Origin of the sequence: Streptomyces sp. JL2001 (genome assembly GCF_050917515.1) — a bacterium.
In the GTDB taxonomy this organism is placed as follows: Bacteria; Actinomycetota; Actinomycetes; order Streptomycetales; family Streptomycetaceae; genus Streptomyces.
Map to the genome: position 1 here is coordinate 2267523 of NZ_CP169421.1, position 56143 is coordinate 2323665.

Sequence of the window (56143 nt, forward strand, 5' to 3'; positions counted from 1 at the left end):
CTGCTCCAGGTCGATCTCGGTGACGATCTCCTCGACGAAGGGGATCATCAGCTCGGTGCCGTCGGGCCGCTCGACGATGAAGAGGTCCTGGGACGGCAGGTGGGAGATCTCGGTGATCCGGCCGACCTCCGTGCCGTCGGCGAGGACGACGTCCAGGTCGATCAGCTGGTGGTCGTAGTACTCGTCCTCCTCCTCGGGCAGCTCGTCGGGGTCGACGTCGGCGATGAGGAGGGTGTTGCGCAGGGCCTCGGCCGCGGTGCGGTCCCGTACGCCCTCGAAGCGCAGGAGGAGACGGCCGCTGTGCACCCGGCCGGTCTCGACGGTCAGCGGTCCGGTGCCGGCCGGGTCGGTGCTCAGGACGGCTCCGGGGCTGAGCCGGAGCTCGGGCTCGTCCGTACGCACCTCGACGGTGACTTCGCCCTTGATGCCGTGGGCGCGGCCGATCCGCGCGACAACGAGCTGCACGAGTGGTTTCTCTCCTGTCGGGGGACGACGACGGGCCGGGGCGGGCTCGAAAGCCCTCCCCGGCCCGTGCCGGCGTATTTCGATGAATACAGCCGACTTCTCTCAGCGAACCTGGTCCACGTCGACGAGGTCGACGCGGATGCCGCGGCCGCCGATGGCGCCCACGACGGTTCGCAGTGCACGCGCGGTGCGGCCGTTGCGGCCGATCACCTTGCCGAGGTCGTCGGGGTGGACCCGGACCTCCAGCACACGGCCGCGGCGCAGGTTGCGCGAGGCGACCTGCACATCGTCGGGGTTGTCGACGATGCCCTTCACGAGGTGCTCGAGAGCCTCCTCGAGCATGCTCAGGCCTCGGTCGACTCGGTGGACGCGGCCTCGGCCTCGTCCGCCTTCTTGTCGGCCTTCTTCGCCTTCGGGGTGATGGCCTCACCCTTGGCGTCGTCACCCTCGAGGGTCTTGGCGAACGCGTCGAAGGAGGCGCGCTTGTCCTCCTTCGTCGCCGGCTGCAGCAGCGGCGCCGGGGCCGGCAGGCCCTTGTGCTTCTGCCAGTCGCCGGTGAGCTTCAGGATGGCGAGGACCGGCTCGGTCGGCTGGGCGCCGACGGACAGCCAGTACTGCGCACGCTCCGAGTCGACCTCGATCTTGGAGGGGTTGTACGTCGGGTGGTACAGACCGATCTCCTCGATCGCGCGACCATCGCGGCGGGTGCGCGAGTCGGCGACGACGATGCGGTAGTGCGGCTGGCGAATCTTGCCGAGGCGCTTGAGCTTGATCTTGACTGCCACTGGAGTGGTGTCTCCTGGTCTTGACGTGGTTGGGCACATGAGATGCCACGTGGGGTTGCGGTACTCGGGTGCCCGATGGACGCGTCAGCCGGAGGAGAGAGGGGTCCTGTGCGGCTGTCGAGTACAGCTAGCCATTGTGCCACATGCGCGCGCCGCGCCGGACCGGGGGACGGCCGGGGAGCGGTGCGCGGACAGGGCGGATCCGCGGAGCCGGGCACGAGGCCGTTCCGGCGCAGGGGGCCGGGGAGGCGGGGAACCCCCGATACCCACCCCACACCCGCCCCTGTACGTCGGAACGGACCGTCGTGCGGCCGACCTCGCGGACCGCCCGGCGGACGGCGCCCCGCGTCGCGGACCCGGCGCGGGCCCCGGGCGGCCGGATCAGCCGGCCGCGCCCACCGATTCGGGGATGCGGAAGGGCTTCCCGCAGCCGCCGCAGACGATCGGCGCCTGGGCGAGGACCGAGGGGACCACGCGGACGTTGCGACCGCAGTCGCAGACGGCCTTGACCCGGACGCCGCCGCCGGAGGATCCGTGCCGGGCGGCGGGGCCGCGGAAGGAGCGCTTGGTGTCGGCGGCCGTGGCGACCGTGTGCGCCTTGAGGGCCCGCTGGAGCCGTTCGATCGTGGGGCGGTAGCGGCGCTTCGCCTCGGGGTTGAGCGTGACCAGCGAGAAGCCGCTGCTGGCGTGCGGTTCCTCGGAGTGGTCCAGGCCCATCTCCTCGGCGATCGCGAGGAATCTGCGGTTGTGATAGCGGCCGGCGCGCGAGGTGTCGCGGACTCCTCGGGCGGCGGCGATGCCGTGGACTGCTTCGTGGAGCAGTCGTTCGAAGGAGAGCTCGGCGCCACAGGCGGACGAGGACTCACCGATCAGGGACTCGGGCGCGGCAAGGTCGGGCAGCTCGGGGTGGTACCGCTGAATGTCGGCCCACGCCTGTGCCAGCTCTGCGGCGAGAACAGGGGGTGTCGTGCTCACGTCGGGTACAACGAGCCGGAACGCCCCCGGGTTCCATTCCGGGGCATCCCAAATATTTTGCACGTACCCGTCAGTTGCCCTTGATGTGTCCCGACGAGGGCCAGTGCGCCGATCTGCGGAGAAGTCGCACAGCTCGCGGCAAGCCGGTGCGTAGCGGCTCATACGCCCCTGGGCGTAGGTCCGGCGTACGGGGCCGAGGGGGGTGTGGCAGGGACAGTACCCGGTGTCCGGTACCCGGGCGGCACCGCCCCCACGCGGGCCGGGGGTCCTTCGGCGTGAATTCGCCCGTGCGTCCGTGTGACGGGCCGATGCCGCGAAGAAGTCGTGCGGCTCCACCACTGGACGCGGGGACGGATGCGCAGTTCCCTGACATACGGGGGGATGCGGGCGCACATGTACGGGGGCCGTCGACCAGCCACTGATTGGGGCGCATTCCATGACACCTACGCTCGTCCCGCACCACCCCGCGCGTGACTGGGCCGAGATCCAGGAGCGCATGCTCGTGCCGCTCTACGAGGCGGTGTACGACCGTCTCGGCGTGGGCCCCCGGTCCCGCGTCCTCGGCCTCGGCTGCGGCTCGGGCCTGGCGCTGCTGATGGCCTGCGCGCGGGGCGCCCGGGTCACCGGCGTGGACCGTGACCACGCGCGCGTGGAGCTGGCGCGGGAGCGGATGCCGGAGGGTGAGGGGCACACGGTCGTCGAGGGCGGTCCGCCGGACGCGGGGGACATGGCCGCCGGCGCGTTCGACGTGATCACGGCTTTCCACGGCACGGCGGAACTCGGGCCGGATCTGGTCGCCGTCACCCGTTCGGCTCAACCTGGCGCGGCGGTCGTGGTGGCCGGCTGGGGACCGCCGGAGCGGTGTGCGACGGCGTCGGTCCTGCGGGTGGCCGCGCGCCTGACGGGCTGGAGCCCGTCGCGTCGCGACGACCTGGAGGAGGTCGTGGCCCGTGCGGGTCTGCGGCCGGACGGTTCGGGGCGGGTGTCCTGCCCCTTCGGCTACGCGAATCCGGACAGCGCGGTGCGGGGCCTGCTGTCGACGGGCGACTTCGACGCGGCGATCCATGCCACGGACCCGTCGCAGGTCGAGAAGGAGATCCGGGAGGCGCTGGAGCCTTACGTGCGCCCCGACGGCACGGTGTGGATGCCCAATGTCTTCCGGTACGTGATCGCACGGACCTGAGCCGGCGTTCCGCGGGGCGCCGGTGGTCCGTGCGGCGCCGGGTCAGCCGTCCTTCGTGAGCCGGGTGATGCCGGCCGCGCGGTAGGCCTCGTCCTCCTCCAGGGTCTCGTTCTCCAGGAGGGCGGTGGCCAGCGCGTCGAGCTGGTCGCGGTGGTCGTGGAGCTGCCGGAGGGCGCTCGCGTAGCACTCGTCGACGATCCGGCGCATCTCGTGCTCGACGGCGTCGAGGGTGGCGGGGGCGGCCGACAGCCCGTACGCCTGCTGGGCGTCGCTCGGGATGGCGGTGAGGCGGCCGACCCGCTCGCTCATGCCCCAGCGGCCGGCCATGCCGCGGGCGATGTTGGTGACCTGTTCCAGGTCGCTCTCGGCGCCGGTCGTGACCGCGTCGAAGACGACCCGCTCCGCCGCCATGCCGCCGAGGGCTCCGATGATCCGGCCGCGCAGGTACTCCTCGGTGTACGCGTACCTATCGGCGTCCGGGGTCGACAGGGTGACGCCGAGGGCCCGGCCCCGCGGCACGATGGTGATCTTGCGGACGGGGTCGGCGCCGGGCTGGAGCATGCCGAGGAGGGCGTGGCCGCTCTCGTGGTACGCGGTGCGGCGTCGCTCCTCCTCGGCCATGACGAGGGGGCGTTCGGCGCCCAGCTGGACCTTCTCCAGGGCGTCGGAGAGGTCGGACCGGGTGACGGCCTGCTGCCGGCGTTTGACCGCGAGCAGGGCGGCCTCGTTGGCGAGGTTGGCGAGTTCGGCGCCGGTCATGCCGGGGGTGGTGCGGGCGACCTGGACGAGGTCGACGTCCTGGGCCAGGGGGATCTCGCGGGTGTGGATGCGGAGGATGGCTTCGCGGCCACTGCGGTCGGGCGGGTTCACGTGGACGACGCGGTCGAAGCGGCCGGGCCGGGTGAGGGCGGGGTCGAGGACGTCGGAGCGGTTGGTGGCGGCGATGACGATGACGCCCTCGGAGCCGGTGAAGCCGTCCATCTCGGTGAGGATCTGGTTGAGCGTCTGCTCGCGTTCGTCGTGTCCGCCCATGCCGGAGCCGGCGCCGCGGGCCCGCCCGATGGTGTCGATCTCGTCGATGAAGATGATGGCGGGTGCGACCTTACGGGCCTCCGCGAACAGTTCGCGTACCCGTGAGGCACCCACGCCGACGATCATCTCGATGAACTCCGAGGCGGAGGCGGAGAAGAACGGCACGCCCGCCTCGCCCGCCACGGCCCGGGCGAGCAGGGTCTTGCCGGTGCCGGGCGGGCCGGCGAGGAGGACGCCGCGGGGCATCTTCGCGCCCATCGCGCGGTAGGCGTCGGGGTTCTTGAGGAAGTCGACGACGTCGTTGAGCTCGCCCTCGACCTCGTCGATGCCGGCGACGTCCGCGAAGGTGGTGCGCTTGTCGCCCGCCTCCAGTTCGACGGGTCTGGGCGGGGCCTTGCGGCCCAGCATCCCGCCGGCGCCGCCCATGCCGGCGCTCATCCGGCGGGCGATGAACACCCAGAGCACGACGAGCAGCAGCATCGGGGCGAGGGAGATCAGCAGGTTGACGAGGAAGCTGCGTTCCGCGACGACGGGCTTGGCGGTGACGGTGACGCCCTTGGCGGTCAGCTCGTCCCAGAGGTCGTCGTCGGCGAAGGCGGGGCGCTGGGTCTCGAACTTGGTGTAGTCGCCGTCGCCGTCGGGGACGGGCTGCTTGTTCTTCAGCTGCCCCTGGATGGCGTCGCCCTTGGAGTAGATCTGGGTGACGTTGCCCGCGTTCACCTGTTTGCTGAACTCGGTGTACGAGATCGTCGGCCCGTCGCCCTCGTTGAAGAAGGACAGGACGAGGTTGGCGAGGATGTAGACGACGAGTGCGGTGAGGATGAGGCCGCGCCAGCCGCCGGGCATCCTCCGTTTGGGGGGCGGGGGCGGCGGGGCCCCTTCCGAGCGCCACGGCTGGTCGGTCCGGTCGCGCGGGGGCACGGGGTTGGCCACGCTGCTCTCCTCGGGGCGGCAATGGCCTCAGTATGGGAGAAGCGGATCATCGGGGCATTCCGGGTGATCCGGGCGGACGGCAAAGGGCCCGGAGCGGTTCCTCACCGCTCCGGGCCCCTGGTCACCGGGTCTCAGCCCATGAACTTCTTGAACTCGTCGGGGAGCTCGAAGTCCTGGGCGCCCTGGCCGGCGGCGGGCAGTCCGAACGCGCCGCCGGCCTGCGCCTGCTCGCGGCGCTCGGCGGCCGCCTGCTCCTCGGCCTTGCGCTTCATCGGGTTGCCGCTCTTGCGCTTGCCCTTGGCCTGCTTGACCTGCTTCTTCTGCCGGCCGGGGCCGCCGCCCATGCCGGGGATCCCGGGCATGCCCGGCATGCCGCCGCCCTGGGCCATGCGGGACATCATCTTGCGGGCCTCGAAGAAGCGCTCGACCAGGCCCTTGACGGCGCTGACCTCGCTGCCGGAGCCCTTCGCGATACGGGCTCGGCGGGAGCCGTTGATGATCGTGGGGTCCTGGCGCTCGGCCGGGGTCATCGACTTGATGATGGCGGCCGTGCGGTCGACGTCGCGCTCGTCGATGTTGTTGATCTGCTCCTTCATCTGCCCCATGCCGGGGAGCATCCCGAGGAGCTTGCTGATGGAGCCCATCTTGCGGACCTGTTCCATCTGGGCGAGGAAGTCGTCGAGCGTGAACTCCTGGCCCTTCTTGGACGCCAGCTTGGAGGCCATCTTGGCGGCCTCTTCCTGGCTGAAGGTCTGCTCGGCCTTCTCGATGAGCGAGAGCATGTCGCCCATGCCGAGGATGCGGGACGCCATGCGGTCCGGGTGGAACGCGTCGAACTCGTCCAGCTTCTCGCCGTTGGAGGCGAACATGATCTGGCGGCCGGTGACGTGCGCGATGGAGAGCGCGGCACCACCGCGGGCGTCGCCGTCGAGCTTGGAGAGCACGACGCCGTCGAAGCCGACGCCGTCGCGGAAGGCCTCGGCGGTGTTGACCGCGTCCTGACCGATCATGGCGTCGACGACGAAGAGGACCTCGTCGGGGCTGACGGCGTCGCGGATGTCCGCGGCCTGCTGCATCAGCTCCTGGTCGATGCCGAGGCGGCCGGCGGTGTCGACGATCACGACGTCGTACTGCTTGGTCCGCGCGTACTCGACGGAGTCCTTGGCGACCTGGACGGGGTCGCCCACGCCGTTGCCGGGCTGCGGGGCGTAGACGGCCACGCCGGCGCGGTCGGCCACCACGCTGAGCTGGTTGACGGCGTTGGGGCGCTGCAGGTCGCAGGCGACGAGCAGCGGGGAGTGGCCCTGGCCCTTGAGCCAGAGGCCGAGCTTTCCGGCGAGGGTGGTCTTACCGGCACCCTGGAGACCGGCGAGCATGATGACGGTGGGCGCGGTCTTGGCGAACCGCAGGCGCCGGGTCTCGCCGCCGAGGATGCCGACGAGCTCCTCGTTGACGATCTTGATGACCTGCTGGGCGGGGTTCAGCGCCTGGGAGACCTCGGCGCCGGTCGCCCGCTCCTTGACCTGCTTGATGAACGCCCGGACGACGGGCAGGGCGACGTCGGCCTCGAGGAGGGCGATACGGATCTCGCGCGCGGTGGCGTCGATGTCCGCCTCGGACAGGCGCCCCTTGCCGCGGAGGTTCTTGAAAGTCGCTGCAAGGCGGTCGGAGAGGGTGTCGAACACGGCGGTCGCGGATCCTCGGTGTCGGGGGCGGGCGGACGGATTGCCCTCCAGGGTATCGGGTACCGCGCGGGATCCGGGGCGGGGATTCCTCACCCCGTGGGCGCGGCCGGTCCTCGCGACGGCGGACGGGGGCGGAGCGGGGCCCCGGGCGGGCCCCGCCGGCCTCGTCGGCCCCACGGGTCTCCCCCGCTCCCCGCGCTCACCCGCGCAGGGCCGCCTCCAGGGTCTCGGCGACCTTCGTGGCGTCCGTCGTCGTCAGGGGTGCGCCGGTGCCGTCCGTCACGTAGAAGGCGTCGACCGCGTTCGCGCCGAGGGTGGAGACGTGGGCGCTGCGGACGCGGACGGCGGCGGCGTCCAGGGCGCGGCCGATGCGGTGCAGGAGGCCGGGGGCGTCCTGGGCGCGGACCTCGATGACGGTGGCGAGGCGGGAGTCGCCGGCCGCGACGGTCACGCGGGGCGGTGGGGCCGTCACGCCGCGGCGGCGCGGGTAGGCGGCCTCGCGTTCGGCGAGCCGGGCCGGGATGTCCAGGGAACCGTCGAGGGCGCGGACGAGGTCGGCGCGGAGCCGGGCGGCCTGGGGCAGGGAGCCGTACTCGGCGGCGACGCGCCAGCTGAGGACGAGGACGGCGCTCGCGCCGAGCTCGGTGGGGAGTTCGATGGCGCGCAGGTCCATGGCGCGGACGGTCAGCCGGTGCAGGGCGAGGACGCCCGCGGTGGCGGGCAGGACGCCCGGCTGGTCGGGCAGCGCGATGTGCAGTTCGACGCCGACGGGTTCCGGTTCGTCGCCGGGGTTCTCGGCTTCGGCGTGCAGGGAGAGGACGGCTTCCCCGGTGCGCAGGGCCTCGATCGCGAGTCGTTCCTGTTCGGCGCTGGGTGCGGCGGGTTCCGGTTCGGGGGCGGACCCGCCCGCGAGGACACCGGCGACGCGTTTGACGAGGTCGGCGACGAGGGAGGCGCGCCAGGTGGACCAGGCGGCGGGGCCGGTGGCCAGGGCGTCGGCCTCGGTGAGGGCGTGGAGGAGTTCCAGGGCGCCGGGGGTGCCGACGGCGGCGGCGACCGCCTGGACGGTCGCCGGGTCGTCGAGGTCGCGTCGGGTGGCGGTCTCGACGAGGAGCAGGTGGTGGCGGACGACCGTGGCGATGACGCCGACGTCGGCGCGGTCGAAGCCGATGCGGGTGGCGACGTCGCGGGCGATGGTCTCGCCGGCGACGGAGTGGTCGCCGGGCCAGCCCTTGCCGATGTCGTGGAGGAGGGCGGCGACGAGGAGGAGGTCGGGCCGACCGACGCGGCGGGTCAGGGACGAGGCCCGTACGGCGGTCTCCACGAGGTGCCGGTCGACGGTCCAGGTGTGGACGGGGTTGCGCTGGGGGCGGCAGCGGACGCGTTCCCAGTCGGGGAGGAGGCGGGTGACGAGTCCTTCGGCCTCCAGGGCCTCCCAGACGGGGACGGCCGGTTCTCCGGCGCCGAGCAGGGTGACGAGTTCCTCGCGGGCTTCCGCGGGCCACGGCACGGGCAGGGGTTTGGCGGTGGCGGCGAGGCGGCGTACGGCGTGCAGGGAGATCGGCAGGCCGGACTGGGCGGCGGCGGCCGCGGCGCGCAGCGGGAGGACGGCGTCGCGTTCGGGTTTGGCGGTGCGGGCGAGGACGACCTCGCCGTCCATCTCGACGACGCCCTCGGCCAGCGGGGTGCGTTCGACGGGTTGTTTCGCGCCGCCGGACCGGCCGCCGAGGAGGGAGCGGAGCCGGGGTCGGCCGGAGCGCGCCTTGAGGACGCGGGTGACCTCGCGCCAGGTGACGTCGGTGGCGTAGGAGATGACGCGTGCGGCTTCGTACACCTCGCGGAGCAGGGTGTCGGCGTCGAGGAGGCCGAGTTCCTGGGCGACGGCGTCCTGCTCCTGGAGGGCGAGGCGGTCGGTGGCGCGGCCGGTGGCGAGGTGGAGGGCGTCGCGGGCGTCGAGGAGGCGGCGGCGGGCGCCGTCGAGGCCCTCGCGGGGGGCGTCGGCGAGCCAGGAGGCGGCGACGGCGCGCAGGACCTGGGCGTCGCGCAGACCGCCCCTGGCCTCCTTGAGGTCGGGTTCGAGGAGGTACTGCAGCTCCCCCATGCGTTCGGCCCGCTCCCGGCAGAGTTCGTCGAGTTCGGGCAGGCGCTTGGGGGCCTGGTTGCGCCAGTCGGCGAGGACGGTGGTGCGCAGGGCGGTGACGAGGCCGAGGTCGCCGGCGACGTGCCGGGCGTCGAGGAGCCCGAGCTGGACCTTGAGGTCCTCTCCGGCGGTCGTGCGGGCCTCGGCGGGGGTGCGGACGGAGTGGTCGAGGGCGAGGCCGAGGTCCCAGACCGGGTACCAGATGCGGTCCGCGAGGGTGGCGACGGCGCCCGGGTCGGCGGTGCCGTCGTGCAGCAGGAGCAGGTCGAGGTCGCTGCGTGGGGAGAGCTCGCCGCGTCCGTAGCCGCCGACGGCGACGAGCGCCACCCCTCGTGGCGGCCCGGCGGCCGTGAACAGTCCGTTCAGCCAGTCGTCGGTGATCCGGGCCAGGGCGGAACGGCGCGGCGGCCCGGACCGCGCCTTCTCACCGAGAAGGCGCAGCCGGGCCGCCGCGTAGCCGCTGGGTCCCGAGTCTTCCGCTTGTGTGTCCACTTCGAGGCTCGTCACCCGGCAGCTCCCTGGTTCGCGTGCTTACAGTGCGTCCGGACCGCGTTCGCCGGTACGGACCCTTACGGCCGTCTCGACGGGCACGCTCCACACCTTGCCGTCACCGATCTTGCCGGTTCGGGCCGCCTTGACCACGACATCGATGAGCTGTTCGGCGTCCTCGTCCTCGACGAGGACCTCGATGCGGATCTTGGGGACGAGGTCGACGGTGTACTCGGCACCGCGGTAGACCTCGGTGTGGCCGCGCTGGCGGCCGTATCCGCTGGCCTCGGTGACCGTGAGGCCCTGGACTCCGAAGGCCTGCAGGGCCTCCTTGATCTCGTCCAGCCGGTGTGGCTTCACGACTGCGGTGATGAGCTTCATGCGTCCACCTTCTTGGTCTCCGGGGCGGCAGGGGCGAGGACGGCGGTGGAGCGCGAGGAGGCGCCGCCGCCGGCTCCGCTGAAGTCGTACGCGGTCTCGGCGTGCTCGACCTGGTCGATGCCGGAGACCTCGTCGTCCTCGCTGACCCGCATGCCCATCGTCTTGTCGATGATCAGTGCGAGGAGCGCGGACGCGATCAGAGAGTAGGCGAGGACCGCGAAGACTCCGATGGCCTGCTTGCCGAGCTGGTCGAGGCCGCCGCCGTAGAAGAGGCCCTTGGCGTCGGACTGGACGCCGCCGGTGGCGAAGAAGCCGACGAGGAGGGAGCCGATGACTCCGCCGACGAGGTGGACGCCGACGACGTCGAGGGAGTCGTCGTAGCCGAACTTGTACTTGAGGCCGACGGCCACGGCGCAGACGAGGCCGGCGACGGCGCCGATGGCGATCGCGCCGAGCGGGGAGCAGGAGCCGCCGGAGGGGGTGATGGCGACGAGACCGGCGACGGCACCGGACGCGGCACCCAGGGTGGTGAAGGAGCCGTGGCGGATCTTCTCGTAGAGCAGCCAGGCGAGCATGGCGGCGGCGGTGGCGACCTGGGTGTTGACGAACATCACGGCGCCGACGCCGTCGTCGTTGCCGAGCCAGGATCCGGCGTTGAAGCCGAACCAGCCGAACCACAGGAGGCCGGCGCCGAGCATGACCAGCGGGAGGCTGTGCGGGCGCATCGGGTCCTTCTTGAAGCCGACGCGCTTGCCGATGACGAGGATGACGCCGAGGGCCGCGGCGCCGGCGTTGATGTGGACGGCGGTGCCGCCGGCGAAGTCGATGACACCCATCTCGAAGAGCCAGCCGCCGGCGCCCCAGACCCAGTGCGCGACCGGGAAGTAGACCACGGTGACCCAGAGGGTGATGAAGAGGGCCCAGGCGGTGAACTTCACCCGGTCGGCGAGGGCGCCGCTGATCAGGGCGGGGGTGATGATGGCGAACATCAGCTGGAAGACGGCGAAGACGTACACCGGGATGGTGTAGCCGTCCCAGAGTTCGGTGATGCCGATGCCGCTGAGGCCGACGTATTCGGAGGACCAGCCGACGATCGAGCCGGAGTCGGTGCCGAAGGCGATGCTGAAGCCGTAGAGCACCCACAGGATCGTGACGATCCCGAGGCTGATGAAGCTCATCATCAGCATGTTGAGGGTGGACTTGACGCGGACCATTCCTCCGTAGAAGAAGGCCAGCGCCGGGGTCATCAGCATGACCAGGGCGGAGCAGATGAGCATGAACCCGGTGTTCGCGGCAGACAGCTCGGGGGCGTCTGCGGCCAGGGTCGTGATGGCTGGTGCCATCGGCGTCTCCTCGTCGTCGGTACGGCCTGTGCGGGGGCGGGGCCGGAGGGCGGCTTGGCCGTGAGGGGTGGCCGGTTATGGCCCAGAGGTTGGCGCAGCGCCGTTTCCGCCGATGCCGCTCGATGTTTCGGCGCAGTGACGAAGGGGTGGGGCGTGTTACGCCGCTGTGAACCCCTGGGTCACGGACATGTAACGGCGGGGCCTTCCGCGGCGGGCGGCCGGGGACGCGGACCGGCCGCGGCAGCGGTCCCTGTGTCCTTGCGGCGGGGGAGCCGAGTCGGGCAGTACGGGAGGGCTGTCGCGGCCGGGGTTCGGTGGCCCGCGGGGGCGGGGCCGTCGGGTCAGACTGCTTCGGCGGCCTCGGGGAGCAGGGCGGTGAGGCGGTCGGTGAGCTGGACGACCTCGGCGACGTGGCCGTAGTCGCGGGCGGCGGTGTCGACGGTCTTGCGCAGGCGGGTGTTGACCCGCTCGGACCGGACGCTCCGGGCGACGCCGAGGGCCTTCTCGGCGAGGAGGGCGGACTGCTCGGGTTCGCGCTTGAGGAGGTGCACGGTGGCCATGCCGATGAGGTTGAGTGCGTACGAACGCTGGTGCTCGGGGTCCTTCTCGAAGAGGGCGACGGCCCGCTCCATGACGGGTTCGGCGAGGGAGGCGTAGGTCGGGGAGCGTCCGGCGACGTAGGCGAGGTCGCGGTAGGAGTGGGAGTTCTCGCCGTTGAGCTCGGCCTCGGAGAAGAAGCGGATCCAGTCGGGCTCGGGCTCGCCGTCGAGGCCGACGTCGGCGAAGGTGTCCTCGGCCATCCGGACGGCGCGCTTGCACTTGCTGGGCTGGCCCATGTTGGCGTAGGCGCGGGCCTCCATCGCATACAGCATCGCCTGGGTGCGGGCGGTGGCGCAGTCCCGGCTGCCGTACTGGGCGAGGTGGATGAGTTCGAGGGCGTCGTCGGGGCGTCCGAGGTGGATCATCTGACGGCTCATCGAGGACAGGATGTACGAGCCGAGCGGCTTGTCGCCGGCCTCCTTGGCGGCGTGCAGGGCGAGGACGAAGTACTTCTGGGCGGTGGGCTGGAGGCCCACGTCGTAGCTCATCCAGCCGGCGAGTTCGGCCAGTTCGGCGGCGCAGGCGAAGAGCCGTAGGGCGACGGCGGCCGGCTGCGGTTCCTGGAGGAGGTCGGTGACCTCGTGGAGCTGGCCGACGACGGCCTTGCGGCGCAGTCCGCCGCCGCACTGGGCGTCCCACTGGCGGAACATCGCCGTGGTGGATTCGAGGAGGTCGAGTTCGCCCGGGGACAGGCGGTGGGGGCGGCGGGTGTCGAGCGGGGGCTCGGGGCGCTCGGGTTCGCCGGCCGGGGTGGGCACGAGCCAGCGCTGCATGGGTTCGATGAGGGCGGGCCCGGCGGCGAGCGAGAGGGCGGAGCCGAGGAAGCCGCGGCGGGCGAGCATCAGGTCGCTGCGGGAGAACTCGCTGAGCAGGGTGACGGTCTGGGGGCCGGCCCACGGCAGGTCGACGCCGGAGACGGAGGGCGACTGGTGGGCGGTGCGCAGCCCGAGGTCCTCGATCGCGACGACGGAGCCGAAGCGTTCGGAGAACAGCTCGGAGAGGATCCGCGGGATGGGCTCGCGGGGCTGTTCGCCGTCCAGCCAGCGCCGGACGCGGGAGGTGTCGGTGCTGATGTGGTGCGCGCCCATCTGGCGTGCCCTGCGGTTCACTTGACGCGCCAGCTCGCCCTTCGACCAGCCGCTGCGCACGAACCACGAGCTCAGCTGCTCGTTCGGGCGCTTGCCGGCAGTCGTTCCGTCTGCGCCGTTGCCGCCCACAGGAATGCCCCCATCCACATCAATGCCCTTGTTGCGCGAACCCCTATCAGAATGCCGCGAGTTGCGGCGTCCGTCTGGAGCTTGCACTCCTTCGAACTGGAAAACGGGTTGCCTCCGGCATACCCACGCGCGCATCGACCCCAGGGCTCGTGTACCGAAAGTAATCCTACGATCACCCCTCTCGCGAGGGGGATTCAAGAATCGCCACCATTCGCCACCCCTTCGAATGAACTCGCCTGGCGCCGGACGCGATTCACTTGACATGCGACGAACCAGGTGTCGACGGGGTGTTGCGCGAGGAGGCGCGCGCGACGGTCCGCACCACCCTTCCCGCGACGGTGCGCCAGCCATGGACACGGAGCGTGAGGGGACGACACCCGGTCGTAACCACCGGCGCGTCCGACCCGTTGGAGGGGGCATGGGCTTCACGATCGGCGGCATCCGTGAGATGAGGACCGGGTCACGACGCCGCGTCCGCACCACGGAGTGCACGGCAGTGGCGGAGTACACCGGACTGTGGGGCTGGGACGTCCTCCCGGGAGCGAGGGCCGTCTCCGGCCAGTGCTCCTGCGGGGACCCCTCGTGCCCGGCTCCGGGGGCGCATCCGCTCCCGTTCACCGAGGGCGTGACGGCGGGCGCGGGCCTGGACGAGGCGACGCGGGCCTGGTCGGGGTACCCGGGAGCGGCCGTGCTGCTGCCGGTGGGGCGGTCCTTCGACGTGATCGAGGTCGCGGAGGCGGCCGGCCGGCGCGCGCTGGTCCGGCTGGAGCGGATGGGCCTCCCGCTGGGCCCGGTGTGCGCGACGCCGACCGGGCGGGCGCAGTTCTTCGTGGCGCCGGGGGCGGCGGCGGAGCTGCCGCAGCTGCTGTACCGGATGGGCTGGGACGACGCCGATCTGGACCTGGAGGGGCTCGGTGCCGGCACGCACATCACGGCGCCCCCGTCGGACCTCGGCGGCCTCGGCCCGGTCCGCTGGCTGCGCCCGCCCACGCTGGACACCGCGGGGGCGCCGCCGCAGGCACGGCTGCTGCTCGGCACCCTGGCGTACATCTGCCACCGCAGCCACTCCTGAGCCGCCCCCGCTCCCCCGCCGGTCGGGCACCGCGGGGTCGCGGGGGCCGGTACGACGAAGGCCCCGCCGTCGGGCGGGGCCTTCGTCGTACGTGCGTGCGGAGTGCGTCAGTCGCCGATCAGGGCGTCGACGAAGGCGCCCGGCTCGAACGGGGCGAGGTCGTCCGGGCCCTCGCCCAGGCCGACCAGCTTGACCGGGACGCCCAGCTCGCGCTGGACCGCGACGACGATGCCGCCCTTGGCGGTGCCGTCGAGCTTGGTCAGCACGATGCCGGTGATGTCGACGACCTCGGCGAAGACACGGGCCTGCACGAGGCCGTTCTGGCCGGTGGTGGCATCGAGGACGAGGAGGATCTCGTCGAGCGGGCCGTGCTTCTCGACGACGCGCTTGACCTTGCCGAGCTCGTCCATCAGGCCGGTCTTGGTGTGCAGCCGGCCGGCGGTGTCGATCAGGACGACGTCGGCGCCCTCGGCGATGCCCTCCTTGACCGCGTCGAACGCGATCGAGGCGGGGTCGCCGCCCTCGGGACCGCGCACCGTCCGCGCGCCGACCCGCTCGCCCCACGTCTGGAGCTGGTCCGCGGCCGCGGCCCGGAAGGTGTCCGCGGCGCCGAGCACGACCGAGCGTCCGTCGGCGACCAGGACACGGGCGAGCTTGCCGGTGGTGGTGGTCTTGCCGGTGCCGTTGACGCCGACGACCATGACGACGCCCGGGGTGTCCGCGCCGCTCTCGGTCTTCACCGCGCGGTCGAAGTCGCCGAGCAGGGTGACGAGCTCCTCGCGGAGGAGGTTCTTCAGTTCCTCGGGGGTGCGGGTGCCGAGGACCCTGACCCGCTCGCGCAGGCGCTCGACGAGCTCCTGGGTGGGAGCGACACCGACGTCCGCGGTCAGCAGCGTCTCCTCGATCTCCTCCCAGGTGTCCTCGTCGAGGTGCTCGCGGGACAGGAGCGTGAGCAGCCCCTTGCCGAGCGAGTTCTGCGAGCGGGCGAGCTTGGCCCGGAGCCGTACGAGACGGCCCGCGGTCGGCTCGGGCACCTCGATGGCGGGCACGGCCGGTTCTTCGACGACCGGCGGTTCCTCGACCGCGACCGAGCCCCCGGCGGCCGGGAGGTCGACCTCCTCGACGGTGCGGCGTGGTTCTTCCCGCGGTGCCTCCGCCTCGTCGCCGACATGCGGTTCGGCGGGCGGAGCGGTGATGGTCGGCGTGGTGGACGGACCGGCCGGCGGCAGCTGCTTCTTCTTGCGGCCGCTGATCACGAGCCCGCCGGTCACGACGACCGCGACGGCCAGAGCGATGACTACAGCAAGGATGAGTTCCATAACCCGACCAGTATCGGACACGAAGGCGCCCGAGGTCCGCACCTCCCGCCCGGGTCTCGCCGAACCCTCACGTCAGGGGCGCCGCGAGGGGGCGTTCGTCGATCCGGCCCGATCGACAGGACACCCTCCACCAGGACCGAGGTCGCCCTGCGGACCGCCGGCATCGGTGTGCCGCTTCTCACGACGGGCGCCGGCCCTGATCGCGCCGCGGCGCCGCCCCGGACGCCGGCGGACCCGGCCGCGGCGGGCGCCGAGGTCCACGGGACTGTTCCTATCTGACGCAACGTCAGATACCGTCCCCCTTCGCCGGCCTTCCACGCTCGCGGAGGGGGACTTCCCATGCCCTTCACAGTCGTACGGTTCAACCTCGTCGATCCGCGGGGGACGCCGGAGTCCCTCTCGGAGCGCTATCGCGCCGCGCTCGCCATGGCCGCGTACGCCGACGAGCACGGAGTCGACACGGTGCAGACCGAGGAGCACCACGGTGTCGCCGACAACTGGCTGCCCTCGCCGTTCGCCTTCGCCGGCGCGGTGTTCGGCGCGACCCGGCGGATCGCGGTGACGGTCTCGGCGATCATCGGCCCGCTGCACGATCCGTTGCGGCTCGCCGAGGAGATCGCCGTGCTCGACCTGCTCAGCGGCGGGCGTCTGGTGACGGTGGCGGGGATCGGCTACCGGCCGGAGGAGTACGAGGAGCGCGGGGTCGACTGGGGCCGGCGCGGCAAGCTCCAGGACCTGCTCCTGGAGACGCTGCTGCAGGCGTGGTCCGGCGAGCCCTTCACGTACCGGGGGCGGACGGTGCGGGTCACGCCGCGGCCCTTCACCCGGCCGCATCCGCTGCTGCTGGTGGGCGGCTCCTCGAAGGCGGCGGCGCGGCGGGCGGCCCGGCTGGGGCTGCCGTTCTTCCCGAGCGCCCATCTGCCCGAGCTGGAGGCGTACTACCGGGAGCGGTGCGCGGAGTACGGCACCGAGGGCTGGACGATGATGCCGGCGCGGGAGACGCCGCTGCTGCACGTGTCGGAGGACCCGGACCGGTGCTGGGCACGGTACGGGGAGCACTTCCTGCACGAGGCCCGCACCTACGCCTCCTGGCAGTCGAAGGACATCCGCTCGGCGGTGCGGTCGACGGCGACGACGACGCGGGAGCTGCGCGCCGAGGGGGTGTACCGGATCGTCACGCCCGACGAGTGCGTGGACCTGGGGCTGGAGAGCCTGGTGCTGCATCCGCTGTGCGGCGGAATGCCGGTGGACGAGGCGTGGCGGAGCCTGCGGCTGTTCGGGGAGGACGTACTGCCCCGGCTCGGGGCATAGGACCCTGAGCCGGGGCAGCACTCGTGTCGAGGAGAGGGGCAGCGGGGATCAGCCCATCTCCTCCAGCGCCTTGCCCTTCGTCTCCTTGACGTACCGGAGCACGAAGGGGATGGAGAGCACGGCGAAGACCGTGTAGATGATGTAGGTGCCGGAGAGGTTCCAGTCCGCGAGGGACGGGAAGCTCGCGGTGATGGCCCAGTTGGCGATCCACTGCGCGGAGGCGGCGACGCCGAGGGCGGCGGCGCGGATCTTGTTCGGGAACATCTCGCCGAGGAAGACCCACACCACGACGCCCCAGGAGAGGGCGAAGAAGAGCACGAAGACGTGGGCGGCGACGAGCGCGACGACGCCCTGCGTCTCGGGGAGCTTGCCGTCGACGAGGTCGAAGGAGAAGGCCCATGCCTCGACGGCGAGGGCGACGGCCATGCCGACGGAGCCGACGAGCGCGAGCGGCTTGCGGCCCACCCGGTCGACCAGGACCATCGCGATCACGGTGCCGATGATGTTGATGATCGACGTGGTGAACGAGTAGAAGAAGGAGCTGGACGGGTCGATGCCGACCGACTGCCAGAGCGTCGAGGAGTAGTAGAACGCGACGTTGATGCCGACGAGCTGCTGGAAGACCGAGAGTCCGATGCCGACCCAGACGATGGGCAGCAGGCGGAAGCGGCTGCCGGAGACGAGCAGGTCCCTGAAGGTGGACTTGTGCTCGCGGCGCATCGCCTGCTCGATCTCGGCGACGCGGTGGTCGAGGTCGACGGCGTGGCCCTCGACCTCGGACAGGACCTCCTTGGCCTTGTCGACCTTGCCGACCGAGATCAGGAAGCGGGGGGACTCGGGGATGGCCAAGGAGAGCAGGCCGTAGAGGAGGGCGGGGACGACCATGACGCCGAGCATCCACTGCCAGGCTTCGAGGCCGCCGATCTCGCCGCGCTGGTCGCCGTCGGCGAGCTGCAGGATGCCGTAGTTGACGAGCTGGGAGATGGCGATGCCGATGACGATCGCGGCCTGCTGGAAGGAGCCGAGGCGGCCGCGGTAGGCGGCGGGGGCGACCTCGGCGATGTACGCCGGGCCGATCACCGAGGCCATGCCGATGGCGAAGCCGCCGATGATCCGCCAGAACGCGAGGTCCCACAGGGCGAAGGGCAGCGCGGAGCCGACGGCGCTGATCGCGAACAGCACGGCGGCGATCTGCATGCAGCGGATGCGGCCGATCCGGTCCGCCATGCGGCCCGCGGTGGCGGCGCCGATGGCACAGCCGATCAGGGCGATGGCGATGACCTGGGCGAGCGTGCCGGAGCCGATGTCGTAGCGGTCACGGATGGCCTCGACGGCGCCGTTGATGACGGCGCTGTCGTAGCCGAACAGGAAACCGCCCATGGCGGCCGACGCCGTGATGAAGATGACGTGGCCGAGGTGGTCCGGGTGGGCGGAGCGCCCTTCGGAGGGCGGCGGCGTGGGCGCCTGCGCGGTGCTGGTCACATGGACTCCTGGGGGCTCCGGCAGCGTCGCCGGGGCGTGGGGGGCGAGCCCTTCCAGTGGCGCACAACTTCACGCCGCCCACCACTTGAAGGTAAAAGTAACGTTGCAGAGACTATGCCTTCAAGTTTCGAAGTCAATACCCGCCCTTCCCGGAAGATGAGGAAGCGGCGAGCCCACTTGTGTTCAACTCTTGAATGTGATCAAGGTCGGGTCCCTAGCGGAGCCGCTGGCTGATGACCTTCGATACCCCGTCGCCCTGCATGGAAACGCCGTACAGCGCGTCGGCGACCTCCATCGTCCGCTTCTGGTGGGTGATCACGATCAGCTGAGAGGACTCCTGGAGCTCCTGCATGATCCGGATCAGCCGCTGGAGGTTGGTGTCGTCGAGCGCCGCCTCGACCTCGTCCATCACGTAGAAGGGGCTGGGGCGCGCCTTGAAGATGGAGACGAGCATGGCCACGGCGGTCAGCGAGCGCTCGCCGCCGGAGAGCAGCGACAGCCGCTTGACCTTCTTGCCCGGCGGGCGGGCCTCCACGTCCACGCCGGTGGTCAGCATGTTGTCCGGGTCGGTCAGGATCAGCCGGCCCTCGCCGCCCGGGAAGAGCCGCGAGAAGACCCCCTCGAACTCCCGCGCCGTGTCCCGGAACGCCTCGGTGAAGACCTGCTCGACCCGGACGTCGACCTCCTTCACGACCTGAAGGAGGTCCGCCCGGGTCTTCTTCAGGTCCTCCAGCTGCTCGGAGAGGAACTGGTGACGCTCCTCCAGCGCGGCGAACTCCTCCAGGGCCAGCGGGTTGACCTTGCCGAGCTGCTGGTACGCCCGTTCGGCGGCCTTGAGCCGCTTCTCCTGCTCCGCTCGGACGAACGGGCGGGGCTGGTTGCGCGGATGGCCCGGGTCCTCGGGGAGCTCCTCGCCCTCGGCCGGCGGCGACGGCGGCACGAGCTGGTGGGGGCCGTACTCGGAGACCAGCCCGGCCGGCTCGACGCCCAGTTCCTCCAGCGCCTTCGTCTCCAGCTGCTCGATCCGCATCCGCTTCTCGGCGCCGAGGACCTCGCCGCGGTGGACGGAGTCGGTGAGCTTGTCGAGTGCGGCCTTCAGCTCGCGGCCCCGGGTCCGGGCGGTGGCCAGGCCCTGCTCGCGGGCGCCCTTGGCGGCGTCGGCGAGTGCGCGCTCCTGCTCGGCCCGGACGAGGGAGACCTCGACGTGGGCGAGCAGCTGGCGGGCGCCCGCGGCGACGGCCGTGGCGACCTCGGCCTCGTGGCGCAGCCGGGCCCGGCGCTGCTCGGCCCGGGCGCGCGCCTCTCGTTCGGCGCGGGCGCCCCGGTCGAGGGAGTCGGCCCGGCCGGCCAGGCCCTTGACCCGTTCCTCGTGGGTACGGAGCTGGAGGCGCGCCTCCATCTCGGTCTGCCGGGCGTTGGCCCCGTCGGCGGCGAGCCGGTCCCGGACGGAGGTGTCGGGCTCCTCCTCGGCCGGGGTCTCCTCCGCGACGAGCAGGCGTTCGGCCAGTTCCTCGGCCTCGACGACGGCCCGTTCCAGGGCTTCCTGGGCTCGGGCGGCCGCGGCCGCGGTCCGCTCCGCCTCCCCGGCGGCTCCGCGGGCCTGACCGGCGAGCCGGCCGAGCTGCTGGGCCACGGCGGACTTCTCGCGGTCGGCGGCGCGGCGGACCTCGGCGAGCTCCTCGACCAGCGCGGCGGCCGCGGCCCGGCGACGGCCCGCGTCCTCCTGGGCGGCGGCCAGCTCGGCGCAGCGCACGGCGAGCCCTTCCAGCTCGGCGGCGGCCTCGTCGACGGAGGCCTGTACCTCCAGGAGACTGGGCGCACCGGCCGAACCCCCCTGGGCGAAGTGCGCCCCGAGCAGGTCTCCCTCGGCGGTGACGGCGGTGAGGTGCGGCGAGGCCCGGACGAGCTCCTCGGCCTCCTCCAGCGTGTCGACGACGACGATCCCGTCGAGCAGCCGGCGTACGGCGCCCATGAGTTCCTCGGGCCCGCGGACGAAGGCGAGGGCCGGCCGCGGCCCGGCCGCCTGCTCCGTCGCGTCGGCGTCGGCGTGCGGGCCGGAGTCGTGCGGGCCGCCGGGCCGGTGCGGCTCCGGGCCGCCGGCCAGGAGGATCGCCGCGCGGCCGGCGTCCTGCTTGCGCAGCAGGCGCAGGGCCTCGGCCGCCGAGGCGGGGCCGGAGACGGCGATCGCGTCCGCGGCCGCCCCCAGGGCGGCGGCGAGGGGGATCTCGTGGCCGGGGGTGACCGTGAGGAGCTCCGCGGCCGGTCCGAGCAGGCCGTCCAGCGTGTCGTGGGCGTTCAGCAGCGCTCCGGTGCCGTCCTTGCGCCGCAGTCCCAGGGCCAGTGCCTCATGGCGGGCGTGGGTCGCGGCCCGGCGGCGTTCGGCGAGGGTGGCTGCCTCCCGGGCCTCCGTCGCCGCGGACTCCGCAGCGGCGAGGTCCCGGCGGGCCTGCTCGTACCGCTCCCCGCGGGCACTGTCGTCCGCGTCGAGCCCGTCGACCTCCGCCTTGAGCTGCTCGTACTCCTCCTGGGCGAGGACCGCGCGTACCTGGGCCTCGTCGCGCGCGGAGGCCAGCCGGTCGATCTCGGCCTGCGCCGAGGCCGCGCGGGAGCGGGCCGCGTTGACCTGGCCGTGCAGCCGGGCGAGGCCCTCGCGCCGGTCGGCGATGGCCCGGGCCACGTCCTTGAGGCGGCGCTCCTCCACCGTCAGTTCGCGCTCCAGTTCGGCGCGGTGCGCGACGGTGTCCTCCAGTGCCCGCTCGGCCGCTTCCAGGGCGGCCTCCAACTCGGCCTCCTGTTCGCGGATCCGCGCGGCCTCGCGTTCCATGTCCTCCGGATCGCGGCCCCGCCGTTCCTCCGCGGGCTGCGCCGTGGCGCTCTTCACCCGCGCGTCGGCGAGCGAGATCGTGCCGCGCACCCGTTCGGCGAGCTGGGAGAGCTCGTACCAGGTCTGCTGGGCACGCTGGAGCCGCGGGGCGAGCCGGCGGACCTCGTCCTCCAGGTCCGCCTCCTTCGCGAGCGCGGCCCGCAGCTCGGACTCGGTGCTCTCCTTGCGCGCCAGCAGCGCGGCCTCGTCGGCGACCTCGGCCTTCAGCGCCTCCTGGAGGCGTACGAGATCGTCGGAGAGCAGCCGCAGGCGCGCGTCGCGCAGGTCGGCCTGGATGACCGCGGCCCGGCGGGCGACCGCCGCCTGGCGGCCGAGCGGCTTGAGCTGACGGCGCAGTTCGTCGGTCAGGTCCTGGACGCGCGCGAGGTTGGCCTGCATCGCGTCGAGCTTCCGCAGCGCCTTCTCCTTGCGCTTGCGGTGCTTGAGTACGCCGGCGGCCTCCTCGATGAAGGCGCGGCGGCCCATCGGGTCGGCGTGCAGGACCGAGTCGAGCCGGCCCTGTCCGACGATGACGTGCATCTCGCGGCCGATGCCGGAGTCGGAGAGCAGGTCCTGGATGTCCAGCAGCCGGCAGGTGTCGCCGTTGATCTGGTACTCGCTGCTGCCGCCCCGGAACATGATCCGGGTGATGGTGACCTCGGCGTAGTCGATGGGCAGCGCGCCGTCGGAGTTGTCGATGGTCAGGGAGACCTCGGCGCGACCGAGCGGCGGCCGCCCGGTCGTGCCGGCGAAGATGACGTCCTCCATCTTGCCGCCGCGCAGCGACTTGGCGCCCTGCTCGCCCATGACCCAGGAGAGCGCGTCCACGACGTTGGACTTGCCGGATCCGTTCGGCCCCACGACGCACGTGATTCCGGGTTCGAACCGCAGCGTGGTCGCGGAGGCGAACGACTTGAAACCGCGAAGGGTGAGGGCCTTGAGATGCACGCCCCCGGACTCTACCCGGGAGTGTGCGTTTCACCCATGAACGTGCAGGGCAGACCCTCCCTCGAAGGAGGGGTGGGGCATGGGGGACGCCAGTGAGCGAAGAAGGAAGGGACGCCGGAGCGCCCCTTGCATATCTGGCTGTGCCGGCGTGAGTGTTTCTCACCTCGCCCCGGCACGGGGCTGAACGATCAGGTGAGTGCAGGCTCCGCCTGGGGAACGTCGAGGTCGATGCTGTCCAGCAGCGACTCTCCGTGCTGTGCGGCGGCAGCGTTGAGCGCGTCGTTCTCGTCCTGAATCCGTACAAGCTCGGACTCGAGGTCCTGGACGCGCTGCTGAAGCCGTCGCATCTCGGCGAGGAGTCGCGGGTCGGAGCCGCCGACGTAACCGAGAAGCGCCTTTGCCATGATGGATGGTCCTCCACACTGAGTGACCGACCGAAGTGGTGTGGGTCGTGAGGGATTCGCACCCGCGGTGCTCGGCAGCACAGGTTGTCGTGCCGATTCCTACTGCCAAACAGCTAAGGTGCGCGGGGATTCCAGAGTCTCACCAAAAAGTTTGACGGTCAACACGATCACACCCCGTATCAAGGGGCGACCGGGGGGCCTGCGGCCGCGGATACCGCGACGGCGCCTCGCAACTCGGTGCCTCAGGGGCGTGGAGATCATCCTTACCCGCGCAGCCTTCCACGGCAAGGCCCTCTCCGCAACCACCAGGTCATTTCCCCTTCAGGGGGCCTTCTTCGAACGTACGCCCGGCGACCGTGCGGGTCACCGGGCGGCGTCGTGTCGACATGATCGTCAGCGGATCGCGAAGCCGTCGTAGCCACCGCGCGGAGTGCCCCATATCTCAGTGACTCCGTCCACGCGGCCGGGCGTGTCACCCGAGCGCAGCCACTCCAGCAGGCGGTGGCAATTCTCACTCGGGCCCTCGGCCACGACCTGGACGCGGCCGTCGTCGAGGTTGAGCGCGAAGCCGACGAGGCCCCCGATCTCCAGAGCATTTGCCCTGGTGAACCACCGGAAGCCCACTCCCTGTACCCGGCCGCGCACCCAGGCGGTGCACCGAACGTCTTCAGTCATGACCGTACGTTAGCGGGCGAATTCCCTGCAGATCACACCGCCCCGGCCCTGTCATCGCGTACAGTCCCCACGCAACGAGAGTCACCCGATCGGGTGCGCTCCACATGACACGAACTGGCGATTGCAAAGATCAGCAACTCGCAAAGCACAGCTCAGCACAGAGCACTCAGGTCGTCAGGAAGGCAGAGCAGATGGGACGCCACCGTCGCTCCGGCGCCGCGCCCGCCGCAGAAGGATATGCGGATGGCTCGGACAGCCGGCACCCGGGTACCCCTCGCAGGAGGCCGGTCCGCACCGGGCTCCTCGGCGCCTCCGCGGCTGTCGCGGTGGGCGCGGCGGTCGCCGTCGCCGCGGGTCTGCTGCCCGGCGGGAGCAGTGACACCGTCGGCAGCGTCAGCGCGGAGGCCCGGAAGACGGAGTCCCGGCAGGCCCCGGAACTGCTGACGCAGCACGGCGGCGCCGCCTCGGCGACCCCTTCGATCGAGTCGAAGCGCCCCGGCACCGGCCAGGCGACCTCGCCCTCCGCGAAGCCGAAGACGAAGACGAAGCCCAAGCCGACCCCTTCCCAGACCACCGCCTCCCCCACGCCGAAGAAGACGGCGGCTCCGAAGCCGAAGCCGAAGCCGGCCGCTCCGAAGACCACCGCCGCCCCGGCGCCCGAGAAGACGGCGCCCCGGAAGACGGCGGCCGCGCCGTCGCGGACGGCGGCTCCGAAGCCGGCCCCCACGACCCACAAGCCGGTGGAGCGCACGCAGGCCCCGGCCCCCGCCGCCGCCCCGGTCGGCCGTGACGCCGCCGCGGCCACCGAGGTCGTCCGGCTGGTCAACCAGCAGCGGGCCCTGGTGGGCTGCACCCCGGTGACCTCCGACTCCAGGCTCGCGGCTCTGGCCGACACCTTCAGTCAGGACATGGCCGCCCGCGGCTTCTTCGACCACACGGACCCGGACGGCGCCAGCCCGTGGGTCCGCGCCCAGAAGGCCGGCATCGCGAGCATGGGCGGCGAGAACATCGCACGCGGTCAGGTGGACGCGGCTGCGGTGATGCAGTCCTGGATGGCCAGCGACGGGCACCGGGCGAACATCCTGAACTGCGACTTCAAGACGATCGGCGTCGGCGTGCACTTCGCGGACGGTGGTCCGTGGTGGACGCAGGACTTCGGCTACTGAGGCACGAAGCCCCCGAAGCACGACGTCGAAGGGCCCCGTCACCGGTCGGTGACGGGGCCCTTCCACGTGCTCCGGGGCGCCTCAGCGCGCGGCGCGGCCGGCCGCGAAGGTGCGGGCGGTCTCGGCGACGCGGCGGCCGAGGTGCTCGGCGGTGGCCAGGTCGGCCTTGTGGACGTCCTCCGGCCCCTGGTCGTTGTTGGACTGGGCGGCGGCGCCGGCGAAGAAGCCGAGGCGGTTGATGTCGTTCTCGGAGGCCTCGCTGGTGTTCCAGCCGGGCTTCAGGCCGAGGTTGACCCAGTGCATGCCGTGCTGGCCGGCCAGGATCTGGAAGAACTGCAGGGTGTGCAGCTTGTCGCCGCTCTTGGACGCGGAGTTGGTGAAGCCCGCGGCCAGCTTGTCCTGCCAGGCGTCGGAGAACCAGCGCTTGGAGCTCTCCTCCGCGAAGGCGTGGAACGCGCCGGACGCGGTGCCCATGTAGGTCGGGGAGCCGAAGACGATCGCGTCGGAGGAGTCGAGCAGCTCCCACTGGGCGTCGGTGATCTCGTCGACCTTGACCAGGTGGACGGTGGCGCCGGTGTCGGCGGCCCCGGCGCGGACGGCCTCCGCGAGGACCGCGGTGTGGCCGTAGCCGGAGTGGTACGCGATGGAGACGACAGGGGTGGTCACAGGAAAGCTCCTCATCGGCAGGGAATGCACCAGAAGTAGAGCACTAACTATTCGGAAGCGCAACCTTGCAGTTAGCGCACACCTTGGGTCAGCGCTGTGCCGGAGTATGGTGGAGTGCATGACTGACGACCTCGCGACGGAGTGCCCGGCCGGTGACCTCGGGTTCGACGTGTTCGCGCGGGCCTGCCCGTCGCGCGGCACGCTGGAGCACGTGACCGGGCGCTGGGGCAGCCTCACGCTCGGGGCGCTGTACGACGGCGGCTTCCGGTTCAACGAGCTGCGCCGCAGGGTCGACGGCGTGAGCGAGAAGATGCTGTCGCAGACGCTGCACGCGCTGGAGCGCGACGGTCTCGTCCATCGCGAGGCACAGCCGACGAACCCGCCGCGGGTGGACTACACCCTCACCCCGCTGGGCCGGGAAATAGCCGAGCGGCTGCTCGGCCTGATCCAGCTGGTCGAGGGCCGGATGCCGGAGGTCCTGTCGGCGCGCCGGACCTACGACGAGGAACGCGCCCCCGTCCCGTCCTGAACCCCGACCCGGCGGCCGTGGACGGTCACGGGTGGGCCGTGACGGGTCCGGCGTCCCGCGTCAGAGCGACGGACGCGGGGGGCGCTGGCAGCGCGGGCAGAAGTAGCTGGACCGGTTCATCCAGGGGCGCCGACGTATCGGAGTACCGCACCGGTGGCACGGCTCGTCCTCGCGCCCGTAGGCGTCCAGCGAGCGGTCGAAGTAACCGGACTCGCCGTTCACGTTGACGTAGAGGCTGTCGAAACTGGTCCCGCCGGCGGCGAGGGCCGCGTTCATCACGTCCCGTACGTGGCCGAGCAGTTCGGCGGAGCGGGGGCGGGTGAGGGTGGCCGTGGGGCGGTCGTAGTGCAGTCGGCTGCGCCACAACGCCTCGTCGGCGTAGATGTTCCCGACCCCGCTGATCAGCGACTGGTCGAGCAGCGCCCGCTTGACGGTCGTGCGGCGCAGGCGCAGCGCGGCCTGGAACGCGGCGTCGTCGAACTCCGGGTCGAGCGGGTCGCGCGCGATGTGCGCGATGACGTCCGGCAGTCCGTCGGGGGTGTTGTCGTGCAGGGAGAGACCGCCGAAGGTGCGCTGGTCGACGAAGCGCAGCTCGGTGCCGAGTCCGTCCTGGAAACGCACGCGGATGCGCAGGTGCTTCTCGTCCGGCGCGGTCTCGGGCTGCACCAGCAGCTGACCGCTCATGCCGAGATGGCCGAGGACGGAGCTGTCCGAGTCCGCGAGGGGGATCCAGAGGTACTTGCCGCGCCGGCGGGCGGCCCCGAACCGGTGTCCCTTCAGCCGCGACGCGAAGTCCGCGCCGCCTGCCGGATGCCGTCGCACGGCCCGCGGGTGCAGCACCTCGACCTCGCCCACGGTCCGCCCGTCGACCCACCGCTCCAGCCCGCGCCGTACGACCTCGACCTCGGGCAACTCGGGCACGGGACTCCTCCGCGGGGATACGGGAACGCTGCCGGAAGCCTATCGCCCGCGGGGGGCCGGGCGGGCCCGGTCCGCCACCGCCCGGGAGCGCCGGGGCGCGGCAGGGGGCGACAACACGACCGCCCGCCCCCCGGAACGGGGGACGGGCGGGACGCCTGTGCGAAGGGAGCGTGCGAGTCAGGTCGACGGGAGGTCGGCGGCGGTCGGCGCCCCGCCGTTCTCCTCCTGCGGACCGGTCTCGCCGGCCTCGGCCGCGGCCTTGGCCGCCGCCACGCGCTCGTCCGCGGCCGCGCGGATCGCGCGCCAGGCGGACTCGGCGGCCTGCTGCTCCGCCTCCTTCTTGCTGCGGCCGGTGCCGGTGCCGTACGAGACACCACCGACGCGGGCGGCAGCAGTGAAGGTCTTCTCGTGGTCCGGGCCCTCTTCGGAAACGAGGTACTCGGGCACGCCCAGACCCTCGGCCGCGGTGAGCTCCTGGAGACTGGTCTTCCAGTCCAGGCCGGCACCGAGGTTCGAGGACTTCTCGATGAGCGGGTCGAAGAGCCGGTGCACCAGCTCGGACGCCGCATCGAGGCCCTGGTCGAGATAGACCGCGCCGATCACCGCTTCCAGGGTGTCGGCGAGGATGGACGCCTTGTCCCGGCCGCCCGTGCCCTCTTCGCCCCGGCCGAGCCGGATGAAGAGGCCGAGTTCGAGGCCGCGGCCGACCTCCGCCAGCGCACGCGAGTTGACCACCGCGGCCCGCAGTTTGGCCAGCTGGCCCTCGGGCAGGTCGGGGTGGGTGCGGTACAGCGTGTCCGTGACCACCAGGCCGAGCACGGAGTCCCCGAGGAACTCGAGACGCTCGTTGGTGGGCAGACCGCCGTTCTCGTACGCGTACGAGCGATGCGTCAGCGCACGCACCAGAAGGGCGGACTCGAGCTGATACCCGAGCCGCCCTTCCAGAAGCGTGTGGGACGAGGCAGTGTCCGTCTTGTTGGACTCAGACATTGCGCCTCTCACCAGCCACTCAGACCGAGAGGACCTGGCGCTTGTTGTAGGTGCCGCAGCTCGGGCACGCGATGTGCTGCTGCTTCGGCTCCTGGCAACGCTCACACGAAACCAGGGTGGGGACCGCAGCCTTCCACTGCGACCGGCGGTGGCGCGTGTTGCTGCGCGACATCTTCCGCTTCGGAACAGCCACGGCTACTTCTCCTGCTTCTCGGCGGCGCTCTGAACGTCGTCAGATGCAGTGCCGCTCATGTTGTCCTTCTCATCGGTTCCCAGCGAACCGGCGAGATCCTGCAGTGCCGCCCAACGAATGTCGACGGCGTCATGGTGGTGGTCCGGGTGGTCGTTCAGGTTGGTTCCGCAGTCGGAACACAGCCCCGCACAGTCCTCCCGGCACACCGGCTGCATCGGCAGTGCGAGCACCACCGCATCACGCAGCAGGGGTTCGAGGTCGAACATGCCGTCCTCGAGGGGGATCATGTCCTCGTCGTCCTCGGCTTCGTCGTCCGCGGCCGCCTTGGAGCGGCCCCGGTCGTCGGAGTCGGGGTACGAGAACATCTCCTGGAAGTCCACGTCGAGATCGATCTCGACGGGCTCCAGACACCTTACGCACTCCCCCTCGGCCGATGCACGGGCGGTGCCTGTGACGAGCACCCCTTCCATGACCGACTCGAGACGGAGGTCGATCTCCACGGGCGCGCCCTCCGGCACACCGACGACTCCTTCGACACCGAGGTGCTGGGGAGCCGCCACCGAACGCGAGAGCCGCTGAAGGGCACCAGGACGCCGCCCCAGCTCGTGTGTGTCGAACACGAGGGGATTGCGGTGGTCGAGGCGCGTGCTCAGGGTTCTTCCTGCTTTCGGATCGTCGAGGGGGCTGCCGCGTCCACCGGGTGGGGCGAAGCGGGCAGCAAGGATCGCGGGCATACGCGCGACCGAAGAGCCAGGATACTGGACGCTTCGCCCAGGACCCAATCCGGGCCCCGAGCGCATGATCGCCACCTGGGCCCGGGCGATCCTCGAAGATCGCCCGGCCTGACGACAGGCCCGGACAGGACCTAGTGGCCCTGCTCGTACCGGCGCAGCTGCTCCAGGTCGATCATGCTCGTGTCGAAGAAGCTGGTCTCGTCGAGCGCGGCCTGCTGCTGCGGTGCCTGCTGCTGCACCTGCTGCTGGTATCCGTACGGGTCCTGCTGCTGGGGCTGCTGGTACGCGTACGGGTCCTGGGCCTGGTAGGCGTAGGGGTCCTGGCCGACGCCGTACTCGCCCCCCGCGTAGGTGACGCCGGCCGCGTACGCGTCCTGCGGCTGCTGGGGGTAGCCGTACGGGTCGGGCTGCTGCACCGGGATCTGCGGGGCCGCGGGCTGCTGGGCCGGCTCGGGGTCGGCCAGTTCCGCGAGGCCGGCCAGGTAGTCCGCGTCGCTGGTGTGGACCGCGCCGCCCGCCGCGTCCTGGGCCGCCATGTGGGCCCCGAGGTCGTCGGTGGCGATCCGCCCGTGCAGCTTCTGCCGGCCGCGGCCGACCGCCTCCAGGGTCTTGCTGAGCACGGCCTCGAAGGCGCCGAGCTTGGCGTCGACGTACTCGTCGGCCCGCTGGATCAGGGTCTGCGGGTCGGCGCTGTACTCGGGGGCGTCCTCGTCCGCGTACCCCTGCTCGTCGAGGCCGGGACCGCGGCCGAGGAGCTTCTCGCGGCCCCGGTCGACGGATCCGATGGTCTTGTTGAGGACGACCTCGAAGTTGGCGAGCTTGGAGTCGACGTAGTCGTCGGCCTCGGCGCGGATCTCCTCGGCCTCGCGGCGGGCCTCGCCGAGGATCCGGTCCGCCTCGTCCTGGGACTGGCGGGCGACCTGGGTGTCGGAGATCAGCGACCCGCGCTCGGCGTGGGCGACCTCGATGATCCGCTCGGCCTCGCGGCGGGCCTGCTCGACCATCTGCTCGCGACCGCCGAGGAGCTCCTGGGCCTGCGCCAGCGAGCCCGGCAGGGCCTCCCGCACCTCTTCGAGCGCGGCGAGCAGCTCGGCGCGGTTGACCACGCAGGACGCCGACATGGGCATGGAGCGGGCGTTGGTGATCGTCGCAACGATCTCGTCGAGCTTCTTCTGCACGTCCACCGGGTGCTCGCCACTCTCTACAGCTGGATGGAGACGGACGGGACGACTGTAAGGGCAGTCGGCGCCCGTCCGACACCGGGTGACCGTGAGTGACGGACCGTCAACGGCCGTCGCTCGCGGTCACGTAGAGGAGCGCTGCTCCGCGAGGCGCGCGGTGAGCCGGCCGAGGACGGCGGGCGGCACCAGGTGGGAGACGTCGCCGCCCCACGCGGCGACCTCCTTGACCAGGGAGGACGACAGGAAGCTGTAGGTGGGGTTGGTCGGCACGAACAGGGTCTCTACGCCCGAGAGGCCGATGTTCATCTGGGCCATCTGCAGCTCGTAGTCGAAGTCGCTGACCGCGCGCAGCCCCTTGACGATGGCGGGGATGTCGCGCTGCTTGCAGAAGTCGACGAGAAGGCCGTGGAAGGCCTCGACCTCGACGTTGCCGAAGTCGGCGGTGACGTCGCGGATCAGCTCGATCCGCTCGTCGACCGTGAACAGTCCCTTCTTGGACTGGTTGATCATCACCGCGACATGTACGACGTCGTACAGCTTGGAGGCGCGGGCGATGATGTCGAGATGTCCGTTGGTGATGGGGTCGAATGACCCCGGACAGACGGCGCGGCGCAACGTGGGTCCCTCGCTCTCCGGTCCGGTCATCGTGCGTCTTCGCACGTAGAGGCGGCGCGACCGTACCAAAACGTTCCCTCGCCGTAGCGACGGGCCCGCAGTGGTTCGAAACCGGCCGGCCAGCCGAATTCTCCGCCTCGGGTGCTGCGCTCCACGGTGACGAGGGCATCGTCTCCGATCCAGCCCCCGGAGCGGAGTGTGAGGAGGATCTCCCGAAGATCGTCGTCCGAGACGGCGTACGGCGGGTCGAGGAAGACCAGGTCGTAGGGGGTTGCGGGGGCCGGTCCCGTGACGATCTGCTCCGCCTTGCCGGTGCGGACCTCTGCGCCGGGCAGGCCGAGCGCCCGGACGTTCTCCCGGACGGTCTTCGCGGCACGGGCGTCGGCCTCGACGAGGAGCGCGTGGGCCGCGCCGCGGGAGAGCGCCTCCAGGCCGACGGCGCCGGAGCCCGCGTAGAGGTCGGCGATCCGGGCCCCGTCGAGGGTGCCGAGGAGCGCTTCCCAGGTGGAGAAGAGGCCTTCGCGTGCCCGGTCGGAGGTGGGGCGGGTGCCGTTGCCCGGCGGTACGGCCAGTCGGCGTCCGCCGGCGGTGCCGGCGATCACGCGGGTCATCTGAGGTCCTCGTCCTTCGCTGAGATCGGTATCTCCACGATATGGCCGGGGGCGGGTCCGTGAGGTCACCCCTTCTCCAGGAACTCCTCCCGCTCCTTGTCCAGGAGGGCGTCCAGGGCGGTCCGCAGGGCGGGATGGGACTCCAGCTCGGGGTCGGTGCGGACGACGGCGGTGGCCTCCTCGCGGGCGGCGGCGATGACCTCCTCGTCCTCGATGACGGTGAGCATCCGCAGGGAGGACCGGACGCCGGACTGGGCCTGGCCGAGGACGTCGCCCTCGCGGCGCTGTTCGAGGTCGATCCGGGAGAGCTCGAAGCCGTCGAGGGTGGAGGCGACGGCTTCGAGGCGCCGGCGGGCGGGTGCGGCCTCGGGCATCTCGGAGACGAGCAGGCAGAGCCCGGGGGCGGAGCCGCGGCCGACCCGGCCGCGGAGCTGGTGGAGCTGGGAGACGCCGAAGCGGTCGGCGTCCATGATGACCATGGCGGTGGCGTTGGGGACGTTGACGCCGACCTCGATGACGGTGGTGGCGACCAGGACGTCGACGTCGCCCGCGGCGAAGCGGCGCATCACGTCGTCCTTGTCGTCCGGGTGCATCCGGCCGTGCAGGACCTCGACCCGCAGCCCGGCCAGCGGGCCGGCACCGAGCTGCGCGGCCACGTCCAGGACGGCGAGCGGCGGGCGCTTCTCGGCGTCGTCCTCGGGCGCGGCCTTCTTCTTCGCGCCCTTGGCCGCCTTGCCGCCCTTGCCGTTCTCGTCCTCGCCGTCGCCGATCCGGGGGCAGACCACGTAGGCCTGGTGGCCGTTCTCCACCTCCTCGCGCACCCGTTCCCAGGCGCGCGCGAGGAAGTGGGGCTTGTCGGCGGCGGGCACCACGTGGCTGGCGATGGGGGAACGCCCGGCCGGGAGCTGGTCCAGGACCGAGGTCTCCAGGTCGCCGAAGACGGTCATGGCGACGGTGCGCGGGATGGGGGTGGCCGTCATGACCAGGAGGTGCGGGGTCCGCTTCTCGCCCCGGGTGTGGCCCTTGCCGCGCAGGGCGTCGCGCTGTTCCACGCCGAAGCGGTGCTGCTCGTCGACGACGACCAGGCCCAGGTCGTGGAACTGCACCTTGTCCTCGATCAGCGCGTGGGTGCCGATGACGATCCCGGCCTCGCCGGTGACCAGGTCGAGCAGGGCCTGGCGGCGGGCGGCGACTCCCATGGAACCGGTGAGCAGCACGACCTTGGTGGCGTGCTCGGAGCCGCCGAGCATGCCGCCCTCGGCGAGTTCGCCCATCATCTCGGTGACGGAGCGGTGGTGCTGCTGGGCGAGAACCTCGGTGGGCGCCAGCATGGCCGCCTGTCCGCCGGCGTCGACGACGGCGAGCATGGCGCGCAGGGCCACCATCGTCTTGCCGGACCCGACCTCGCCCTGGAGGAGGCGGTGCATGGGGTGTTCGGTGGCGAGATCGTCGAAGATCTCCTTCGTCACGCGCCGCTGGCCGTCGGTGAGGGTGAAGGGCAGCTTGGCGTCGAAGGCGTCGAGGAGGCCGTCGGGAGCGGGTCGGCGGGCGACGGCGGGCAGTTGGGTGTCCGCGTAGCGGCGGCGGGCGAGCGCCACCTGGAGGACGAAGGCCTCGTCCCACTTGAGCCGGTCGCGGGCCTGGGCGATGTCCGCCTTGGTGTGCGGGCGGTGGACCTTCCGGAGGGCGTCGGGGAGGTCGGTGAGGCCGCGTCCCTCGCGCAGGGCGGTCGGCAGCGGGTCGACGAGTCCGGCCCAGCCGGTGGCCTCCATGGAGTCCAGGGCGATGGAGACGGACTGCTCGATCGTCCAGGACTCCAGCTGCTTGACGGCCGGGTAGATCGGCAGCAGTTCGCTCGCGAAGGCCTTGACCGTCTCGTCGCTGGTGTCGGCGTCGAGGAGCTTGTACTCGGGGTGGGAGAGCTGGAGCTTGCGGTTGAAGACGCCGACCTTGCCGGCGAACATCCCGCGGCGCCCGGGCAGCAGCTCCTTCTGGTGGAAGAAGACCGCGCGGCCGAAGAAGACCAGCTGCATCCGGCCGCTGCCGTCGGTGATGGTCACCTCCAACCGCTGACCCGTGCCCCGTCCGCCCTTGTTGAAGGTCAGCACGCGGGCGTCGGCGACCTGGGCGACCACCGTGACGTGCTCGTCCAGGGGCAGTTCGCCGAGCGCGGTCAGCTCCCCGCGCTCGGCGTAGCGCCGGGGGTAGTGGTGGAGCAGGTCCCCGACCGTGTGCAGGTCGAGGTGCTCGGCCATCACCTTGGCGGTGGCGGCGCCGAGCAGCTTCTTCAGTGGTTCGTCGAGCGCGGGCACGGGCTCCATTGCACACCACGGGACCGACAACCGTCCCGCAGGCCGGGAAGATCCCGGGCGGGGTGTCTCGTCGTTCGGGCCGGATCGGCCGGGAGTCCGCCGGGATCGCCGGCGTCGGCGCGACGCCCCCGAGGCGGGTCGGACGGCAGGGCGGGGCGGACCGCAGGGCGAGGCGGCCCTGCGGCGGGGCGGACCGGGCCGGCGGCCGGGCGGTCCCCGCTCCCCGTGCGGTCGGCCGCTACTCCACGCCGATCAGGAGCGGTGGGGCCCCGGCGCCCGCCTGGTAGGTCGTCGTGTCGACGGCCAGGTAGGTCTCGCGGACGTGGCGTTCGAGGGCGTCCGCCAGGGACGGGGGCGTGCCGTCGGCCACGATGAGCGTGACCAGTTCGCCTCCCGCCGAGAGCATCCGGTCCAGGACGGTCCGGGCGGTGGTCGTCAGGTCGTGGCCGATCACCGCCACGTCGCCCTCGATCAGGCCGAGGACGTCGCCGGCCTGGCAGACGCCGGCCGAGGTGAAGGACTGCCGTTCGGCGACGGCGAGTTCCGCGTACCGGGTCGCGCCGGCCGCCGCCGTCATCGCGACGACGTCCTCGTCGAAGCGCCGGTCCGGTTCGTGGACGGCGAGGGCCGCGATGCCCTGGACGGCCGCGCGGGTCGGGATCAGGGCGACCCGGATGCCCTCCGCGCGGGCCTGTTCGGCGGCCGCGCCCGCGGTGTGCCGCAGGTCGGTGTCGTTGGGCAGGAGGACCACCTCGCGCGCGTGGGCCCGCCGGATCGCCTCGACCAGGTCGCCGCTGACCGGCGGCCGTCCCGGCTGGGCGAGCAGGGTCGTCGCTCCGGCGGCCTCGCACAGTCCCGCGAGCCCCTCCCCCGGCAGGACGGCGACCACGGCCCGCTGCGCGCGCTCGGGTGCCTCGGCGGCGCCGGGGAAGTGGGTGATGCGGATCCGGTACGGCCGGCCGGCCTCCACGCCCGCCTCGACGGCGGCTCCCGCGTCGTCGGTGTGGACGTGCACGTTCCACAGTCCGTCGCCGCCCACGACGACGAGGGACTCGCCCAGCGCGTCGAGGCGGGCCCGGAGCCGTTCGACGGCCGGGTAGGGGGCCTCCAGGAGGTAGAGGACCTCGAAGGCCGGGCCGTCGCCCGTCGCGCAGTCCTCGGCCGCGAGCGGCCGGTGCGGCGGCGCGGTGGCGGGCCGGATCTGCACCTCGCCCGAGACGGCCTCGACGAGCGCTCCGAGGACCGTCACCAGTCCCCGCCCGCCGGCGTCCACGACCCCGGCGCGCTCCAGCACGGCGAGCTGTCCGGGGGTGGCCGCCAGCGCCGTCCGGGCCCCGTCGTAGGCCCGGCGGGCCACCGTGACCAGGTCCCCGCCGGCCGCGCAGGCGCCGGCGGCGGCGCTCGCCACGCTGAGGATGGTGCCCTCGACGGGGTGGGCCACGGCCTGCCGGGCCGCCTCGGCCGCGGCGGCGAGCGCGCGGGCCAGGTGATCACCGTCACGTCCGTCGGCGAGCACGGGGGTCATCCCGCGCAGCAGTTGGGAGAGGATCGTGCCGGAGTTGCCCCGGGCGCCGATCAGGGCGCCGTGCGCCATGGCCCGTATGGCCGCGGCGGGGTCGGGCCCCGCCGCCTCCCCGTCGGCAGCGGCGCCGGCCGCGCCCGCCACGTCCGCCGCGAAGACCTCGTCGAGCGCCTGCACGGCGGACTCGAGGGTCAGATAGAGGTTGGTCCCGGTGTCCCCGTCGGCGATCGGGTAGACGTTGATCGCGTCGATCTCCTCGCGTTCCCGGCCGAGGGCGTGCAGCGCCCGTACGCACCAGGATCGGACCGCTGCGGCGTCGAGGGTCTGCGCGGTCTGCGGCAACGGGTGATCCTCCTGCTAGGGGCCTCAGGGGCTGAGCTCACCGCAGGGTAGACCCGCTCGTGACCTGGGACGGGGGCGGGGGCCGCGGTGGCCATGGTAGTTTCGTTCCACGGGAGCAGTCGTTGTATGCTGCTTCGGTTGCCCGATGAAAGTCGGGCCATTCCCCCGGCAAGCCACTTCAGAACTCTGATTCCGGTGCGCCGGATTTCACTGTAAATCTGAAGTCTTTGGAGTGACCCGTGGCTGCCAACTGCGACGTCTGCGGCAAGGGGCCGGGCTTCGGCAACAACATTTCGCACTCGCACCGCCGTACGTCTCGTCGCTGGAACCCGAACATCCAGCGTGTGCGTGCCGTGGTCGGTCGGACGCCGAAGCGGCTCAACGTCTGCACCTCGTGCATCAAGGCCGGCAAGGTCTCGCGCTAAGTGATGCTCCCCGCGCAAGTGGGGAAGATCCCGCCGACGTTTTGTCGTAGCGCAGCCCCTGCGGTTGCCTTGAAAGGCCGGTTCACCTCGGTGAACCGGCCTTTTGCCATGCCCGGAAACGCCTAGGTCCTCTCCGGGCGCTGGTCCCGGGCGCTAGCCCCGCGTGCGCCAGGCGTGGTCGACGGGGCCGATGCCGGCCCCCAGGCGGAAGCCGGCGGCGATGGCACCGGTGACGTACTCCTTGGCCTCGTGCACCGCCGCCGGCACCGTCAGGCCCTGGGCCAGTCCGGCGGCCACGGCCGAAGCGAGCGTGCAGCCCGTCCCGTGGGTGTGGCGGTTGTCGAGACGCGGTGCGCGCAGCCAGTGTTCCTCGCCGCCGTCCGTGAGCAGGTCCACGGCGCCCGACCCGGCGGGCAGGTGGCCGCCCTTGACGAGGGCCCAGCGCGGTCCGAAGGCCAGGATCGCCTCGGCGGCCCGCCGCATGCCGCTCTCGTCCTCGACCCGTACGCCGGTGAGCTGCGCCACCTCGTCCAGGTTGGGCGTGGCGACCGTCGCGCGGGGCAGCAGCCGGGTGCGGACGGAGTCGAGCGCGGAGGCGGCGAGAAGGGCGTCCCCGTGCTTGGAGACGCCGACCGGGTCGACGACCACGGGGGCGTCCGTCCCGGCGAGCAGGTCGGCGACGGTCTCCACCAGGACGGTGGAGGCCAGCATGCCGGTCTTCACCGCCTGGACGCCGATGTCGTCGACCACGGCCCGGTACTGGGCCCGCACGGCCTCCTCGGGCAGTTCCCAGGCGCCCTGGACGCCCCGCGAGTTCTGAGCGGTGACGGCCGTGATCACGCTCATGCCGTGGACGCCGAGGGCGAGCATGGTCTTGAGGTCGGCCTGGATGCCCGCGCCGCCGCCGGAGTCGGATCCGGCGACGGTCAGCACCCGGGGCGGCGCGGTGGTCACTCGCCGGCCCCGAAGTGGTCCCAGCCGCCCTTGCTGTGCCAGGGGGCACCGTCCACGGTGACCTGGGGCAGCGCGGAGGGGTTCAGCACCTCGCCGATGACCTTCCAGCGGGCGGGCAGCTTCACGTCGGGCGGGAAGGTGGCCACGATGGCGTGGTCCTCTCCCCCGGTGAGCACCCACTGCAGCGGGTCCACGCCGACGGCCTGGCCGATGTCGTTCATCTGGGTGGGAATGTCGATGAGGCCGGAGCGCAGGTCGATGCGGACCTTGCTGGCCTCGGCGATGTGGCCGAGGTCGGCGATGAGGCCGTCGCTGACGTCGCACATCGCGGTGGCGCCGAGCCCGGCGGCGGCGGGACCCGCGTGGTAGGGCGGCTCGGGCCGCCGGTGGGCCTCGACGAAGGCGCGCGGGGAGCGGAAACCACGGGAGAGGACGGCGTATCCGGCGGCCGACCAGCCGAGCCAGCCGGTGTAGGCGACGACGTCGCCGGGCTGGGCTCCGCCCCGGGTCACGGGGTCGTGGTTGCGCAGGTCGCCGAGGGCGGTGATGGCGACGGTGATGGTGTCGCCGCGGACGACGTCCCCGCCGACGACGGCCGCGCCGGCCACCTGGCACTCGTCCCGCAGTCCGTCCATCAGCTCGGTGGGCCAGGTGACCGGGAGCTCGGCGGGGACGACCAGGCCGAGGAGCAGCGCGGTGGGGACGGCACCCATGGCCGCGATGTCGGCGAGGTTCTGCGCCGCCGCCTTGCGGCCGACGTCGTAGGCCGTCGACCAGTCACGGCGGAAGTGACGTCCTTCCAGCAGGATGTCCGTGCTGGCCACCACGCGCCGGTCGGGTGCGGAGACGACCGCGGCGTCGTCGCCGGGACCGATCCGTACCGCCGGGGTGGAGGTGAGCCGGGAGGTGAGCTCCTTGATGAGCCCGAACTCCCCCAACTCGCCGACTGTGCCCTTCACCGCGTCTCACCTCGTGTCGTCGTGCCGGACATGCGCGCCCCGCTCCGCGGGTCGCGAGCCGCCACCGCGCCGGATACCGTCAAGTAGACCGTCAACTTCTGTCGTGCGTACGCCACACCGTGGGCGCCCCCGGGCGCGGAGGTCTCCCCGCGGTGCTCGGCGACGCGGTACCGTGGCGAACCTTTCTGCAGGTTCATTCATCTCCCCCCAATGATCCTCGTGGCCGCCCTGGAGGTTCCGTGGTACAGGCTTACATCCTCATTCAGACCGAGGTGGGCAAGGCGTCGACCGTCGCCGAGACCATCTCCAAGATCCCGGGGGTGATCCAGGCCGAAGACGTGACGGGCCCGTACGACGTGATCGTCCGAGCCCAGTCCGACACGGTCGACGACCTCGGCCGCATGGTGGTCGCCAAGGTCCAGCAAGTGGAGGGCATCACGCGTACCCTCACCTGCCCGGTCGTCCATCTGTAGCCCCCGTCTACCCTTGGCCGGTGATGTCCTCCCACCGGCCTTTCGGCCTGCCCCTCGCCGCCGCAGCGGCCGCGTTGCTGCTGGGCGCCGCGGGCTGCTCCTCCACGGACGCGAAGGCGTCGGTCCCGGTTCCCAGCCCTCCGGCGGAGGAAGCCGCCTTCTGCCGGGCGCTGGCGAAGGTGCTTCCCGACACCGTGGCGGGGCTGGAACGGACCGATCCGGAGCCTGACTCCGAGCTGACCGCCGGGTGGGGGGACGCGGCGATCGTACTGCGCTGCGGCGTCCCCCGGCCCGAAAAGATGAACGATCCCCAGGCGCACGCCGTCGAGGCCGACGGCGTGAACTGGCTGCTGGAGGAACGGCAGGGCGACGGCCCCCGGTTCACCACCACGTACCGCAAGGCGTACGTCGAGGTGACGCTGGACGAGCGGTACGCGCACGACGTCGGCCCGCTGGCGGATCTGGCGGGTCCCGTCGCCGGGACCGTGCCCCCCAGCCTGTGATCCGCCCGCGCCGAGAGGCGCGGTGCGGGCCGGGGGCGGCGGCTCGGGCCGCCGCCCCGGGGGCACGGCCCCGCCGGTCGGGGTCCGTCCGCCCGGACAGGACCTAACGCAGGCCGGTGGAGCGGCTCAGCGCGGCCTGGATGAGGCGGTCGACCAGCTCCGGGTAGCTCACGCCGCTCTCCTGCCACATGCGCGGGTACATCGAGATCGGGGTGAAGCCGGGCATGGTGTTGATCTCGTTGATCACGAACTCGCCCTCGTCGGTGAGGAAGAAGTCCGCGCGCACCAGGCCCTCGCAGGACACGGCCTCGTAGGCGGCGACCGCGAGGCGCTGGACCTCGGCGGTGGCCTCGTCCCCGATCGGCGCCGGGACGATCCCGGAGGCCGAGTCGATGTACTTGGCCTCGAAGTCGTAGAAGTCGTGGTCCGTGACGGGCGGGATCTCGGCGGGCACGCTGGCGCGCGGGCCGTCCTCGAACTCCAGGACGCCGCACTCGATCTCGCGTCCGCGCAGCAGCGACTCGACGAGGATCTTGGGGTCGTGGCGGCGGGCCTCCTCGATGGCCTCGTCCAGGCCGGAGAGGTCGTCGACCTTGGTGATGCCCATCGAGGAGCCGCCGCGTGCGGGCTTCACGAAGAGCGGCCAGCCGTGGGTCGCGGCGAACTCCACGATCCGCTTGCGGGCGGCGGCCGGGTTCTGGTCCCACTCGCGGGGCCGGACGACCTCGTAGGGGCCGACGGGCAGGCCGAAGGAGGTGAAGACCCGCTTCATGTACTCCTTGTCCTGGCCGACGGCGGAGGCGAGGACGCCCGCGCCGACATAGGGGACTCCGGAGAGCTCCAGGAGGCCCTGGAGGGTGCCGTCCTCGCCGTAGGGGCCGTGGAGCATCGGGAAGACCACGTCGACCTCGCCCAGCGCCTTGGGCACGGCGCCGGGCTCCGTGTAGACGACCTCGCGGTTGGCCGGGTCGACGGAGAGGACGACGCCGCCCTGCTCGGACTCGGTGAGGTCGGCGACGCTCGGCAGGGAGCGGTCGGCGATGGCCATCCGCTCGGGGGCGTCGGCGGTCAGCGCCCAGCGGCCGTCGGTGGTGATACCGATGGGCAGCACGTCGTACTTGGTCCGGTCGATGGCGCGCAGGACCGCACCGGCCGTGACGACGGAGATGGCGTGCTCGGAGCTGCGTCCGCCGAAGACGACGGCCACGCGCGGCTTGCGGGGGCTCTGGGTGTTCTCGCTCATATCGCGATGAGCGTACCTTGCGCCTCCGGCGGGCCCGAGGGCCTGGTCCGCCGCGCGCGGGTCGTGTCCCGGAAGGTCCCGGTCCGCCGGTTCGGGCCTGGTCAGCGGCGCTCGGACTTGGCGCTGCGCGACATCAGTTCCTTGAGGGCGACGATGGGCGGCTTGCCCTCGTGGACGATGGAGACGACCGTCTCGGTGATCGGCATGTCGACCCCGTGGCGGCGGGCCAGATCCAGCACGGACTCGCAGGACTTGACGCCCTCGGCGGTCTGCTTGGTCGCGGCGATGGTCTCCTGGAGCGTCATGCCGCGGCCCAGGTTGGTGCCGAAGGTGTGGTTCCGGGACAGCGGCGAGGAGCAGGTGGCGACCAGGTCGCCGAGGCCCGCGAGGCCGGAGAAGGTGAGCGGGTCCGCGCCCATGGCGAGTCCGAGACGGGTGGTCTCGGCGAGGCCGCGGGTGATGAGGGTGGCCTTGGAGTTGTCGCCGAGGCCCATCCCGTCGGCGATGCCGACGGCGAGCCCGATGACGTTCTTGACCGCTCCGCCCAGTTCGCAGCCGACGACGTCGGTATTGGTGTAGGGGCGGAAGTAGGGGGTCATGCAGGCGCTCTGGAGGCGCTGGGCCACGCTCTCGTCGCTGCACGCCACGACGGCGGCGGCGGGCTGGCGGGCCGCGATCTCCTTGGCCAGGTTGGGTCCGGTGAGGACGGCGACGCGGTCGGAGGGGACCTTCGCGACCTCCTCGACGACTTCGCTCATGCGCTTGGCGGTGCCGAGTTCGACGCCCTTCATCAGGGAGACGAGGACGGTGCCGGGGGCCAGCAGGGGCGCCCACTCGGTGAGGTTGCGGCGCAGGGTCTGGGAGGGGACGACGAGGACGGTGAAGTCGGCGTCGCGGGCGGCCTCGGCGGGGTCGGTGGTGGCCCGGACGTTCTCCGGGAGCACGACGCCGGGCAGGTAGTCCGGGTTGGTGCGGGTGGTGTTGACCGCCTCGGCGAGTTCGGGCCGGCGGCCCCACAGGGTCACCTCGCAGCCGGCGTCGGCGAGCACCATCCCGAAGGCGGTCCCCCACGATCCCGTGCCGAAGACTGCTGCCTTGGTCACTTCATCCCTTCCCCTGCGGCCTTGCGCCGCTGTTCCATCCGGGCCTTGCGGTGGTCGTACGGCTCGGCGGGCGCCTTCTCCCCGCGGACGTCCTCCAGGAGCGCGGTGATCGCGGCCATGATGACCTCGGTCGCCTCGCGCAGCACCTCGGGCGTCGCCTCGAGGTCGTAGAAGCGGGAGAGGTCGACGGGCGGGCCGGCCTGCACGATCAGCGTCTTGCGCGGGAACAGGCGGAGCTTGTTCTCCTTGGCGTACGGCGGCATCGCGTGGTTGGCGCCCCACTGGGCGACCGGGATGACGGGGGCCCTGGTGAGCAGCGCGACGCGGGCGGCGCCGGTCTTGCCCGCCATGGGCCACATCTCGGGGTCGCGGGTGAGGGTGCCCTCGGGGTAGAACGCGACGCACTCGCCGCGCTCGATGGCGTCGACGGCGGCCCGGAAGGCGTCCAGGGCGTTGGTGGTCTCGCGGTAGACCGGGATCTGTCCCGTGCCGCGCAGCATCGTGCCGACGAACGAGCCTTTGAAGAGGCCGGCCTTGGCGAGGAATCGCGGGACCCGGCCGGTGTTGTACTGGTAATGCGCGTACGACAGCGGGTCCAGGTACGAGTTGTGGTTGACGGCGGTGATGAATCCGCCGTCCGCCGGAATGTGTTCCGTTCCGCGCCAGTCCCGCTTGAAGAGAACCACCAGCGGCGGTTTAGCGATGACCGCCGCCAGGCGGTACCAGAAGCCGATTCTGCGGCGGGACACTCGGACACCTTCCTCTGGGACTGGGTTTGCAGGGGGTCAAGTGTCGCCCCATGCCCCTGGTCTGTCGAGGACACCGTACGCCTCGGGTTCCCGGTCCCGCCGGGCGCCGGGCCAGCCGCCCGTCGGCCGGCAGCGCCGGGCGCCGGGTCACAATGGCCCCGATGAACACCGATCCGGATGGCGGCTGGTCCCTGGTCGTCCCCCTGAAGCCCCTTGTGCGGGCGAAGAGCAGGCTCGCGGCGGCCGCCGGGGAACGGTTGCGTCCACGGCTGGCGCTGGCGTTCGCGCAGGACACCGTGGCCGCGGCGCTGGAGAGTCCCGGCGTGCGGGATGTGGCGGTCGTCACGGACGATCACGCCGCCGGACTCGCTCTGGCGGCGCTCGGGGCGCGGATCGTGCCCGACGTGCCGGCCGCGGGGCTCAACGCGGCGCTGGCGCACGGGGTGCGGGCGGTGCGCCGGTCGCGCCCGGGGGCCCGGGTCGCGGCGCTGAACGCGGACCTGCCCGCGCTGCGGCCGGCGGAGCTCGGACGGGTCCTGGCGGTGGCCGGGGAATTCCCCCGGGCATTTCTCGCTGATGCGGCCGAAATCGGTACGACATTCCTCTCGGCGGGCTCCGGAGTGGAATTGGCCCCTGCTTTCGGAGGCCCTTCGCGTCGGCGGCATTTGTCGTCCGGGGCCGTGGAAATCCGGCTGGCGGGGGTCGATTCCGTGCGCCGGGACGTGGACACCGGCGAGGATCTGGCGGCGGCGCTCGCGCTGGGTGTCGGTCCGCGGACGGCCGCCCGCTGGGAACGCGCTGCCGGATAGGCTGCTGCCCATGCAGGCGACCGCGTTCACGTACGACCCCGAGACCCGCAGCGGCAGTGTGCTGCTCGACGACGGCACCCCCGTGGAGTTCGGGGCCGACGCCTTCGACGCGGGCGGGCTGCGGCTGCTGCGTCCGGGGCAGCGGGTGCGCATCGAGACGGAGCCGGCGGGCGATTCCGGGCCGCGCATCACGCTGATCACGCTGCAGACTCTCTGAACCGTCGCCGGAAGACCGGCGGAATTCGGCCATCCGGGGAGCGTCCGGCGGTCCGGACGGCCATCGGCGCGATCGGCGCGGCGGGTACGGCCGGCGCGGTCCGGGCGGCGGGGTAGGTACCCGACGGCCGCGGGCGTCTCCGGAACGCGCCGCGGGCCGGGCTCCCCGCGAGGGAGTCCGGCCCGGCGTGTGAGTGGCCCTTGGCCCTGGTGCCGCTTACAGATGCGTTACTTCTTGGCGGCGGTCTTCTTGGCGACGGTCTTGCGCGCCGTGGTCTTCTTGGCGGGCGCCTTCTTCGCCGTGGCCTTCTTCGCCGGCGCGGTCTTCTTGACGACGGTCTTCTTGGCCGTGGTCGTGGTCTTCTTCGCGGGGGTGGCCTTCTTGGCCGTGGTCGCGGTCTTCGCCGTCGTGGTCTTCTTGACGGCGACCTTCTTCGCGGCCGTGGTCTTCTTGACGGCGGTCTTCTTGGCGGGGGTCGCCTTCTTGGCGGCGGCCTTCTTCGCGGTGGTGGCCTTCTTCGCGGCGGCCTTCTTCACGGTCGCGGAAGCGCCGCCGGTGAGGCTGCCCTTGGGCGCCTTCTTGACGGAGACCTCGCCACCCTTGGGCAGCTTCTTCGAGCCGCTGACCAGGTCCTTGAAGCCCTGACCCGCACGGAAGCGCGGAACAGAGGTCTTCTTGACCCGCACCCGCTCCCCCGTCTGCGGGTTGCGCGCGTACCGGGCCGGACGGTCGACCTTCTCGAACGAACCGAAGCCGGTGACCGAGACCCGGTCCCCGCCGACCACGGCACGCACGATCGCGTCCAGCACCGCGTCGACAGCGTCCGCGGCCTGCTGACGGCCGCCGAGCTTGTCGGCAATCGCTTCTACGAGCTGCGCCTTGTTCACGTCTTCCCCTTCGGAGACATTGCCAGAACGAAAGTGTTCAAGCTTTTTCGCACGTTAGGCATGTATATACCGCAAATCAAACACGAAACGGGCTAATCACCCTAGTGCCGCAACGCAGAAGTGCCGTTGCGGAGTTCCTGGTGTCAGTCGCCTTCAGGGAATCGGCCCTCGTCGAGGTCCTTCATCAACCGGTCCAGACGCGTTGCCGCGTCCGCGAGATCGTGCTTCGCCGCCGCCGTCACGACCAGCAGCTTCCGGGACAGCGCCATCCTTACGCCCTCCGGGACTTGCAGTGAGCGCACTCTTGTGTGCGCTTCCTTCAATCGGGCGGCGACTGCCTCGTAGAGCTCGAGTTGGCTGTCGCGTTCCATGCACCGATTGTGCCATCTAGGGCGAGTTGTCGCCCGACGGGGTCTCAACAAGCGACTGCGCCCCCCACCGGACGGTGGGGGGCGCAGTCGTGGAAAAGCGCTGCTCAGGCGGTAATTGTACGGGGCTTGAAGGCCGGCCGTGCCGCCTCGTAGGCCGCGATGTCCGCTTCGTTCTGAAGGGTGAGGCTGATGTCGTCCAGGCCGTTCAGCAGTCGCCAGCGGGCGTTCTCGTCGAGCTCGAAGTCGGCGTCGATCCCGGCCGCGAGGACCTTCCGCTGCTCCAGGTCGACGGTGATCTCCGCGGTGGGGTCGGCCTCGGTCAGCTCCCAGAGCGCGTCCACGACCTTCTGGTCCAGGACCACGGTCAGGAGCCCGTTCTTCAGCGAGTTGCCGCGGAAGATGTCGGCGAACCGGGAGGAGACGACGGTCTTGAAGCCGTAGTTCTGCAGCGCCCAGACGGCGTGCTCACGCGAGGAGCCGGTGCCGAAGTCGGGGCCGGCCACCAGGACCGAGGCGCCCTGCCGCTCGGGGCGGTTGAGCACGAACTCGGAGTCCTTGCGCCAGGCCTCGAACAGGCCGTCCTCGAAGCCGTCGCGGGTGACCTTCTTCAGCCAGTGCGCGGGGATGATCTGGTCGGTGTCGACGTTGCTGCGGCGCAGCGGGACGGCCCGGCCGGTGTGGGTGGTGAAAGCTTCCATGGTTCCTCAGACCCCCGCGGGCGTAGCGACGTCGGACAGATCGGCCGGGGAGGCCAGGTGGCCCAGTACGGCGGTGGCGGCGGCGACCTGGGGCGAGACCAGGTGGGTCCGGCCGCCCTTGCCCTGCCGGCCCTCGAAGTTGCGGTTGGAGGTGGACGCGGAGCGCTCACCGGGTGCCAGCTGGTCGGGGTTCATGCCCAGGCACATCGAGCAGCCCGCGTGCCGCCATTCGGCGCCGGACTCCTTGAAGACCTTGTCCAGGCCCTCCTCGACGGCCTGCAGGGCGACCCGGACCGAGCCGGGGACGACCAGCATGCGGACGCCGTCGGCGACCTTGCGACCGCGCAGCAGGTCGGCGGCGTTGCGCAGGTCCTCGATGCGGCCGTTGGTGCAGGAGCCTACGAAGACGGTGTCGACCCGGATGTCGCGCAGCGGCTGTCCGGCGGTCAACCCCATGTACTCCAGGGCCTTTTCGGCGGCCAGGCGCTCCGAAGCGTCTTCGTACGAAGCCGGGTCGGGGACGTGCGCGGAAAGCGGCGCGCCCTGGCCCGGGTTGGTGCCCCAGGTGACGAACGGCGCCAGGGAGGCGGCGTCGATGACGACCTCGGCGTCGAAGACCGCGTCCTCGTCGGACTTCAGGGTCTTCCAGTACGCGACGGCGGCGTCCCAGTCCTCGCCCTCGGGGGCGTGGGCGCGGCCCTTCAGGTAGGCGAAGGTGGTCTCGTCGGGGGCGATCATGCCCGCGCGGGCGCCGGCCTCGATCGACATGTTGCAGATGGTCATCCGGGCTTCCATCGAGAGCTTCTCGATGGCGGAGCCGCGGTACTCCAGGATGTAGCCCTGGCCGCCGCCGGTGCCGATCTTCGCGATGATCGCCAGGATCAGGTCCTTGGCCGTGACGTCGTCGGGCAGCTCGCCGTCGACGGTGATGGCCATCGTCTTGGGGCGGGCCAGCGGCAGCGTCTGGGTGGCCAGCACGTGCTCGACCTGGCTGGTGCCGATGCCGAACGCCAGCGCGCCGAAGGCGCCGTGGGTGGAGGTGTGGGAGTCTCCGCAGACCACGGTCGTGCCGGGCTGGGTCAGACCCAGCTGCGGGCCGACGACGTGGACGACACCCTGCTCGACGTCGCCCAGCGGGTGCAGCCGTACGCCGAACTCGGCGCAGTTCTTCCGCAGGGTCTCCAACTGCGCGCGGGAGACGGGGTCGGCGATCGGCTTGTCGATGTCGAGGGTCGGGGTGTTGTGGTCCTCGGTGGCGATGGTGAGGTCGAGGCGCCGCACCGGGCGGCCGTTCTGGCGCAGGCCGTCGAACGCCTGGGGGCTGGTCACCTCGTGCAGCAGGTGCAGATCGATGAAGAGGAGGTCGGGCTCGCCCTCGGCGCGCCGGACGACATGGTCGTCCCAGACCTTCTCCGCGAGTGTCCTACCCATCGCTTTCCCTCCGGCCGGCGTGGTGTGCCGGCACTTCTAGAGACATGTGGGCCCACGTCCGTACCCCACGCGCCGGACGCCGGCTGCGGACCCGATTGGTCCGCGGGCCGCACGTACAGGTTCGCAAGTTCCCAGGAAAATTGAACTTGCGTTTCACAGAGTGAGACGCGAATATCGTTGCATGGACAACTCTAGCGGCGTAGGCGTTCTCGACAAGGCAGCCCTTGTCCTGAGCGCCCTGGAGTCCGGTCCGGCCACCCTCGCAGGTCTGGTCGCGGCGACGGGACTCGCACGACCCACGGCACACCGACTCGCCGTGGCACTGGAACACCACCGGATGGTGGCGCGCGACATGCAGGGCCGGTTCATCCTCGGACCGCGCCTGGCGGAGCTCGCCGCCGCGGCCGGTGAGGACCGTCTGCTCGCCACGGCGGGCCCGGTGCTGACGCACCTGCGCGACGTCACCGGCGAGAGCGCCCAGCTCTACCGCCGGCAGGGCGACATGCGCATCTGCGTGGCGGCCGCCGAGCGCCTCTCGGGCCTGCGGGACACCGTGCCGGTCGGCTCCACGCTGACCATGAAGGCCGGCTCCTCCGCGCAGATCCTGATGGCCTGGGAGGAGCCCGAGCGCCTCCACCGCGGTCTCCAGGGTGCCCGGTTCACGGCGACGGCCCTGTCGGGCGTACGGCGCCGCGGCTGGGCCCAGTCGATCGGCGAGCGGGAGCCGGGCGTCGCGTCCGTCTCCGCGCCCGTGCGCGGTCCCTCGAACCGCGTCGTGGCCGCCGTGTCGGTCTCCGGCCCGATCGAGCGCCTGACCCGCCACCCGGGCCGTATGCACGCCCAGGCGGTCATCGACGCCGCCGCCCGCCTCTCCGAGGCACTCCGCCGCACCGGCTGATCCCCCGCTCCTCCGTCCGATCCGGCCCACCGCTCCAACGCCGCAGCGGTGGGCCGGAGTTGTGTGTGCCGTGGCCGGACGACGAAGAAGCCCTCCCCCGAAGGGAAGGGCTTCTCTCGTGGTACCCCCGACCGGATTCGAACCGGCGCTACCGCCTTGAGAGGGCGGCGTGCTAGGCCGCTACACAACGGGGGCCTTGCGGATCAGATCCGCGTTTTGCAGATGAGCTCTGCGAGCTGGCCTACCAGGACTCGAACCTAGAATGACGGTACCAGAAACCGTAGTGTTGCCAATTACACCATAGGCCATGGTGGGTTGAACCAGTACCCCCGACCGGATTCGAACCGGCGCTACCGCCTTGAGAGGGCGGCGTGCTAGGCCGCTACACAACGGGGGCCCTAGCGATCCCATCCGGCACCAGAGTGCCGGATGATGTCACCGCATGATCACCGGGTGCGACCCTGGTGATCCGCAGGATGGATCTGTACCCCCGACCGGATTCGAACCGGCGCTACTGCCTTGAGAGGGCAGCGTGCTAGGCCGCTACACAACGGGGGCTTTGCGGATCAGGATCCGCGTGGTGCAGATGAGCTCTGCGAGCTGGCCTACCAGGACTCGAACCTAGACTAACGGAACCAGAAACCGTCGTGCTGCCAATTACACCATAGGCCACCAAAACTCAATCCCTTGCGGGGATCTTGTTCGGGTTGTGCTCCGTGGGTTTCGGCCTTTCGGCTTGCTCCCCTCGGCGCAGGAAGAACATTACCCGAAGGTGTCCGGCGCTCCAAAACGGGTATCCCCGCCCAGCAGCGGAGGGAGCTGGTGGAGGTCGGTGATGCGGGTCAGCTCCGGCCGCCCGCCGGTCCCCGCCCGGTCCAGCCAGATGCCCAGGAGGCCGGCCTCGACGGCTCCGCGCGCGTCGATGTCGGGCTGGTCGCCGACGTACGCGACCTCGTGCGGCGGCAGGCCCAGGGCGGTGCAGGCGGCGTGGAAGGCCTCGGCGGCCGGCTTGGCGTATCCGAGTTCGGCGGCGCACACCACGGCCTCGAACCGGTCGCGCACACCGAGGACGCGCAGTTTGCGCTCCTGGTTGTGGATGCTCGAGTTCGACAGGACGGCGTGACGGTAGTCACCCGCCAGCAGGTCCAGGACGGGCACGGAGTCGGGGAAGAGCTCCCACGCGGCCTCGTAGTGGGCGAGATAGCGCCCGAACCAGGCGTCGGCCTCGGCCGCGCCCAGATCCTCCCGCCCCAGGAAGTCGCGCACGCGCTCGCGCCGCTGCTCCTGGAAGTCGACGCCGCCGGCCTCGAAGCGCCGCCAGTGGACGACCGTGAGCTCCTGCCACCGGCGGAGGGCCTCGGCGACGGAGCCGAATCCTCCGGACCGCCCCCCGGGCGCCGCGCCGGCGTCCGCGGCCCGGTCACCGGCCGAACTCCCGGACGGGTCCCCGGAGGGGCCCACGGCGAGGCCCTCGGCCGCGAGGTGGTCGCGCATGCCCGCGAGGTCGGCGCGGGCGTAGTCGAAGAGGGTGTCGTCGATGTCCCACAGGACGGCGCGAATGACCATGGACCCACGGTACGTGAGCCTCGACACACCGACGGCTGTCGGGATCGCCCCGCCGGTGTGCGGGCGCGGGCTCCGCACCCGGCCGCACCGCTCCCGCGACGCCGACGAGGCCCGGCTCCCCGCAGGGGACCGGGCCTCGTCGGCGTGTGTGCTCGTTACTGGGCGGCGAGCTTCGCCAGGGCCGCGTCGATACGGGCCAGGGTCTTCTCCCGGCCCAGGATCTCCAGGGACTCGAAGAGCGGCAGGCCGACCGTGCGGCCGGTGACGGCGACGCGGACCGGGGCCTGCGCCTTGCCGAGCTTCAGACCGTGCTCCTCGCCGGCGACCAGGACGGCGTTCTTGAGCGACTCCGGGTCGCTCCAGTCCGCGGCCTGGAGCTTCTCGCGCGCGGTGGTGAGCAGCGCGGCCGGCTCGCCCTTCATCGCCTTGTCCCAGGAGGGCTGGTCGAAGACGGGCTCGGGCAGGAAGAGGAAGTCGACGTTGGCCGTGATGTCCGAGAGGACGGTGACCCGCGTCTGGGCGTAGGGGGCGATGGCCTCCCACGCCGCGCGGTCGAAGTCCTCGGGAGCCCACGCGGCGTGCGGGGCCTGCAGCCACGGCTCGCAGGCCGCCGTGAACGCCTTCTCGTCCAGCATGCGGATGTGGTCGGCGTTGATCGACTCGGCCTTCTTGAGGTCGAAGCGCGCCGGGTTGGCGTTCACGTCGGCGATGTCGAACTTCGCCACCATCTGGTCGATGGTGAAGAGGTCCTGGTCGGCCGAGAAGGACCAGCCGAGCAGGGAGAGGTAGTTCAGCAGGCCCTCGGGGAGGAAGCCGCGCTCCCGGTAGAGGTTGAGGGACGCCTGCGGGTCGCGCTTGGAGAGCTTCTTGTTGCCCTCGCCCATCACGTACGGGAGGTGGCCGAAGGCCGGGATCTCCTTGGCGACGCCCAGCTCGATCAGCGCCTTGTAGAGCGCGATCTGGCGCGGGGTGGAGGACAGCAGGTCCTCGCCACGCAGCACGTGGGTGATCTCCATGAGCGCGTCGTCGACCGGGTTGACCAGGGTGTACAGCGGGGCGCCGTTGGCGCGCACGATGCCGTAGTCCGGGACGTTGTCCGGGGTGAAGGTGAGCTCGCCGCGGACCAGGTCGTGGAAGGTGATCGGCTCGTCCGGCATCTTGAAGCGGACGATGGACTCGCGGCCCTCGGCGCGGTAGCGCTCGATGCGCTCGGCGCTCAGGTTGCGGCACGTGCCGTCGTAGCCCGAGGGCTTGCCGGCCAGGCGGGCCGCGTCGCGACGGGCTTCCAGCTCCACGGCGGTGCAGAAGCAGTGGTAGGCGTACCCGCCGTCGAGCAGCTTCTCCGCGACGTCCCGGTAGATGTCCATCCGCTGCGACTGGCGGTACGGGGCGTGCGGGCCGCCGACCTCGTCCGGTCCCTCGTCCCAGGTGAAGCCGAGCCAGCGCAGCGAGTCGAGCAGCTGCTGGTACGACTCCTCGGAGTCGCGCGCCGCGTCGGTGTCCTCGATGCGGAAGACGAACGTGCCGCCGTGGTGGCGGGCGAACGCCCAGTTGAAGAGGGCGGTGCGGACCAGGCCCACGTGGGGGTTGCCGGTCGGGGAGGGACAGAAACGTACGCGGACGTTCGCGTTAGCCACGCTTGATCACCCTGTTGGTGAGAGTGCCGATGCCTTCGATGGTGACGGCGACCTCGTCGCCGACGTTGAGGGGGCCGACCCCGGCCGGGGTGCCGGTGAGGATGACGTCGCCGGGAAGGAGCGTCATGGCCTCGGTGATGTGGACGACCAGGTCCTCGACGGAGCGGATCATGTCGCTCGTGCGGCCGAGCTGGCGCTGTTCGCCGTTGACCGTGGCCTGGATGGTGAGGTCGCCCGGGTCGAGCTCGGTCTCGACCCAGGGCCCGAGCGGGCAGCTGGTGTCGAAGCCCTTGGCCCGGGCCCACTGCTTCTCGCGCCGCTGGGCGTCGCGGGCGGTGACGTCGTTGGCGCAGGTGTAGCCGAAGACGACGTCCTTGACGCGCTCGCGCGGTACCTCGCGGCACATGCGGCCGATGACCACGGCCAGTTCGGCCTCGTGGTGCAGCTCGTTCGAGAAGGAGGGGTACTCGATGGCGTCGCCGGAGCCGATCACGGAGGTGGTCGGCTTGAAGAAGGCGACCGGGACGTCCGGGACCTCGTTGCCGAGTTCGGCGGCGTGCTCGGCGTAGTTGCGGCCGATGGCCACGACCTTGTTGGGGAGCACGGGAGGCAGGAGCCGTACCTTGCTCAGCGGGACCTTGGTGCCGCTGAGCTCGAAGTCGGTGTACGGGATGCCCTTGATGATGTCGAGGACCAGGCCGCCGGACTCGACGGTTCCCTCGCCCTCGACGGCGCCGAAGGCGACATTGCCGTCGATGGAGAATCTGGCGATGCGCACGAGTGCTGTCGCCCCTCACTTGCTACTGGCTGGAGTCTGACGCTCCAGGCTAACGCGGCGAGGGGCGCCGCCACCGCCTCTTAAAGGGCGGGCTGCGGCGTCGCGGGGGCGGTCATGAGGACCGTGCGACGCGGGTTGGCGGTCTGCGTGGGAAGGTCGACCGCGTGCTCCGGCTGGGCGCCCAGGTCGAGGCGGGCGGCGTCCTCGAGGTGGGCGAGCGTCGTACGGCGGGGGTTGGCCGTGGAGCGGAGCACCATCGTCGTCTTCATCACGGGTGGGAGACCTCTACAGAGTGGGGGCACTTGTAAAACGTCAGGCTAAGCATGCGGCTCCCTTCGAATGCATGGGGAAGGCACCCGTCCGTGTGTGAGTTTGCTCACGGCCTGACGGACAACCCGGACATTACAGGCGGCGTCCGAGTGTCAAACAAACGGACATTACGCCACTGAATGCTCCATTCCGCTCCTGATCATCGCGACTGGGACACTAGGGCCGCGTGGGCCTTTGGGAGTGATACGCCCGATTCCTCCGTGATCATCTTCTACATGGGGTGACACGATGTTCACGGGTTGTTATACCTCTCGTGGCCCGAGACCCAGCCCTTGTTGGAGATCCGGCACTGTGCTGGAATTCCACGCACCGTCGCGGGCTTCAAGCCGGCGCGCAGGGGGCGCAACGCAGCGCCGGGTGAGCGGCGGGAAGGGGGATCTGCGCCGGTCACCGACGACCACCATGGGGTGCATTCCGCACCCCGAGACGCCGACACCGTCCGCTCCGTTCACCCGGAAGGACGCCTGGTCCAGAGGTTGCGACGCTAGTGCAGGGACGTTTCAAGAGGGATGGCAGCGCTGCGGCCGAGCAGGAGCCGCGCGCCGGAACCGACCGCGGTTCCTCGGCCCCGCACACCCAGACCCCTGGGCAGGGCACGGCCGGCGAGGGCGGTGACGCTTCCAAGCGGGGCGGTTCCACCAGCGCGGCCGCGCCGCCGCCGATCAAGACCGAGGTCGACTCCGGCCCCCGAATAGCGCTGCGGAACTGGCGCATCTCGACGCGCCTGGTGGCGCTGCTGACCCTGCCCGTGGTCGCGGCCACCAGCCTCGGCGGCATCCGCATCAGCGAGTCGCTCCAGGACATGGAGCAGCTGGAGCACATGCAGCTGCTGACCAAGATGACCAAGGAGGCCACGGACCTCGCCAAGGCCCTCCAGGAGGAGCGCGACAAGTCCGCCGGTCCCCTGTCCAACGGCCGTTCGCCTAACGACTACCAGGTCGCCCAGCCGCGCGCGGTCACCGACCGGGCCCAGAAGGAGTTCCTGGCGGCCACCGAGGGCATCGGTGACACCGAGGGCGACGAGGCCCTGCAGGGCATCCGCCAGAGCGTCAGCCAGATCACCGCGCAGATCGTCAAGATCAAGGCGATCCGGGGAGAGGCCTACACCCAGGCCTCGCACTCGGTGACGGTCGAGGCGTACAGCCGGCTCATCCGGTCCCTCCTCAGCCTGTCCCAGGACATGGCCCAGGCGACCAGCAACCCGGACATGATCAAGCGCACCCGTGCGCTCGCCGCCTTCTCCTCCGCCAAGGAGTACGCCTCCATCCAGCAGGCGATCATCGCCGCCGGTCTCCCCTCCGGCGACGACAAGCGCGGCAAGCTGGAACCGGGCGACCGTCTCTACGGTGAGGCCGCCCGCGAGAGCGAGGACGTCGAGCTCAAGACCTTCGCGACGATCTACGAGTCGGCCGGCGGCGACGCCAACGAGCTGATCGCACCGCTGACCACCGGCAACCCCTCCATCGAGGCCGCCGACGAGTACGCGGGCCGTGTCCTGCGGAGCTCCACCGGCCTCGACAACATCACCGCCCGCGGTCACCTGAACTTCACCGACGAGTACGGCACGAAGATCACCGCGATGAACACCATCGAGGCCACCCTCCTCGGTGAGATGGAGAGCAAGGCCCGCGAGCTGCGCTCCGAGTCGCAGCGCGAAGCGATCATCAACGGTGCGCTGATCCTCCTCGTGCTCGGTGTCTCCCTCGTCGGCGCCTTCGTCGTGGCCCGGTCCATGATCCGGTCGCTGCGCCGGCTCCAGGACACCGCCACGAAGGTCGCCCAGGAACGTCTGCCCGAGCTCGTCAAGCAGCTCTCCGAGACCGACCCGCAGGACGTCGACACCTCCGTCGAGTCCGTCGGTGTGCACTCCCGGGACGAGATCGGCCAGGTGGCCGCGGCCTTCGACGACGTGCACCGCGAGGCCGTCCGTCTCGCCGCCGAGCAGGCGCTGCTGCGAGGCAACGTCAACGCGATGTTCACCAACCTCTCGCGCCGCTCGCAGGGCCTCATCCAGCGTCAGCTCTCGCTCATCTCCGAGCTGGAGTCCCGCGAGGCCGACCCGGACCAGCTGTCCTCGCTGTTCAAGCTCGACCACCTCGCCACCCGCATGCGCCGTAACGGTGAGAACCTCCTCGTCCTCGCCGGTGAGGAGCCCGGCCGCCGCTGGACCCGTCCGGTCCCGCTGGTCGACGTCCTGCGTGCCGCCGCGTCCGAGGTGGAGCAGTACGAGCGCATCGAACTCGCCGCCGTCCCGGCGACCGAGGTCGCCGGCCGTGTCGTCAACGACCTCGTGCACCTCCTCGCCGAGCTGCTCGAGAACGCCACGTCGTTCTCCTCGCCGCAGACGAAGGTCCGGGTCACCGGTCACGCGCTGCCCGACGGCCGGGTGCTCGTCGAGATCCACGACACCGGCATCGGCCTCTCCCCAGAGGACCTCGCCGCGATCAACGAGCGGCTCGCGTCGCCGCCCACCGTGGACGTCTCGGTCTCGCGCCGCATGGGTCTGTTCGTGGTCGGCCGCCTGTCCCTGCGACACGGCATCCGCATCCAGCTGCGTCCGTCGGACTCCGGCGGCACCACCGCGCTCGTCATGCTCCCCGTCGACGTCGCCCAGGGCGGCAAGAAGCCGGCCCCCAAGCAGGGTGCCGGTGGCCAGGGCGCGATGCCGCAGGGCAACTCCGCCCCCGGCGGCCGGCTCGCCGGCGGCCCGGGTGCGTCCGGTGGTCCCGGCGGCGGTCGTCCGGGGCTCGGCGGTGCGCCGTCCTCCGCGGCCGGCCGGCTCGGTGCCGCGTCGGGCGCCCCGCGCGGCCAGGTCGGCGCGGGCAACGGTCCGCGTGCCGCGCTCCCCGGTCAGAACGGTCCCCAGGGGCCGGGTCAGGGCCAGGGCAACCAGGGTCCGCAGACCGCGCAGCTCCCGAAGGTTCCCCAGGAGCCGCAGCGTCCGGGCATGGGCGGTGCGGGCGGGTTCGCCGGCGGCGCTCAGCGCGCCATCCCGTCCCGTACGGACGTCTGGGGCAACCAGAGCCAGAACCAGCAGGCCCCGCAGGCCCCCCAGCCGCAGCAGGCGCAGCACGCCCCGCAGCAGCAGGGCCAGCAGGGTGCCCACCCCAACCAGGGTGGCTACCCGCGCCCCGAGCTCCCCGGCAACCAGCAGCAGCGACCGCAGTCCACCAGCTGGGGCAACGACCAGGCTCAGCCGGTCCGCCGTCCGCAGCAGGAGATGTCGCCGCTCGACGCGCCGCGTGGGCACGAGGAGCCGGACACCACGGGTCAGTACGCCCGTCCCGGGGCCCCGCAGGGCCCGGGCTCCACGGGTCAGTTCCCGCGGCCGGACTTCAACCAGCAGCAGGCCCCGCAGGGGTACCAGCCCGCACCGCAGGACCCGGCCTCCACCGGGCAGTTCCCGCGGCCGGACTTCAACCAGCAGCAGGGTTACCAGCAGCAGGCCCCGCAGCAGCCGGCTCCGCGTCAGCGTGGCGGCGGCGACTACGGTGCGCCGCGCCCCGCCGGCAACCTGCCGCAGCAGCCCCAGCAGCCGCAGCCCCGGCTCCAGCAGCCGCGTCAGCCCGAGGCCCTGCCTCCGGCGAGCGGTTCCGGCGACGGTCGTACCCCGCTGTACGACACGCTGGAGACCAACTGGTTCCACGGGCAGGCGCAGGGCCAGGCCCCGGGTCAGCCGGACGACGGCCGGGTGCCGGACGCCGAGCGGACGACCCAGAGCCCGGCCGTGCCGCAGCAGCCGGCGCAGCGCCGTCCCGCCGCCCCCCAGGGCGCCGGCGACACGGGTCAGCAGGCCGCCGCCTGGCGGACCTCCCCCAATGACGAGCTGGTGCGCCAGGCCGAGCGGGTGCGCAAGCCCGCGGCCGGCGGTGTCACCACCTCCGGGCTCCCGCGGCGGGTGCCGCGCGCCAACCTCGTACCCGGGACCGCCCAGGAGCAGGCCCACACGGCCGGCCCCCAGGTCTCGCGTGCACCCGACGACGTCCGTGGCCGACTCACCAACCTGCGCCGCGGCATCCAGCAGGGCCGCCAGGCGGGCAACTCCACCACGGGCAGCTTCCACCTCGGCCCCACCCACCAGCAGGAGCGTTAGTTGAGCGCGATGAGCCAGGCGGCGCAGAATCTGAACTGGTTGATCACCAACTTCGTGGACAACACCCCAGGGGTGTCGCACACGGTGGTGGTCTCCGCCGACGGTCTGCTGCTGGCCATGTCCGAAGGATTCCCCCGCGATCGCGCCGACCAGCTGGCGGCGGTCGCATCCGGACTGACCTCGCTGACCGCGGGCGCGTCCCGGATCTTCGAGGGCGGTTCCGTGGCCCAGACGGTCGTGGAGATGGAACGCGGGTTCCTCTTCCTGATGTCCGTCTCCGACGGTTCCTCCCTGGCCGTGCTCTCCCACCCGGAGTGCGACATCGGCCTCGTGGGCTACGAGATGACCCTGCTGGTCGACCGGGCCGGCAGTGTCCTCACCCCGGACCTCCGCGCCGAGCTCCAGGGAAGCCTGCTCCACTAGACACACACAAAACGGCAAGGCGGTGCGCCCCTCCGTACCGCCTTGTCCCACACCCCGTCCGGCCGCCCCCATCCGGCCCCCCACCGGCCCCATCAGACGGCAGACCTCTTGCTGTCACGCCCGGAGGATTCATGACCCCGCCCCCCGCCTCTCACGATCCGTACGGCGCCTCACTCGACGAGTCGTACGGGCATGAAGGCGACCAGCCGCTGGTACGTCCTTATGCGATGACCGGCGGCCGGACCAGGCCGCGGTACCAACTCGCCATCGAGGCGCTGGTCAGCACCACCGCCGACCCGGCGCACCTCGCCACGCTGCTTCCCGAGCACCAGCGGATCTGCCACCTGTGCCGCGAGGTGAAGTCGGTGGCGGAGGTGTCGGCACTGCTGTCGATGCCGCTGGGGGTGGCCCGGATCCTCGTCGCCGACCTGGCGGAAGCGGGCATGGTGGCGATTCACCAGCCGGGCAACGGAGAGGCCGGCGGCACGCCGGATGTGACACTGCTGGAAAGG

Annotated in this window: 52 protein-coding genes and 5 tRNA genes (2 of these 57 only partly in view); 14 read left to right on the forward strand and 43 right to left on the reverse strand. The window is 71.7% G+C overall.

What is annotated here, in order from left to right:
- From rimM to ACE1OA_RS09825, 4 genes are all read right to left on the reverse strand, one after another.
- Window positions 1–465, reverse strand: partial view of a ribosome maturation factor RimM gene (gene rimM, locus ACE1OA_RS09810; RefSeq protein ID WP_432752651.1) — the 5' portion only. The gene continues 177 nt to the left of window position 1, outside the view; only the first 465 of its 642 coding nucleotides appear in the window; the start codon lies at window positions 463–465; the stop codon falls past the left edge of the window.
- 102 nt (window positions 466–567) lie between these two features.
- Window positions 568–807: an RNA-binding protein gene (locus tag ACE1OA_RS09815; RefSeq protein WP_005311361.1), complete on the reverse strand. Its 240-nt coding sequence runs from the start codon at window positions 805–807 to the stop codon at window positions 568–570.
- A 2-nt stretch (window positions 808–809) separates the two neighbouring features.
- The gene (gene rpsP / locus ACE1OA_RS09820) at window positions 810–1250 is read right to left on the reverse strand and encodes a 30S ribosomal protein S16 (protein ID WP_137993109.1); all 441 of its coding nucleotides are present in this window, start codon (window positions 1248–1250) and stop codon (window positions 810–812) included.
- Window positions 1251–1631: 381 nt separating this feature from the next.
- Complete coding sequence (locus ACE1OA_RS09825) at window positions 1632–2225, reverse strand: hypothetical protein (RefSeq protein WP_356604519.1); 594 nt, start codon at window positions 2223–2225, stop codon at window positions 1632–1634.
- Window positions 2226–2661: 436 nt separating this feature from the next.
- On the opposite strand from ACE1OA_RS09825, the gene ACE1OA_RS09830 reads away from it, so the two are divergent.
- Entirely contained in the window at window positions 2662–3408 is a 747-nt protein-coding gene (locus tag ACE1OA_RS09830; protein WP_356604521.1) for a class I SAM-dependent methyltransferase, read from the forward strand.
- Between the two features lie 42 nt (window positions 3409–3450).
- Here the strand turns inward: ACE1OA_RS09830 and ftsH are convergent, their stop codons facing one another.
- The 6 genes from ftsH to nsdA form a co-directional block, all read right to left on the reverse strand.
- Window positions 3451–5373 (reverse strand): ATP-dependent zinc metalloprotease FtsH, encoded by a 1923-nt coding sequence (ftsH, locus tag ACE1OA_RS09835; RefSeq protein WP_356604523.1) that lies wholly within the window; start codon window positions 5371–5373, stop codon window positions 3451–3453.
- Window positions 5374–5504: 131 nt separating this feature from the next.
- Entirely contained in the window at window positions 5505–7058 is a 1554-nt protein-coding gene (gene ffh / locus ACE1OA_RS09840; RefSeq protein WP_386545703.1) for a signal recognition particle protein, read from the reverse strand.
- A gap of 199 nt (window positions 7059–7257) precedes the next feature.
- Window positions 7258–9705: a [protein-PII] uridylyltransferase gene (locus ACE1OA_RS09845; protein ID WP_432752652.1), complete on the reverse strand. Its 2448-nt coding sequence runs from the start codon at window positions 9703–9705 to the stop codon at window positions 7258–7260.
- Window positions 9706–9729: 24 nt separating this feature from the next.
- The gene (locus tag ACE1OA_RS09850) at window positions 9730–10068 is read right to left on the reverse strand and encodes a P-II family nitrogen regulator (protein WP_069170469.1); all 339 of its coding nucleotides are present in this window, start codon (window positions 10066–10068) and stop codon (window positions 9730–9732) included.
- Complete coding sequence (locus tag ACE1OA_RS09855) at window positions 10065–11411, reverse strand: ammonium transporter (RefSeq protein WP_356604529.1); 1347 nt, start codon at window positions 11409–11411, stop codon at window positions 10065–10067. Before ACE1OA_RS09855 ends, ACE1OA_RS09850 begins: the two co-directional genes overlap by 4 nt.
- A 341-nt stretch (window positions 11412–11752) precedes the next feature.
- Complete coding sequence (gene nsdA / locus ACE1OA_RS09860) at window positions 11753–13228, reverse strand: transcriptional repressor NsdA (protein ID WP_356604531.1); 1476 nt, start codon at window positions 13226–13228, stop codon at window positions 11753–11755.
- A 418-nt stretch (window positions 13229–13646) separates the two neighbouring features.
- Between nsdA and ACE1OA_RS09865 the strand changes: the two genes are divergently transcribed.
- Window positions 13647–14300 carry a bifunctional DNA primase/polymerase gene (locus tag ACE1OA_RS09865; protein ID WP_384872518.1) on the forward strand — a complete coding sequence of 218 codons (654 nt, stop codon included), beginning with the start codon at window positions 13647–13649 and terminating at the stop codon, window positions 14298–14300.
- A 107-nt stretch (window positions 14301–14407) separates the two neighbouring features.
- Here the strand turns inward: ACE1OA_RS09865 and ftsY are convergent, their stop codons facing one another.
- On the reverse strand, window positions 14408–15619 hold the full coding sequence (gene ftsY / locus ACE1OA_RS09870) for a signal recognition particle-docking protein FtsY (protein ID WP_356604535.1): 1212 nt from the start codon (window positions 15617–15619) through the stop codon (window positions 14408–14410).
- A gap of 339 nt (window positions 15620–15958) precedes the next feature.
- Here ftsY and ACE1OA_RS09875 point away from each other — a divergent pair, with 339 nt between their 5' ends.
- Window positions 15959–16930, forward strand: coding sequence for an LLM class flavin-dependent oxidoreductase (locus ACE1OA_RS09875; RefSeq protein ID WP_356604537.1), 972 nt, complete (start codon window positions 15959–15961; stop codon window positions 16928–16930).
- 48 nt (window positions 16931–16978) lie between these two features.
- Here ACE1OA_RS09875 and ACE1OA_RS09880 read toward each other — a convergent pair whose 3' ends face one another.
- From ACE1OA_RS09880 to ACE1OA_RS09895, 4 genes are all read right to left on the reverse strand, one after another.
- Window positions 16979–18412, reverse strand: coding sequence for a sugar porter family MFS transporter (locus ACE1OA_RS09880; RefSeq protein WP_356775299.1), 1434 nt, complete (start codon window positions 18410–18412; stop codon window positions 16979–16981).
- A gap of 214 nt (window positions 18413–18626) precedes the next feature.
- On the reverse strand, window positions 18627–22223 hold the full coding sequence (smc, locus tag ACE1OA_RS09885; protein ID WP_432752653.1) for a chromosome segregation protein SMC: 3597 nt from the start codon (window positions 22221–22223) through the stop codon (window positions 18627–18629).
- Window positions 22224–22411: 188 nt separating this feature from the next.
- Entirely contained in the window at window positions 22412–22627 is a 216-nt protein-coding gene (locus tag ACE1OA_RS09890) for a hypothetical protein (protein ID WP_147979862.1), read from the reverse strand.
- Window positions 22628–23020: 393 nt separating this feature from the next.
- Complete coding sequence (locus ACE1OA_RS09895) at window positions 23021–23302, reverse strand: acylphosphatase (RefSeq protein ID WP_147979861.1); 282 nt, start codon at window positions 23300–23302, stop codon at window positions 23021–23023.
- Window positions 23303–23493: 191 nt separating this feature from the next.
- Here ACE1OA_RS09895 and ACE1OA_RS09900 point away from each other — a divergent pair, with 191 nt between their 5' ends.
- Window positions 23494–24468: a CAP domain-containing protein gene (locus ACE1OA_RS09900; RefSeq protein WP_384872509.1), complete on the forward strand. Its 975-nt coding sequence runs from the start codon at window positions 23494–23496 to the stop codon at window positions 24466–24468.
- Between the two features lie 81 nt (window positions 24469–24549).
- On the opposite strand, the gene ACE1OA_RS09905 is transcribed toward ACE1OA_RS09900, so the two are convergent.
- Entirely contained in the window at window positions 24550–25134 is a 585-nt protein-coding gene (locus ACE1OA_RS09905) for a flavodoxin family protein (protein ID WP_356604546.1), read from the reverse strand.
- Window positions 25135–25252: 118 nt separating this feature from the next.
- Here ACE1OA_RS09905 and ACE1OA_RS09910 point away from each other — a divergent pair, with 118 nt between their 5' ends.
- Window positions 25253–25663 carry a winged helix-turn-helix transcriptional regulator gene (locus tag ACE1OA_RS09910; protein ID WP_356604548.1) on the forward strand — a complete coding sequence of 137 codons (411 nt, stop codon included), beginning with the start codon at window positions 25253–25255 and terminating at the stop codon, window positions 25661–25663.
- Between the two features lie 60 nt (window positions 25664–25723).
- Here ACE1OA_RS09910 and mutM read toward each other — a convergent pair whose 3' ends face one another.
- The 9 genes from mutM to ACE1OA_RS09955 form a co-directional block, all read right to left on the reverse strand.
- Window positions 25724–26584 carry a bifunctional DNA-formamidopyrimidine glycosylase/DNA-(apurinic or apyrimidinic site) lyase gene (gene mutM / locus ACE1OA_RS09915; RefSeq protein WP_384868471.1) on the reverse strand — a complete coding sequence of 287 codons (861 nt, stop codon included), beginning with the start codon at window positions 26582–26584 and terminating at the stop codon, window positions 25724–25726.
- Between the two features lie 177 nt (window positions 26585–26761).
- The gene (rnc, locus tag ACE1OA_RS09920) at window positions 26762–27574 is read right to left on the reverse strand and encodes a ribonuclease III (protein ID WP_356604552.1); all 813 of its coding nucleotides are present in this window, start codon (window positions 27572–27574) and stop codon (window positions 26762–26764) included.
- Between the two features lie 19 nt (window positions 27575–27593).
- Window positions 27594–27767: a 50S ribosomal protein L32 gene (rpmF, locus tag ACE1OA_RS09925; protein ID WP_030496967.1), complete on the reverse strand. Its 174-nt coding sequence runs from the start codon at window positions 27765–27767 to the stop codon at window positions 27594–27596.
- Window positions 27768–27769: 2 nt separating this feature from the next.
- Window positions 27770–28501, reverse strand: a complete 732-nt coding sequence (locus ACE1OA_RS09930) for a YceD family protein (protein WP_356604554.1) — start codon at window positions 28499–28501, stop codon at window positions 27770–27772.
- 131 nt (window positions 28502–28632) lie between these two features.
- Complete coding sequence (locus ACE1OA_RS09935; protein ID WP_356604557.1) at window positions 28633–29685, reverse strand: DivIVA domain-containing protein; 1053 nt, start codon at window positions 29683–29685, stop codon at window positions 28633–28635.
- A gap of 120 nt (window positions 29686–29805) precedes the next feature.
- On the reverse strand, window positions 29806–30297 hold the full coding sequence (gene coaD, locus ACE1OA_RS09940) for a pantetheine-phosphate adenylyltransferase (protein WP_356604613.1): 492 nt from the start codon (window positions 30295–30297) through the stop codon (window positions 29806–29808).
- A 26-nt stretch (window positions 30298–30323) separates the two neighbouring features.
- Entirely contained in the window at window positions 30324–30908 is a 585-nt protein-coding gene (rsmD, locus tag ACE1OA_RS09945) for a 16S rRNA (guanine(966)-N(2))-methyltransferase RsmD (RefSeq protein ID WP_356604559.1), read from the reverse strand.
- 65 nt (window positions 30909–30973) lie between these two features.
- A complete protein-coding gene (gene recG, locus ACE1OA_RS09950) occupies window positions 30974–33229 on the reverse strand; it encodes an ATP-dependent DNA helicase RecG (protein ID WP_356604561.1) in 2256 nt (751 codons plus the stop codon).
- A 229-nt stretch (window positions 33230–33458) separates the two neighbouring features.
- Window positions 33459–35084 (reverse strand): DAK2 domain-containing protein, encoded by a 1626-nt coding sequence (locus ACE1OA_RS09955; protein ID WP_432752654.1) that lies wholly within the window; start codon window positions 35082–35084, stop codon window positions 33459–33461.
- A 239-nt stretch (window positions 35085–35323) separates the two neighbouring features.
- Between ACE1OA_RS09955 and rpmB the strand changes: the two genes are divergently transcribed.
- Window positions 35324–35509, forward strand: coding sequence for a 50S ribosomal protein L28 (gene rpmB / locus ACE1OA_RS09960; RefSeq protein WP_003957616.1), 186 nt, complete (start codon window positions 35324–35326; stop codon window positions 35507–35509).
- Window positions 35510–35662: 153 nt separating this feature from the next.
- Here the strand turns inward: rpmB and thiD are convergent, their stop codons facing one another.
- Both thiD and ACE1OA_RS09970 read right to left on the reverse strand, forming a co-directional pair.
- Window positions 35663–36463: a bifunctional hydroxymethylpyrimidine kinase/phosphomethylpyrimidine kinase gene (gene thiD / locus ACE1OA_RS09965; RefSeq protein WP_432752655.1), complete on the reverse strand. Its 801-nt coding sequence runs from the start codon at window positions 36461–36463 to the stop codon at window positions 35663–35665.
- Window positions 36460–37422 (reverse strand): thiamine-phosphate kinase, encoded by a 963-nt coding sequence (locus ACE1OA_RS09970; RefSeq protein ID WP_356604567.1) that lies wholly within the window; start codon window positions 37420–37422, stop codon window positions 36460–36462. Before ACE1OA_RS09970 ends, thiD begins: the two co-directional genes overlap by 4 nt.
- 239 nt (window positions 37423–37661) lie before the next feature.
- On the opposite strand from ACE1OA_RS09970, the gene ACE1OA_RS09975 reads away from it, so the two are divergent.
- Entirely contained in the window at window positions 37662–37895 is a 234-nt protein-coding gene (locus ACE1OA_RS09975; RefSeq protein WP_147979849.1) for an Lrp/AsnC family transcriptional regulator, read from the forward strand.
- A gap of 23 nt (window positions 37896–37918) precedes the next feature.
- Entirely contained in the window at window positions 37919–38398 is a 480-nt protein-coding gene (locus ACE1OA_RS09980) for a DUF3515 domain-containing protein (RefSeq protein ID WP_356604615.1), read from the forward strand.
- 103 nt (window positions 38399–38501) lie between these two features.
- Here ACE1OA_RS09980 and ACE1OA_RS09985 read toward each other — a convergent pair whose 3' ends face one another.
- The 3 genes from ACE1OA_RS09985 to ACE1OA_RS09995 form a co-directional block, all read right to left on the reverse strand.
- Window positions 38502–39641, reverse strand: a complete 1140-nt coding sequence (locus ACE1OA_RS09985) for a D-alanine--D-alanine ligase family protein (RefSeq protein ID WP_356604569.1) — start codon at window positions 39639–39641, stop codon at window positions 38502–38504.
- Window positions 39642–39742: 101 nt separating this feature from the next.
- Window positions 39743–40744: an NAD(P)H-dependent glycerol-3-phosphate dehydrogenase gene (locus ACE1OA_RS09990; RefSeq protein ID WP_356604571.1), complete on the reverse strand. Its 1002-nt coding sequence runs from the start codon at window positions 40742–40744 to the stop codon at window positions 39743–39745.
- Window positions 40741–41493 (reverse strand): lysophospholipid acyltransferase family protein, encoded by a 753-nt coding sequence (locus ACE1OA_RS09995; protein ID WP_356604573.1) that lies wholly within the window; start codon window positions 41491–41493, stop codon window positions 40741–40743. Before ACE1OA_RS09995 ends, ACE1OA_RS09990 begins: the two co-directional genes overlap by 4 nt.
- Before the next feature lie 161 nt (window positions 41494–41654).
- Between ACE1OA_RS09995 and cofC the strand changes: the two genes are divergently transcribed.
- Both cofC and ACE1OA_RS10005 read left to right on the forward strand, forming a co-directional pair.
- Window positions 41655–42302 (forward strand): 2-phospho-L-lactate guanylyltransferase, encoded by a 648-nt coding sequence (gene cofC / locus ACE1OA_RS10000; protein ID WP_361312035.1) that lies wholly within the window; start codon window positions 41655–41657, stop codon window positions 42300–42302.
- 10 nt (window positions 42303–42312) lie between these two features.
- On the forward strand, window positions 42313–42519 hold the full coding sequence (locus tag ACE1OA_RS10005) for a hypothetical protein (RefSeq protein WP_356604577.1): 207 nt from the start codon (window positions 42313–42315) through the stop codon (window positions 42517–42519).
- A 227-nt stretch (window positions 42520–42746) separates the two neighbouring features.
- On the opposite strand, the gene ACE1OA_RS10010 is transcribed toward ACE1OA_RS10005, so the two are convergent.
- The 4 genes from ACE1OA_RS10010 to leuC all read right to left on the reverse strand — a co-directional run bounded on the left by ACE1OA_RS10010 (window position 42747) and on the right by leuC (window position 45906).
- A complete protein-coding gene (locus tag ACE1OA_RS10010) occupies window positions 42747–43406 on the reverse strand; it encodes an HU family DNA-binding protein (RefSeq protein ID WP_356604579.1) in 660 nt (219 codons plus the stop codon).
- A gap of 143 nt (window positions 43407–43549) precedes the next feature.
- Window positions 43550–43777 (reverse strand): hypothetical protein, encoded by a 228-nt coding sequence (locus ACE1OA_RS10015; protein ID WP_432752656.1) that lies wholly within the window; start codon window positions 43775–43777, stop codon window positions 43550–43552.
- A 104-nt stretch (window positions 43778–43881) separates the two neighbouring features.
- Window positions 43882–44475: a 3-isopropylmalate dehydratase small subunit gene (gene leuD / locus ACE1OA_RS10020; RefSeq protein WP_147979840.1), complete on the reverse strand. Its 594-nt coding sequence runs from the start codon at window positions 44473–44475 to the stop codon at window positions 43882–43884.
- A gap of 6 nt (window positions 44476–44481) precedes the next feature.
- Entirely contained in the window at window positions 44482–45906 is a 1425-nt protein-coding gene (leuC, locus tag ACE1OA_RS10025) for a 3-isopropylmalate dehydratase large subunit (RefSeq protein ID WP_356775323.1), read from the reverse strand.
- A gap of 181 nt (window positions 45907–46087) precedes the next feature.
- On the opposite strand from leuC, the gene ndgR reads away from it, so the two are divergent.
- Complete coding sequence (gene ndgR / locus ACE1OA_RS10030; RefSeq protein ID WP_015036427.1) at window positions 46088–46804, forward strand: IclR family transcriptional regulator NdgR; 717 nt, start codon at window positions 46088–46090, stop codon at window positions 46802–46804.
- A gap of 119 nt (window positions 46805–46923) precedes the next feature.
- Here ndgR and ACE1OA_RS10035 read toward each other — a convergent pair.
- The 9 genes from ACE1OA_RS10035 to ACE1OA_RS10075 form a co-directional block, all read right to left on the reverse strand.
- A tRNA-Glu gene (locus tag ACE1OA_RS10035) sits at window positions 46924–46999 on the reverse strand.
- Between the two features lie 41 nt (window positions 47000–47040).
- A tRNA-Gln gene (locus ACE1OA_RS10040) sits at window positions 47041–47112 on the reverse strand.
- 16 nt (window positions 47113–47128) lie between these two features.
- Window positions 47129–47201: transfer RNA gene (locus tag ACE1OA_RS10045), tRNA-Glu, on the reverse strand.
- An 88-nt stretch (window positions 47202–47289) separates the two neighbouring features.
- Window positions 47290–47362: transfer RNA gene (locus ACE1OA_RS10050), tRNA-Glu, on the reverse strand.
- Between the two features lie 42 nt (window positions 47363–47404).
- A tRNA-Gln gene (locus ACE1OA_RS10055) sits at window positions 47405–47476 on the reverse strand.
- Window positions 47477–47566: 90 nt separating this feature from the next.
- Window positions 47567–48370 (reverse strand): HAD family hydrolase, encoded by an 804-nt coding sequence (locus ACE1OA_RS10060; protein WP_384868461.1) that lies wholly within the window; start codon window positions 48368–48370, stop codon window positions 47567–47569.
- Window positions 48371–48525: 155 nt separating this feature from the next.
- Window positions 48526–50007 (reverse strand): glutamate--tRNA ligase, encoded by a 1482-nt coding sequence (gene gltX, locus ACE1OA_RS10065; RefSeq protein ID WP_356775327.1) that lies wholly within the window; start codon window positions 50005–50007, stop codon window positions 48526–48528.
- Entirely contained in the window at window positions 50000–50785 is a 786-nt protein-coding gene (locus tag ACE1OA_RS10070; RefSeq protein ID WP_356604586.1) for a fumarylacetoacetate hydrolase family protein, read from the reverse strand. Before ACE1OA_RS10070 ends, gltX begins: the two co-directional genes overlap by 8 nt.
- 80 nt (window positions 50786–50865) lie before the next feature.
- Window positions 50866–51054, reverse strand: a complete 189-nt coding sequence (locus tag ACE1OA_RS10075; protein WP_356604617.1) for a hypothetical protein — start codon at window positions 51052–51054, stop codon at window positions 50866–50868.
- A gap of 548 nt (window positions 51055–51602) precedes the next feature.
- Between ACE1OA_RS10075 and ACE1OA_RS10080 the strand changes: the two genes are divergently transcribed.
- The 3 genes from ACE1OA_RS10080 to ACE1OA_RS10090 form a co-directional block, all read left to right on the forward strand.
- Window positions 51603–55208, forward strand: a complete 3606-nt coding sequence (locus ACE1OA_RS10080; RefSeq protein WP_386546100.1) for a sensor histidine kinase — start codon at window positions 51603–51605, stop codon at window positions 55206–55208.
- 9 nt (window positions 55209–55217) lie between these two features.
- On the forward strand, window positions 55218–55631 hold the full coding sequence (locus ACE1OA_RS10085) for a roadblock/LC7 domain-containing protein (protein ID WP_147980025.1): 414 nt from the start codon (window positions 55218–55220) through the stop codon (window positions 55629–55631).
- A gap of 131 nt (window positions 55632–55762) precedes the next feature.
- Window positions 55763–56143, forward strand: partial view of a DUF742 domain-containing protein gene (locus tag ACE1OA_RS10090; RefSeq protein ID WP_147979834.1) — the 5' portion only. The gene runs 27 nt beyond the window's last position; only the first 381 of its 408 coding nucleotides appear in the window; the start codon lies at window positions 55763–55765; the stop codon falls past the right edge of the window.

What these genes read in the sequence shown, in the direction of transcription:
- ACE1OA_RS09850 (WP_069170469.1), bottom strand. Translation starts at nt 10,068, where the DNA reads ATGAAGCTCATCACCGCAGTCGTGAAGCCACACCGGCTGGACGAGATC.
- ACE1OA_RS10085 (WP_147980025.1), top strand. Translation starts at nt 55,218, where the DNA reads ATGAGCCAGGCGGCGCAGAATCTGAACTGGTTGATCACCAACTTCGTG.
- ACE1OA_RS09985 (WP_356604569.1), bottom strand. Translation starts at nt 39,641, where the DNA reads ATGAGCGAGAACACCCAGAGCCCCCGCAAGCCGCGCGTGGCCGTCGTC.
- cofC (WP_361312035.1), top strand. Translation starts at nt 41,655, where the DNA reads ATGAACACCGATCCGGATGGCGGCTGGTCCCTGGTCGTCCCCCTGAAG.
- ACE1OA_RS09900 (WP_384872509.1), top strand. Translation starts at nt 23,494, where the DNA reads ATGGGACGCCACCGTCGCTCCGGCGCCGCGCCCGCCGCAGAAGGATAT.
- rsmD (WP_356604559.1), bottom strand. Translation starts at nt 30,908, where the DNA reads ATGACCCGCGTGATCGCCGGCACCGCCGGCGGACGCCGACTGGCCGTA.
- ACE1OA_RS09890 (WP_147979862.1), bottom strand. Translation starts at nt 22,627, where the DNA reads ATGGCAAAGGCGCTTCTCGGTTACGTCGGCGGCTCCGACCCGCGACTC.
- ACE1OA_RS10075 (WP_356604617.1), bottom strand. Translation starts at nt 51,054, where the DNA reads ATGAAGACGACGATGGTGCTCCGCTCCACGGCCAACCCCCGCCGTACG.
- ACE1OA_RS09910 (WP_356604548.1), top strand. Translation starts at nt 25,253, where the DNA reads ATGACTGACGACCTCGCGACGGAGTGCCCGGCCGGTGACCTCGGGTTC.
- leuC (WP_356775323.1), bottom strand. Translation starts at nt 45,906, where the DNA reads ATGGGTAGGACACTCGCGGAGAAGGTCTGGGACGACCATGTCGTCCGG.
- ACE1OA_RS10015 (WP_432752656.1), bottom strand. Translation starts at nt 43,777, where the DNA reads ATGGAACGCGACAGCCAACTCGAGCTCTACGAGGCAGTCGCCGCCCGA.
- ACE1OA_RS09875 (WP_356604537.1), top strand. Translation starts at nt 15,959, where the DNA reads ATGCCCTTCACAGTCGTACGGTTCAACCTCGTCGATCCGCGGGGGACG.
- ACE1OA_RS10005 (WP_356604577.1), top strand. Translation starts at nt 42,313, where the DNA reads ATGCAGGCGACCGCGTTCACGTACGACCCCGAGACCCGCAGCGGCAGT.
- recG (WP_356604561.1), bottom strand. Translation starts at nt 33,229, where the DNA reads ATGGAGCCCGTGCCCGCGCTCGACGAACCACTGAAGAAGCTGCTCGGC.
- ACE1OA_RS09815 (WP_005311361.1), bottom strand. Translation starts at nt 807, where the DNA reads ATGCTCGAGGAGGCTCTCGAGCACCTCGTGAAGGGCATCGTCGACAAC.
- ACE1OA_RS09830 (WP_356604521.1), top strand. Translation starts at nt 2,662, where the DNA reads ATGACACCTACGCTCGTCCCGCACCACCCCGCGCGTGACTGGGCCGAG.
- ndgR (WP_015036427.1), top strand. Translation starts at nt 46,088, where the DNA reads ATGGACAACTCTAGCGGCGTAGGCGTTCTCGACAAGGCAGCCCTTGTC.
- rnc (WP_356604552.1), bottom strand. Translation starts at nt 27,574, where the DNA reads ATGTCTGAGTCCAACAAGACGGACACTGCCTCGTCCCACACGCTTCTG.
- ACE1OA_RS09895 (WP_147979861.1), bottom strand. Translation starts at nt 23,302, where the DNA reads ATGACTGAAGACGTTCGGTGCACCGCCTGGGTGCGCGGCCGGGTACAG.
- ACE1OA_RS09980 (WP_356604615.1), top strand. Translation starts at nt 37,919, where the DNA reads ATGTCCTCCCACCGGCCTTTCGGCCTGCCCCTCGCCGCCGCAGCGGCC.
- leuD (WP_147979840.1), bottom strand. Translation starts at nt 44,475, where the DNA reads ATGGAAGCTTTCACCACCCACACCGGCCGGGCCGTCCCGCTGCGCCGC.
- ACE1OA_RS09865 (WP_384872518.1), top strand. Translation starts at nt 13,647, where the DNA reads ATGGGCTTCACGATCGGCGGCATCCGTGAGATGAGGACCGGGTCACGA.
- ftsY (WP_356604535.1), bottom strand. Translation starts at nt 15,619, where the DNA reads ATGGAACTCATCCTTGCTGTAGTCATCGCTCTGGCCGTCGCGGTCGTC.
- ACE1OA_RS09855 (WP_356604529.1), bottom strand. Translation starts at nt 11,411, where the DNA reads ATGGCACCAGCCATCACGACCCTGGCCGCAGACGCCCCCGAGCTGTCT.
- ACE1OA_RS10060 (WP_384868461.1), bottom strand. Translation starts at nt 48,370, where the DNA reads ATGGTCATTCGCGCCGTCCTGTGGGACATCGACGACACCCTCTTCGAC.
- ACE1OA_RS09930 (WP_356604554.1), bottom strand. Translation starts at nt 28,501, where the DNA reads ATGCCCGCGATCCTTGCTGCCCGCTTCGCCCCACCCGGTGGACGCGGC.